This is a genomic window from Streptomyces sp. NPDC047841 (genome assembly GCF_040704085.1).
Taxonomy (GTDB): Bacteria; Actinomycetota; Actinomycetes; order Streptomycetales; family Streptomycetaceae; genus Streptomyces; species Streptomyces argyrophylli.
Genome location: NZ_JBEYRP010000041.1, coordinates 1 through 52,211, shown reverse-complemented (window position 1 = coordinate 52,211; position 52,211 = coordinate 1). Strand labels below are relative to the sequence as shown.

Annotated in this window: 44 protein-coding genes and 9 pseudogenes; 25 read left to right on the top strand and 28 right to left on the bottom strand. The window is 71.0% G+C overall.

What is annotated here, in order from left to right; genetic code table 11:
- Window positions 1–149: 149 nt before the first annotated feature.
- On the top strand, window positions 150–1,028 hold the full coding sequence (locus AB0947_RS39055) for a helix-turn-helix transcriptional regulator (protein ID WP_366755133.1): 879 nt from the start codon (window positions 150–152) through the stop codon (window positions 1,026–1,028).
- The gene (locus AB0947_RS39050; protein WP_366755132.1) at window positions 1,025–1,414 is read left to right on the top strand and encodes a DUF2255 family protein; all 390 of its coding nucleotides are present in this window, start codon (window positions 1,025–1,027) and stop codon (window positions 1,412–1,414) included. Before AB0947_RS39055 ends, AB0947_RS39050 begins: the two co-directional genes overlap by 4 nt.
- Window positions 1,415–1,544: 130 nt before the next feature.
- On the opposite strand, the gene AB0947_RS39045 is transcribed toward AB0947_RS39050, so the two are convergent.
- On the bottom strand, window positions 1,545–2,549 hold the full coding sequence (locus tag AB0947_RS39045) for an NADP-dependent oxidoreductase (protein ID WP_366755131.1): 1,005 nt from the start codon (window positions 2,547–2,549) through the stop codon (window positions 1,545–1,547).
- A 53-nt stretch (window positions 2,550–2,602) separates the two neighbouring features.
- Complete coding sequence (locus AB0947_RS39040) at window positions 2,603–3,565, bottom strand: zinc-binding dehydrogenase (protein ID WP_366755130.1); 963 nt, start codon at window positions 3,563–3,565, stop codon at window positions 2,603–2,605.
- Window positions 3,566–3,999: 434 nt separating this feature from the next.
- Between AB0947_RS39040 and AB0947_RS39035 the strand changes: the two genes are divergently transcribed.
- From AB0947_RS39035 to AB0947_RS39025, 3 genes are all read left to right on the top strand, one after another.
- Complete coding sequence (locus AB0947_RS39035; protein WP_366755129.1) at window positions 4,000–4,467, top strand: SsgA family sporulation/cell division regulator; 468 nt, start codon at window positions 4,000–4,002, stop codon at window positions 4,465–4,467.
- Window positions 4,468–4,640: 173 nt separating this feature from the next.
- Entirely contained in the window at window positions 4,641–5,507 is an 867-nt protein-coding gene (locus AB0947_RS39030; RefSeq protein WP_366755128.1) for a Bax inhibitor-1/YccA family protein, read from the top strand.
- Window positions 5,508–5,693: 186 nt separating this feature from the next.
- Window positions 5,694–6,926 carry a cytochrome P450 gene (locus tag AB0947_RS39025; RefSeq protein WP_366755127.1) on the top strand — a complete coding sequence of 411 codons (1,233 nt, stop codon included), beginning with the start codon at window positions 5,694–5,696 and terminating at the stop codon, window positions 6,924–6,926.
- An 88-nt stretch (window positions 6,927–7,014) separates the two neighbouring features.
- Here AB0947_RS39025 and AB0947_RS39020 read toward each other — a convergent pair whose 3' ends face one another.
- The 5 genes from AB0947_RS39020 to AB0947_RS39000 all read right to left on the bottom strand — a co-directional run bounded on the left by AB0947_RS39020 (window position 7,015) and on the right by AB0947_RS39000 (window position 13,413).
- Window positions 7,015–7,605 (bottom strand): DUF308 domain-containing protein, encoded by a 591-nt coding sequence (locus tag AB0947_RS39020; protein WP_366755126.1) that lies wholly within the window; start codon window positions 7,603–7,605, stop codon window positions 7,015–7,017.
- 42 nt (window positions 7,606–7,647) lie between these two features.
- Window positions 7,648–9,279, bottom strand: a complete 1,632-nt coding sequence (locus AB0947_RS39015; RefSeq protein ID WP_366755125.1) for a tannase/feruloyl esterase family alpha/beta hydrolase — start codon at window positions 9,277–9,279, stop codon at window positions 7,648–7,650.
- A 427-nt stretch (window positions 9,280–9,706) separates the two neighbouring features.
- Window positions 9,707–12,040, bottom strand: a complete 2,334-nt coding sequence (locus AB0947_RS39010; RefSeq protein WP_366755124.1) for a SpoIIE family protein phosphatase — start codon at window positions 12,038–12,040, stop codon at window positions 9,707–9,709.
- Between the two features lies 1 nt (window position 12,041).
- Complete coding sequence (locus AB0947_RS39005) at window positions 12,042–12,743, bottom strand: cytochrome b/b6 domain-containing protein (RefSeq protein WP_366755123.1); 702 nt, start codon at window positions 12,741–12,743, stop codon at window positions 12,042–12,044.
- On the bottom strand, window positions 12,691–13,413 hold the full coding sequence (locus AB0947_RS39000) for a molybdopterin-dependent oxidoreductase (RefSeq protein ID WP_366755122.1): 723 nt from the start codon (window positions 13,411–13,413) through the stop codon (window positions 12,691–12,693). Before AB0947_RS39000 ends, AB0947_RS39005 begins: the two co-directional genes overlap by 53 nt.
- Before the next feature lie 445 nt (window positions 13,414–13,858).
- Between AB0947_RS39000 and abc-f the strand changes: the two genes are divergently transcribed.
- The 3 genes from abc-f to AB0947_RS38985 all read left to right on the top strand — a co-directional run bounded on the left by abc-f (window position 13,859) and on the right by AB0947_RS38985 (window position 18,122).
- Window positions 13,859–15,493, top strand: a complete 1,635-nt coding sequence (gene abc-f / locus AB0947_RS38995) for a ribosomal protection-like ABC-F family protein (RefSeq protein ID WP_366755121.1) — start codon at window positions 13,859–13,861, stop codon at window positions 15,491–15,493.
- Window positions 15,494–15,572: 79 nt separating this feature from the next.
- Complete coding sequence (locus AB0947_RS38990; protein WP_366755120.1) at window positions 15,573–17,237, top strand: ABC-F family ATP-binding cassette domain-containing protein; 1,665 nt, start codon at window positions 15,573–15,575, stop codon at window positions 17,235–17,237.
- Window positions 17,238–17,558: 321 nt separating this feature from the next.
- Window positions 17,559–18,122, top strand: a complete 564-nt coding sequence (locus AB0947_RS38985) for a CGNR zinc finger domain-containing protein (protein WP_366755119.1) — start codon at window positions 17,559–17,561, stop codon at window positions 18,120–18,122.
- Window positions 18,123–18,199: 77 nt separating this feature from the next.
- On the opposite strand, the gene AB0947_RS38980 is transcribed toward AB0947_RS38985, so the two are convergent.
- The gene (locus tag AB0947_RS38980; protein ID WP_366755118.1) at window positions 18,200–18,886 is read right to left on the bottom strand and encodes a hemerythrin domain-containing protein; all 687 of its coding nucleotides are present in this window, start codon (window positions 18,884–18,886) and stop codon (window positions 18,200–18,202) included.
- Between the two features lie 391 nt (window positions 18,887–19,277).
- Window positions 19,278–19,913, bottom strand: coding sequence for a hypothetical protein (locus AB0947_RS38975; protein ID WP_366755136.1), 636 nt, complete (start codon window positions 19,911–19,913; stop codon window positions 19,278–19,280).
- 1,044 nt (window positions 19,914–20,957) lie between these two features.
- Here AB0947_RS38975 and AB0947_RS38970 point away from each other — a divergent pair.
- Window positions 20,958–23,039, top strand: coding sequence for a BTAD domain-containing putative transcriptional regulator (locus tag AB0947_RS38970; RefSeq protein WP_366755117.1), 2,082 nt, complete (start codon window positions 20,958–20,960; stop codon window positions 23,037–23,039).
- Between the two features lie 477 nt (window positions 23,040–23,516).
- Here AB0947_RS38970 and AB0947_RS38965 read toward each other — a convergent pair whose 3' ends face one another.
- Window positions 23,517–24,014, bottom strand: coding sequence for a sigma-70 family RNA polymerase sigma factor (locus AB0947_RS38965; RefSeq protein WP_366755116.1), 498 nt, complete (start codon window positions 24,012–24,014; stop codon window positions 23,517–23,519).
- Between the two features lie 582 nt (window positions 24,015–24,596).
- Here AB0947_RS38965 and AB0947_RS38960 point away from each other — a divergent pair.
- A complete protein-coding gene (locus tag AB0947_RS38960) occupies window positions 24,597–25,034 on the top strand; it encodes a cupin domain-containing protein (protein ID WP_366755115.1) in 438 nt (145 codons plus the stop codon).
- 165 nt (window positions 25,035–25,199) lie between these two features.
- Here AB0947_RS38960 and AB0947_RS38955 read toward each other — a convergent pair whose 3' ends face one another.
- Window positions 25,200–25,598, bottom strand: coding sequence for a 6-carboxytetrahydropterin synthase (locus tag AB0947_RS38955; protein WP_366755114.1), 399 nt, complete (start codon window positions 25,596–25,598; stop codon window positions 25,200–25,202).
- Window positions 25,599–25,899: 301 nt separating this feature from the next.
- Between AB0947_RS38955 and AB0947_RS38950 the strand changes: the two genes are divergently transcribed.
- The 3 genes and pseudogenes from AB0947_RS38950 (at window position 25,900) to AB0947_RS38940 (ending at window position 28,170) form a co-directional block, all read left to right on the top strand.
- Complete coding sequence (locus AB0947_RS38950) at window positions 25,900–26,493, top strand: YbaB/EbfC family nucleoid-associated protein (RefSeq protein ID WP_366755113.1); 594 nt, start codon at window positions 25,900–25,902, stop codon at window positions 26,491–26,493.
- Window positions 26,494–26,626: 133 nt separating this feature from the next.
- A pseudogene (locus tag AB0947_RS38945) lies at window positions 26,627–27,319 on the top strand (MBL fold metallo-hydrolase); the annotation flags it as partial.
- 281 nt (window positions 27,320–27,600) lie between these two features.
- On the top strand, window positions 27,601–28,170 hold the full coding sequence (locus AB0947_RS38940; RefSeq protein ID WP_366755112.1) for a hypothetical protein: 570 nt from the start codon (window positions 27,601–27,603) through the stop codon (window positions 28,168–28,170).
- A 546-nt stretch (window positions 28,171–28,716) separates the two neighbouring features.
- Here the strand turns inward: AB0947_RS38940 and AB0947_RS38935 are convergent.
- The 7 genes from AB0947_RS38935 to AB0947_RS38905 all read right to left on the bottom strand — a co-directional run bounded on the left by AB0947_RS38935 (window position 28,717) and on the right by AB0947_RS38905 (window position 34,494).
- Window positions 28,717–29,319: a GPP34 family phosphoprotein gene (locus AB0947_RS38935; RefSeq protein WP_366755111.1), complete on the bottom strand. Its 603-nt coding sequence runs from the start codon at window positions 29,317–29,319 to the stop codon at window positions 28,717–28,719.
- The gene (locus tag AB0947_RS38930; protein WP_366755110.1) at window positions 29,316–30,755 is read right to left on the bottom strand and encodes an NAD(P)/FAD-dependent oxidoreductase; all 1,440 of its coding nucleotides are present in this window, start codon (window positions 30,753–30,755) and stop codon (window positions 29,316–29,318) included. The genes AB0947_RS38935 and AB0947_RS38930 overlap by 4 nt, the downstream gene beginning before the upstream one ends.
- Window positions 30,756–30,857: 102 nt before the next feature.
- Entirely contained in the window at window positions 30,858–31,304 is a 447-nt protein-coding gene (locus AB0947_RS38925; RefSeq protein WP_225814242.1) for a VOC family protein, read from the bottom strand.
- A 301-nt stretch (window positions 31,305–31,605) separates the two neighbouring features.
- Entirely contained in the window at window positions 31,606–32,034 is a 429-nt protein-coding gene (locus tag AB0947_RS38920) for an organic hydroperoxide resistance protein (protein WP_366755109.1), read from the bottom strand.
- Window positions 32,035–32,394: 360 nt separating this feature from the next.
- Window positions 32,395–33,027, bottom strand: a complete 633-nt coding sequence (locus AB0947_RS38915; RefSeq protein ID WP_366755108.1) for a peptide deformylase — start codon at window positions 33,025–33,027, stop codon at window positions 32,395–32,397.
- A 706-nt stretch (window positions 33,028–33,733) separates the two neighbouring features.
- The gene (locus tag AB0947_RS38910; RefSeq protein WP_014669002.1) at window positions 33,734–34,045 is read right to left on the bottom strand and encodes a replication initiation protein, RepL2; all 312 of its coding nucleotides are present in this window, start codon (window positions 34,043–34,045) and stop codon (window positions 33,734–33,736) included.
- A complete protein-coding gene (locus tag AB0947_RS38905) occupies window positions 34,042–34,494 on the bottom strand; it encodes a MarR family transcriptional regulator (protein WP_078611565.1) in 453 nt (150 codons plus the stop codon). The genes AB0947_RS38910 and AB0947_RS38905 overlap by 4 nt, the downstream gene beginning before the upstream one ends.
- Before the next feature lie 997 nt (window positions 34,495–35,491).
- Here AB0947_RS38905 and AB0947_RS38900 point away from each other — a divergent pair.
- Both AB0947_RS38900 and AB0947_RS38895 read left to right on the top strand, forming a co-directional pair.
- Window positions 35,492–35,686, top strand: a pseudogene (locus AB0947_RS38900) (IS5/IS1182 family transposase); the annotation flags it as partial.
- Between the two features lie 296 nt (window positions 35,687–35,982).
- Window positions 35,983–36,132: pseudogene (locus tag AB0947_RS38895) on the top strand (IS5/IS1182 family transposase); the annotation flags it as partial.
- Here AB0947_RS38895 and AB0947_RS38890 read toward each other — a convergent pair.
- Window positions 36,087–36,573 (bottom strand): annotated as a pseudogene (locus AB0947_RS38890) (hypothetical protein). The pseudogenes AB0947_RS38895 and AB0947_RS38890 overlap by 46 nt on opposite strands.
- 324 nt (window positions 36,574–36,897) lie before the next feature.
- Between AB0947_RS38890 and AB0947_RS38885 the strand changes: the two are divergent.
- The 3 pseudogenes from AB0947_RS38885 to AB0947_RS38875 all read left to right on the top strand — a co-directional run.
- Window positions 36,898–37,128: pseudogene (locus tag AB0947_RS38885) on the top strand (integrase core domain-containing protein); the annotation flags it as partial.
- Between the two features lie 571 nt (window positions 37,129–37,699).
- Window positions 37,700–37,849 (top strand): annotated as a pseudogene (locus AB0947_RS38880) (integrase core domain-containing protein); the annotation flags it as partial.
- Between the two features lie 63 nt (window positions 37,850–37,912).
- Window positions 37,913–37,999, top strand: a pseudogene (locus tag AB0947_RS38875) (IS5/IS1182 family transposase); the annotation flags it as partial.
- 323 nt (window positions 38,000–38,322) lie between these two features.
- Here AB0947_RS38875 and AB0947_RS38870 read toward each other — a convergent pair.
- The 6 genes and pseudogenes from AB0947_RS38870 to AB0947_RS38845 all read right to left on the bottom strand — a co-directional run.
- Window positions 38,323–38,478: pseudogene (locus tag AB0947_RS38870) on the bottom strand (IS5/IS1182 family transposase); the annotation flags it as partial.
- 250 nt (window positions 38,479–38,728) lie between these two features.
- A complete protein-coding gene (locus AB0947_RS38865) occupies window positions 38,729–39,589 on the bottom strand; it encodes a hypothetical protein (RefSeq protein ID WP_366755107.1) in 861 nt (286 codons plus the stop codon).
- Between the two features lie 30 nt (window positions 39,590–39,619).
- The gene (locus AB0947_RS38860) at window positions 39,620–40,093 is read right to left on the bottom strand and encodes a hypothetical protein (protein WP_366755106.1); all 474 of its coding nucleotides are present in this window, start codon (window positions 40,091–40,093) and stop codon (window positions 39,620–39,622) included.
- Between the two features lie 454 nt (window positions 40,094–40,547).
- Window positions 40,548–40,832 carry a hypothetical protein gene (locus AB0947_RS38855; protein ID WP_366755105.1) on the bottom strand — a complete coding sequence of 95 codons (285 nt, stop codon included), beginning with the start codon at window positions 40,830–40,832 and terminating at the stop codon, window positions 40,548–40,550.
- A gap of 12 nt (window positions 40,833–40,844) precedes the next feature.
- Window positions 40,845–41,072, bottom strand: a complete 228-nt coding sequence (locus AB0947_RS38850) for a hypothetical protein (RefSeq protein ID WP_366755104.1) — start codon at window positions 41,070–41,072, stop codon at window positions 40,845–40,847.
- Window positions 41,073–41,204: 132 nt separating this feature from the next.
- On the bottom strand, window positions 41,205–41,390 hold the full coding sequence (locus AB0947_RS38845) for a DUF1737 domain-containing protein (RefSeq protein ID WP_366729197.1): 186 nt from the start codon (window positions 41,388–41,390) through the stop codon (window positions 41,205–41,207).
- A 109-nt stretch (window positions 41,391–41,499) separates the two neighbouring features.
- Between AB0947_RS38845 and AB0947_RS38840 the strand changes: the two genes are divergently transcribed.
- The 5 genes and pseudogenes from AB0947_RS38840 (at window position 41,500) to AB0947_RS38820 (ending at window position 48,191) form a co-directional block, all read left to right on the top strand.
- Window positions 41,500–41,988 (top strand): hypothetical protein, encoded by a 489-nt coding sequence (locus tag AB0947_RS38840; RefSeq protein ID WP_366755103.1) that lies wholly within the window; start codon window positions 41,500–41,502, stop codon window positions 41,986–41,988.
- A 932-nt stretch (window positions 41,989–42,920) separates the two neighbouring features.
- Window positions 42,921–43,345 (top strand): annotated as a pseudogene (locus AB0947_RS38835) (transposase); the annotation flags it as partial.
- Between the two features lie 1,612 nt (window positions 43,346–44,957).
- Window positions 44,958–46,058, top strand: coding sequence for a bifunctional DNA primase/polymerase (locus tag AB0947_RS38830; protein WP_366755135.1), 1,101 nt, complete (start codon window positions 44,958–44,960; stop codon window positions 46,056–46,058).
- Entirely contained in the window at window positions 46,055–47,605 is a 1,551-nt protein-coding gene (locus tag AB0947_RS38825) for a phage/plasmid primase, P4 family (RefSeq protein WP_366755102.1), read from the top strand. The genes AB0947_RS38830 and AB0947_RS38825 overlap by 4 nt, the downstream gene beginning before the upstream one ends.
- A gap of 202 nt (window positions 47,606–47,807) precedes the next feature.
- Entirely contained in the window at window positions 47,808–48,191 is a 384-nt protein-coding gene (locus AB0947_RS38820; protein WP_014669013.1) for a DUF6009 family protein, read from the top strand.
- A 132-nt stretch (window positions 48,192–48,323) separates the two neighbouring features.
- Here the strand turns inward: AB0947_RS38820 and AB0947_RS38815 are convergent, their stop codons facing one another.
- A complete protein-coding gene (locus AB0947_RS38815; protein ID WP_366755101.1) occupies window positions 48,324–49,040 on the bottom strand; it encodes a transglycosylase SLT domain-containing protein in 717 nt (238 codons plus the stop codon).
- A 326-nt stretch (window positions 49,041–49,366) separates the two neighbouring features.
- On the opposite strand from AB0947_RS38815, the gene AB0947_RS38810 reads away from it, so the two are divergent.
- On the top strand, window positions 49,367–50,368 hold the full coding sequence (locus AB0947_RS38810) for a methyltransferase domain-containing protein (protein ID WP_366755100.1): 1,002 nt from the start codon (window positions 49,367–49,369) through the stop codon (window positions 50,366–50,368).
- On the opposite strand, the gene AB0947_RS38805 is transcribed toward AB0947_RS38810, so the two are convergent.
- Window positions 50,369–50,839, bottom strand: a complete 471-nt coding sequence (locus AB0947_RS38805; RefSeq protein ID WP_366755099.1) for an SsgA family sporulation/cell division regulator — start codon at window positions 50,837–50,839, stop codon at window positions 50,369–50,371.
- Between the two features lie 318 nt (window positions 50,840–51,157).
- Here AB0947_RS38805 and AB0947_RS38800 point away from each other — a divergent pair, with 318 nt between their 5' ends.
- The gene (locus tag AB0947_RS38800) at window positions 51,158–51,979 is read left to right on the top strand and encodes an alpha/beta hydrolase (protein ID WP_366755098.1); all 822 of its coding nucleotides are present in this window, start codon (window positions 51,158–51,160) and stop codon (window positions 51,977–51,979) included.
- Between the two features lie 67 nt (window positions 51,980–52,046).
- Here the strand turns inward: AB0947_RS38800 and AB0947_RS38795 are convergent.
- On the bottom strand, window positions 52,047–52,211 hold a 165-nt coding region (locus tag AB0947_RS38795; protein ID WP_366755134.1), incomplete at its 5' end, for a helix-turn-helix transcriptional regulator.

Sequence of the window (52,211 nt, the reverse complement as noted above, 5' to 3'; positions counted from 1 at the left end):
CCCCCCGACAGGGAGCCGCACCCTTTCCGGGCACACACCCACACTCCGCCACCCCGCCCCCGCACGGAAGAGACAAGTCCCTGCCCGGGAAAGAACCTGCCCCCTCACACATGTGCCGACGACGGGGCGGGGTGCGTGACACTGGAGACATGAATTCGGCATCCCATTCCCACCTCGGCGCATTTCTCAGGGCGCGTCGGGCGCAGCTGACGCCGCAGGAGTGCGGCCTGCCCGAGACGGACTCCGCCCGGCGGGTCGCGGGGCTGCGCCGCGAGGAGGTCGCCCGGCTCGCCGCGATCAGCGTGGACTACTACACCCGCCTCGAACAGGGCCGCGTCCGCGCCTCCGCCCCCGTGCTGGTCACCCTGGTGCGCGCGCTGCGCCTCGACGACGACCAGAAGCGGTATCTGTACGGTCTCGCCGGGCGGAGCGAGGACCGGCCGAAGCGCCGGCGCCGGCCCGTCCAGCCCGTACGGCCGCCCATGCGCCGCCTGCTCGAACAGCTCACCGACACCCCCGCGCTCGTCCTCGGCAGACGTCTGGACGTGCTGGCCTGGAACCCGTCCGCCGCGGCCCTCTACACCGACTTCGCCGCACTCCCCGCGGGCCGCCGCAACTACATCCGGCTGCTGTTCACCGACCCGGCCGTCCGGGCCCTGCACCGGGACTGGCACCACGACGCCCGCGACGCGGTGGCCGCCCTGCGCATGGAGGCCGCGGCCGACCCCGACGACCCCGAACTCGCTCACCTCGTCGGCGAGTTGTCCCTCCGGGACATGGACTTCTGCACCTGGTGGGCCGAGCACCGTGTCAGCGGCGCCGGTTACGGCACCAAGCACTACCACCACCCCCTGGTCGGCGACCTCACCCTCGACTGCGACACCTGGGCCAGCCCCGACGGCTCCGGGCAGCGTCTGATGGTGCTGACCGCCGAACCGGGCAGCCCCTCCCACGACGCCCTGCGCATCCTCGCCTCCTGGACCGCCGCGGAGCCCGGCACCGACCTGACGGAGGACGTGACCCGATGACCGCTTGGACAGCCGAGGACCAGGCCCTGCTCTCCGAGACCTACGCCCTCACCCTGACCGCCGGGGACGACGGTCGGGACGGCGTGGAGATCGGCATGGTGGTCGTCGACGGCGAGCTGTACGTCCGCGCCTACCGGGGAGTCCGCTCCCGTTGGTACCGGGCGGCACGGGACCGCGGCCACGGACGGATCCAGGTGGCCGGCGTCACCCGAAAGGTCTGCTTCCGGACCCGTGACCTGGACCTCTCCCCCGAACTAGAGGCCGCCTTCCGCGCCAAGTACGGCGCGGTCGCCGACGCCCTCGTCGCGAGCCCGGAGGCGCGGGCCGCGACGATCCGCATCGACCCGGCGCCCGTGCCGGATGCCGGCACGGCCCCGGCCCGCTGAGGCCCGGCCCGCGCCGGAACACGGGGTCGTCGCCACCGGGGCGGGCGGTCCGGCCCGGCCGCCCCGGCCTCCTGGGGGGCCGGACGTACCGGCGCCGGCCGCGCTCACCCTCCGGTGGCGACGACCGGGCTCACAGGGCCAGTACCGCCTTGCCGGTGTTCTCGCCCGCGAAGAGCCCGAGCAGTGCCTGGGGGAACCGCTCGACGCCGCCGGTGATCACATGTGTGCGTTCCTTCAGCCGCCCGGAGCGCAGCCAGCCGGCGAGTTCGGCGCGGGCCTCGCCGTAGCGCGCGGCGTAGTCGAAGATGACGAACCCCGTCATGGAGGCCCGCTTGACGAGCAGTTGCATGTAGTTGGCCGGTCCCCTGAAGCCCTGCTCGGAGTTGTACTGCGAGACGGCACCGCTGATGACCACCCGGGCGCCGTGGGCGAGCGTGGTGAGGACGTCGTCGAGGATGTCACCGCCGACGTTGTCGAAGAACACGTCCACGCCGTCCGGCGCGAGGTCCCGCACCTGGGCCCGCACGTTCCCGGCCTTGTAGTCCACGGCCCCGTCGAAGCCGAGTTCCTCCACCAGGAAGCGGCACTTGTCGGGACCTCCGGCGATGCCGATCGCGCGGCACCCCTTGATCCGGGCGATCTGCCCGGTCAGCGCGCCGACGGAACCGGCCGCCGCGGAGACGACCACCGTCTGGCCGGGCTCGGGCCGGCCGATGTCGAGCAGACCGAAGTACGCGGTCAGTCCGCTGTAGCCGAGCGCGCCGAGGTGGACCGGCGCCTCGCCCAGGGACAGGTCGACGGGGGCCACGTCCCCGCCGTCGCTGAGCGCGTACCGCTGGACGCCGAAGGTGCCGCTCACCACCTCGCCCACGGGGTGTCCGGGGTGCCGGGACTCGACGACGTGGCCGATGCCGGCCGCGCGCATCACCTCGCCCAGGCCGACGGGGGGCACGTAGCTGCGGCCCTCGTTCATCCAGGAACGCATCGCCGGGTCGAGGGAGAGGTAGTCGACCTGCACGAGGAACTCCCCCTCGCCCGGCTGCGGGGCCGGTTCCTCGGCGTACTGGAAGTCGGAGGCGGCGGGCAGGCCGACGGGGCGTGCCACGAGGCGGTACTGGGCGTTGGTCCGGGTCATGCGGCTGTCCTTGTCGTGTGCGGTGGTGTGGCCGGGGGCAGGGCGGGCGGGGGTCACCTGCTGCCCGGCCGGACGACCAGACGGCCCCGGACCGCGCCGCGGCGGATGCGGTCCAGGCCCTCGTTGAGCTCGGCGAACGGGATCTCCTCGACGGCCGGTGTGATGCGGCTCTGGGCGATGTAGTCGAGCACCTGCCGGTACTCGTCCTTGCCGGCGCCGTACGAGCCGCGCAGTTCCACGCTCTTGCGGACCAGGTTGCCGGTGGCGAAGCTCGTGGTCCGTGTGCCCAGGCCCACGACGACCACCCGGCCGCGGCGGCGTACGACGTCGACCGCGGCGGATGTCGTGGAGCCCACGCCCGCGAAGTCGACGACGGCGTCGGGCCGCAGGCCGGCGAGTGCGGTGACGTCGGTGAAGCAGTCGCTCGCCCCCGCCGCGCGGGCCGCGTCGAAGGTGTCCGGGTTGATGTCCACACCGTAGACCGTGGCTCCCGCGAGCACTCCGGTACGGACCCCGTTCAGGCCGAGGCCGCCCAGTCCGACGACGGCGATCACCTCCCCCGGCCTGGCGCGGGCCTCGGTGCGGACGGCGTGGTAGGCGGTGACGACCGAGTCGGTGGCGACGGCCGCGTGGACCGTGGAGACGGCGTCGGGTATGCGGACGAGGGTGGAGGCGTGGGCCACCAGGCGCTCGGCGTAGCCGCCGTCGACACCGATGCCCGGTGCGTAGTGCGCCTGGACCTCGGGGTGCGCGATGATCGCGACGGCGACGCGGTCGCCCACCGTGTACTCCCGCACGCCCTCGCCGAGGGCGGACACGGTGCCCGCGACCTCGTGGCCGAGGGTGAAGGGCGGGCGCCGGGTCAACTCCATCGTGCCGTCGAGGGCGTGGACGTCGGAGTGGCACAGACCGGCGGCCTCGACGTCCACCACCACCCAGCCGGCGTCCGGCACCGGGTCCGGCACGTCCATCAGCCGTAAGGGTGTGCCCTGGGACACGTATCGGAAGGCCTTCATCGGTGAACTCCACACCTCGGTCCGAGCGGACCGGCGCGGTGCGGCACCGCGCCGGTCCTCCTACATGAGGTGTACGGTCCGCAGGCCCTGGATGGTTCGCATGACAACGGCCGTCCCGACGGGGGGTGCGGGACGGCCGTCGCAGCCCCCCACTCCTCGACCGAGCGAGGGGCGTGCACAGACTACAACGGTCCGGTCGGTCCTGGGTCCGCGTTGACGCACGTGTGCACGGGTGGACACCTCGGCCACGGCCGCGGCGCGGGGCAGCACATTGACTTACGTCACGTTCCCCTTGCCCCGCGGGGCGGATCCCCGCGTCATCGGGCACCCCGCGGCGCCCCGTCCTTCGACCGTCAAGTGACCGATGTGCGGATCGGGTCCCCGGGCGAACAGTGGGAGGCGCAGGCTTCCTACCACGGAGGGGAACTCCCGTCATGCACCGTGATCAGTCACCACTGCGGGCGCGGTCGACGCCCCGGCATCTGCCGTCGCTGTTCCTGGACCTCGACCAGATGCTCGACGAATTCACCCGGCAGCCGCTCCAGGCGGAGTTCCGGTTCGACGCGGAGATGCCCGCGGTGATCACCGTCGAGTTCCTGGCGGAGCGGGGACCGAGTCTCATCTGGCGGATCGGGCGCGAGCTGCTGTACCGCGGCCTGACGTCGATGAGCGGCTGCGCCGATGTGCGGATGTGGCCGACGCTGCCCGGTGAGCGCCCCTCGTCCTGGCTGCTCCTGGAATCGCAGGAGGTGGAGGCCCTCTTCGAGCTGCCCACCGGGCCGCTCGCCGAGTGGCTGGAGGCCAGCTACCGGATCACCTCGGCGGAGACGGAGATGGACGGTCTGGACTGGGACGGCTTCCTGCTCCGGTTGCTCGACGGTCCGGCGGCGCCGTCGGAGTGAGCGGGGCCGGGCAGGGAGGACTTGCACCCCGGTGCGTCACCTGTCAGAGTGGTGACGCACAAGCTTGCCGGGAGTGGACCGGCGGGCGGCACCATCACATGTGTGCCGCCCCCGGACACCCGAGGACAGCGCTGTGCCGCAGGCCGCACCCGCGGCGGACGAGGAGGAATGACGTGAAGAGCAGCAACCCGGTCTTCTCCCGCTGGGGCGCCAACCGTGACGCCGCCCCCGCCGGGGCGCACACGCGCCACCCGGTGGGCGCCACGGCCGGTGGCCGGCCGGCGGACGACTACCTGACCAATCCCTACGCCCCGGCCGCCGGTGCGGGCCCCGACGCCGGCGCACGGACCGCGGGGACCGCGATCACGATGGACGACGTCGTCGTCCGCACCGCGACCACGCTCGGCACCGCGGTGCTGACGGCCGTGCTGTCCTGGCTGCTGCTGCCCGTCGACGAGGCGAACATCGGCCGGTCGTACGGCATCGCCGTGGGCGCCGCCCTGATCGCCTTCGTCCTGTCGCTGGTCCAGGCGTTCAGGCGGGCGCCGGCCCCGGCGCTGATCCTCGGCTACGCGGCGTTCGAGGGTGTCTTCCTCGGCGTCATCTCCAGTGCCACCTCGACGTACATCGCGCCGGGCGTGGTCGTCCAGGCGGTGCTCGGCACCTTCGCCGTGTCCGCCGGCGTCCTGATCGCCTACCGGATGCGCTGGATCCGCGTCGACCGGCGCTTCGCCGGGTTCGTCGCCTCGGCCGCGACCGGCTTCCTGCTGCTGCTCGCCGCCGACCTGCTCTTCTCCGCCTTCGGCGCGGGCCACGGCCTCGGTTTCCACAGCGGCGGCCTCGGCATCCTCTTCGGCGTGATCGGCATCCTGCTCGGCGCGGCCTTCCTCGCCCTGGACTTCAAGCAGGTCGAGGACGCCGTCGCCTACGGCGCCCCCCGCGAGGAGGCGTGGCTGGCCGCCTTCGGTCTCACCATGACACTGGTGTGGATCTACCTCCAGGTGCTCCAGGTGCTGTCCATCCTCAACAGCGACAACTGAGTTCTCCGGCACCGGAAGGGGCATGCGCGGCGCGCATGCCCCTTCGGCGTGTCCGTCCACGGGCCGCCCGCGCTGAACCGGCGCGGGACCCGGCTCGTTCTCCCATCACGACGACCTGACCGCGCGTCGGGTGCCGGCCGGGACCGCCCCGGGCGGTCCCGGACCGACAGAACGCGAGAGGCATCCATGAGCGCGCAAGAGCACTGCCCGTACCAGGACGGCAGGGTGGTCATCGATCACGCCTTCAAGGCCGACTCCCCCGCACGGTACGCCCGGCTCCGGCAGTTCGGACCCATCCACCCGGCCGAGTTCCACCTCGGTCTGAAGGGCTGGGTGGTCGTCGGCCACGACCTGGCCCGTCAGGCGCTGACCCATCCCGCCCTGCTCAAGGACGCCACGCCCGCCGCCGAGGCCCTGGCCGCCGCCGGATACGTCCTCCACCAGCCGTCGGTGGGACTCGGCGCGCAGATGATGGAGGCCGACCCGCCCGAGCACACCCGCCTGCGCCGGCTGGCCTCGGCCGCCTTCACTCCCCGCCGTACGGCCGAACTCGCCCCGCGCATCGAGCGGATCGCCCACGACCTGATCGACGCCATGCCGCCGTCGGGCGAGCTGGACCTCGTCGAGGCCTTCAACGCCCCGCTGCCCGCGACGGTCATCGCCGAACTCCTCGGCATCCCGCACCGGCACCACCTGGACTTCCACCGCTGGTCGGGGCAGGCCCTCCAGGTGGCCTCGCCCGGGCACCGCCCGGCCCTCGCCGCTCTGCACGGGCTGCTGGCCGGCCTGGTCGCCGACAAGCGCCACCACCCCCAGGACGACCTGCTGTCCGCCCTGGTGGCCGTGCGCGACGAGGAGGACGGCCGGCTCTCCGAGGAGGAACTGGTCGGCACCGCCATGATGCTGGTCGTCGCCGGCCACGAGAGCACGGTGAACCTGCTGGGCAACGCCGTGCTGGCCCTGCTGCGGCACCCCGGCCAGCTGCGGCTGCTGCGCGAGCGGCCCGAGCTGGTGCCCGGCGCGGTGGAGGAGTTCCTGCGCTACGACACGTCCGTCGAGCGCTCCACGAGCCGCTACGCCGCCGAGGACCTCGAACTGGGCGGGGTGCCGATCCCCCGGGGCGGCATGGTCGTCGTCGCTCTCGGCTCGGCCGGGCACGACGCCTCGCAGCAGGACGGCGACGACCCCGCCGTGCTCGACGTGACCCGGCCGAACGCCCGCCATCTCGCCTTCGGCCACGGCATCCACTACTGCCTCGGCGCCCCGCTCGCCCGCCTGGAGACGGCCATCGCGCTGCGCACCCTGCTGTCCCGCGTCCCCGAACTGGAACTGGCGGCACCGCCGGACTCGCTCGACTGGATCGGTTCCGGGATCATCCGCGGCGTGCTGTCCCTGCCGGTGCGCTACCGCGTCGGCTGACCCGGCCGCCCGCGAAGGGCCCGGCGCACGACGAAGTCCCGGCCCGCGCCACGGGGCGCGGGCCGGGACGGCACCGGTCGGGGTTCGGTCAGACGGTCCGGGTGCGCAGCTGGCGGGCCTTCCAGCCCAGCAGCAGGGCCTGGAGGATGAACCACACCCCGCCACCCGTGGCGTACACGGACAGCACGTCGAGCGAGGGGCTGTCGCCCGCGGCCTGGACGTTGTAGAAGAAGCCGACCAGGAAGGACAGCCCGCCCGAGATCAGGGTCGGCCACTGCCTGCCCAGCTCGGGACCGCGCCGCCGCAGCCCGACGACCACCTGGGCGGCGCCGGAGACGACGGCCCAGGCACCGAACACATGGAGCACCGGTGCGACACCGCCGGCCCCGGCGATGCCGACCGCGAGGGCGGCCACGGTGCTGAGCACCCCGTTGAACGCGGTCACCCGGCGCTCGGAACCGTCAGGGGTGGCGCGGTAGTCGATCAGCGAGGAGACCGCGTCGATCAGCGGGTAGACGACGAGCAGGGTGATGGCCACGGCGTCGACGTTCTCGTGGGCTCCGGCGAACGCCAGGGCCCATGCCACGGCCAGCACGCCGCGGCCCAGGTACAGCCTCAGCAGGGAGGAACGTCCGTCCGCCGCCGCCGGGTTCGACGGTGCCGCTGTCTGCGTGCTCATGAGGGATGGGGCCTTTCTCGGGTCGGGTGGTCGGTGGCCGGGTCAGTGCCGGGACGGCAGGACGCAGCGGAAGCTGGAGGCGGCGGCCGGGTCGCCGTGGCCGTCGTAGCGGGACACCGACGGGTAGCTGCACAGGTCGCGGGTGACGGTCTTGTGCTCGGCGTTGACCAGGGTGGCGGGCAGCGTCCTGGGGGCCTTGCCCTTCTCGACCCAGGTGCGCAGCGCGCCGAGGTCGTCGGCCGTGGCACCGCTGCCGTTGTTCAGGCCGCAGTGCGCCGTGCCCGGGGCGAGGAAGAGACGGTAGAAGTCGTCGACCTTCTTGGTTCCGCCCAGCTCCTGCTCGACCTGCTCGCGGTACTTCACGGTGCCCTGGGCGGGGATGTACTGGTCGGCCTGGCCGTGCCAGGTCAGCAGCTTGCCGCCGGACTTGCGGAAGGCGGACAGGTCCGGGTCGTCGGTGCCGATGATCTTGTCGTACTCGGCCTCGGACTGCTTGAACAGCCGCGTGAAGTCACTGTAGGTGATCTTCGTGAGGTCGAAGGAGGGGTCCTTCTCCAGCCAGGTCTGGACCCAGGCGGCGGGCACCGGGAAGGGGAAGCCCTTGACGACGCCGTTCGCGTCCGGCGGGGTGACGCCGGCCAGGGCCGACAGGTCGGCGCCGATCGGGACGCCGGCCCACAGCTTCTTGCCCGAGGTGGTGCGCGGGCCGTCCCAGATCTTGCGGACCACGGCCGCGTCGGCCGCCGTGATGGTCAGCTCCTTGCCGTCGCACACCACCTTGGTGCCGATCAGCCGGCGCGGGTCGAAGTCGCACCGGGCCGGGTCGTTGACCAGGCCGTCCTTGACGCCGTCGAGCGGGTCACAGGCCTTGACGGCGGCGCCGGTGAAGGCCGCGAACTCGCAGGAGGTCGGGTAGGTCTTCTCGTTGTTCATGACCACCTGCGGCCACAGGGTGGCGACCTCGAACTCGTCCCAGTTGACGGCGGGCGCGTTGGCGAGGATGCCGTCGTAGTCGTCGGGGTGGCGCTGGGCCTCCATGTAGCCCTGGCGTCCGCCGGTGGAGCAGCCGTTGAAGTACGCGTAGGAGGCGGGCCTGCTGTAGAAGCCGCCGATGACGTCCTTCGCGACGACCGCGGCCTCGTGCTCGGAGCGGCTGGCGAAGTTCTTCAGCAGCGCCTTGTCCACCTTGCCCCCGCCGGTCAGGGCCCAGCCGGTGTCGATGTAGGTGCTGACGCCGGCGTCGGTGGTCGCGGCGGCGTACCCGTTCTTGACCGCGGCGGCCAGGCCCGCGCCGTAGTCGCCCGCGGCGTAGGCCGAGCCGCCGATCGTCTGGAGGCGGCCGTTCCAGCCCTTCAGCGGGAGCCAGACGCGCACCTTGGCGTGGTCGCCCTGACCCGGGTGGGTCAGCGTCACCGTCACGTCGCAGAACGCCGGTACGTCGGGGATCTGCGCCCCGGGCAGCGGGGTGACCGGGGGCACGTCCACGGTGCCCGCCGCGTGGCTGACGACGGTCACGCTCTCCACCTTGGTGCCGGCGGGGGCCTTCACGGGCAGCGACCGGCAGCCGAGCGGCGCGGAGGCGGCGTTCGCCGGCTCCGCCGACGCGGTCGGCACCCACAGCGCGGCGGCCAGCGGCACACCGGCGGCGAGGGCAGTCAGAAGTGTGCGTCTCATTGGTTTCCATCCCGGAAGTAGGTGTGCGCCTCACCGCGGCGACGCAGGTGCACATCACATGAGCTGAACAGGGGCGGGGCCGGCGGGCCTGCACGGGCGGACGTCCGCTCGCGTGCCTCCGCGACCTCGGTACGCGACCCGAGGCGGTCTCGGGTGCCGAAGACTGAGCCAGACACTATCACCGGTTTAACTGGTGACGAAAGAGGAAGGGTCACATGTCTTGCGACCACATGTCTTGCGACCACATGTCGTACGGCCGCGCGGAGACGTCGCCCCGCAGCCGTGGGCGCCTGCTCGGCCCGTGCTCCCACTCTGGCCGGGCCGGCCCCGGCCCCACCACCGTCAGTTGACGGTCCGTGGCCACGGTCCGGTGCCGGCACCCGCCGATGGGCGGTTGGGTCATTCGACGGTCGGGCAAGGGCGGGCCCTACGCGCCGGGGATGTCCATCTCCAGCCAGACCGTCTTGCCCCGGCCGCTCGGAGAGGTGTTCCACGTGTGCGCCAATGCGTCGACCAGGTACAGGCCCCGGCCGTGTTCCGCCCGCGCGCTGCCCTCCTCGGTGAGCGAGTACGCGGTGGGCACGGGCGGGTCGCTGTCCGAGTCCCGCACCTCGAGACGCACCCGGTGACCGGAGGCCCGCAGCCGCACGTCCACATCGCTGCCCGCGTGGACGAGCGCGTTGGTCACCAGTTCCGAGGTGATGAGTTCGAGGTCGTCCGACAGATCGGCCAGACCCCACTCGCACAGGCACTCGTGCACGAAGCCGCGGGCCTCCCGGACCGCCCGCAGATCACGCCGGTGGACGTGGAAACGCGCGGTCCGGGGCGCGGCGGAGTCGTCCGCTCCCTCGTAGCGGGCCAGCAGCAGCGCGGCGTCGTCGCGCCGGCCCGGCGTGCCCGCCAGCAGGCGGTCCGCCAGGGTCTCCAGGTCGGCGCCCGCCCCGCCGGCACCCAGGCGGGCGCCGACGTCGTCGCGATCCGGTTCGTGCACCCCGTCCGAGTAGAGCACGAGCACGGTTCCGGGCGGGAGCGTGTGCTCCCGGGAGCGGTACGGAGTGCGCCCGTGCAGCCCGAGCGGCACGTTGGCCGGTGCCCACAGCGGTCGGACGGTGCCGTCGGACAGCCGGGCGAGCGGCGCCGGATGTCCGGCCAGCGCCACCTCGGCCACCCCCGTCCCGGTGTCCACGGCCACCACGCAGCAGGTGGCGAGCAGTTCGGTGCCCATGCGGGACAGCAGCCGGTCGGTGCGGTCGAGCAGCGCGGCCGGCCCGTGGCCCTCGGTGGCGTAGGCGGCCACCGAGGTGCGCAGCTGGCCCATGACGGCGGCGCTCTCCAGCGTGTGGCCCTCGACGTCCCCGACGACCAGCATCACGCGGTCGTCCGGCATGGTGATCACGTCGTACCAGTCGCCGCCCGCCTCGCTCGCGGCCTGGGCCGGCCGGTACCGGGCCGTGGTGGGCAGCCGGGGCGCCTCGGGGAGGGCGGCGGGCAGCAGCCGCCGCTGCATGCCCTCGGTGAGCGCCTGGCGTGCGGCGCTGAGCTGGATGCGCTGGACCGCCGCGCCCAGCAGCCCGGCCATCATGGTCAGCACGGCCCGCTCCTCGGGCGGGAACGTGCGCGGCCCGTCGAACGACAGGCAGCAGACCCCGACCACCGGGGCGGCGCCGGTCATCGGCAGGTCGACCACGTGCCGGCTGCCGACCAGCGGCAGGTAGGCGGCGGCGCGCCGCCCGTCGCCCCCGCCGTCGCCGGGCACACCGCTGGACGGATCCCCGGGGCCGGCGTCCGGGACGCGGCCCGCGGCCCGCGCGCCGGCGGAGCCCGGGACGAACAGCGCCCGCCCCCGCATCGCCCGCGCGGCGGGCGTGTCCGCGTGCAGGGCGCCGCCGTGCAGCTCGGCCACCAGGTCCGCGGAGTCCCCGCTGTGGCCGAGTACCCACAGCCGGCCCTCGGCGGCCGAGGTCAGCGCCAGCGCTCGGGCGCGCATCGGGGCCACGACACAGAACTCCGCCACCCCGACGACGTCCTCCATGGTGGTCGCCCGGTTCAGCATCTCCGTCAGCCGCTGGAGGGCGTACAGCAGGGTCATCCCCGCGGAGCCGGGCACACCCGGCACCCCCCGGACGGCGGCCTGCTCCCCGGCCGCGGCCGGCGGTTCGGCGGTGCCGAACACCGGTACCAGCACGGGCAGGCTGCCGGGCGCGATCGTGGCGCCGCGGGCGTGGAGACCGGCCAGCAGGACGCCCAGCCGGTCGCCGATCCGGGTGAGTTCCCGGGAGTCGGTGCTGCCGTAGTCCCCGCTGTCCTCGGTGCGCAGCACGGTCAGCGAACCGAAACGGCGCCCTTCCGCCTCCAGCGCGACGGAGGCGACGGTGTACGGGTAGGCCAGCGCCCCGCTCTCCGGTTCGGCGAGCGGGTCCGGTTCGGCCAGGAACGCCGGACGCTGCCCGGCCAGGGCGCGCGCGGAGGCGTAGGGGGAGTCCAGCTTCATGCGGCCGGGAAGCGTGAGCATGGACGGCGGGCTGCCGCCGATCATGGCGGCGCGCAGTTCGCCGCCGTCGGGGGTGAGCAGGTACACGGCGGCCGTGACGGCGTGCAGACGGTGAGCGGCCTGGTGCACGGCACGGTGCAGCAGCGCCGTCAGCTCGTCCCCGAGCACCCCGGCGGCTCCGGGCCCCCGGCCGTCCGGGAACCCGGCGTCTGGAGCGCTGCGGTCGTCCATGAACCCTTCCGGCCAGAGCCGCCCCTTCTCGGGGGACATGTCACACCTTGTCCGCTTCCTCGGTTTCTCCGGTCACGGTACCCATCCGCTCCTCCTTCAGCCACCGGGAGTGGTACCGCTCGGCCCAGGACCGGCTGACGTATCCGGTGCGCATGCCGAGCCGCGCCTCCGGATCCTCGAACGCCCGGCGCATGTGTCCGAGGAGTACGAAGGTGATGGCCCAGGCCAGGAGGTCGTGGACGAAGATCGCGCTGGTGCGGGAGATGAAGGGCAGCAGCCCCATGAACCACATCAGCAGACCGGTGGACATCATCACCAGCACGGCGCCGGCGATCCAGCCCGCGTAGATCTTCTGGCCCGCGTTGAACTTGCCGGCCGGCCGCGCCTCGGGCCAGTTCCGGCGCTTGCGCACGGCCCGCAGCCACTGCCGGTCGTACACCGCGAAGCGGTTCAGCCTGCGCAGGTCCGCCCGGAAGTCGGCGGAGAGGAGTCCGAGCAGGAAGGGGACCGGCAGGCAGATGCCCGACCACTCGTGCAGCGTGACCATCAGGTGGCGCCGCCCGACGAGCTGGGCCAGCGGCCCCAGGTACAGGCAGGCGGCGGTGACCAGGCACACGAGCATCAGGTAGCCGGTGGCCCGGTGGACCATGCGCTCGGCGGTGCTGAACCGGCGCACACGGCCGGGCGGTTCAGGCCGCGTCGCTGTGCCGGTCGGCGTCGTCGAGCCAGCCGTCGACTGCATAACCGCGTTCCTCCCAGTAGCCGGGAACGACCTTGTCGGTGACCGAGATGCCGGACAGCCACTTGGCCGACTTGTAGAAGTACATGGGGGCCACGTAGAGGCGGACCGGTCCCCCGTGCTGGTGGGTGATGGGCTTGTCCTGCATGTTCAGCGCCACCAGGACGTCGGAGCGGCGGGCCTGTTCCAGGGTGAGGCTCTCGGTGTAGGCGCCGTCGAAACAGGTGAAGCGGACCGCCGCGCCCGGGGAGCGCACCCCGACGGCGTCCAGGATGTCCGCCAGCTTCACCCCTTCGAAGGGTGTCTTGTCCACCCGCCACCCGTCCGTGCACAGCACGTCGTGGACGACCCGGGTCTGCGGCATCGCGCGCAGTTCGTCGAGCGTGTAGGTCTTCGGCTTCTCCACCAGACCGTCGACCTTGAGTGCGTAGTTCGTCGCGTCCTTGTGCGGCACCGAGCCGACGACGCTGTAGTACCGGAAGCCGCCCGGGTTGGGCAGCAGACCGGTCAGGCCCGTGGCGTCGACCTGGGAGGCGGCACCGAGGAACCCCTCCCAGCCGCGCTGGAGATAGGGCGCGGCGGCGAGCCCGGCGGCTCCCGCTCCGAGCATGCCCAGCATCGCCCGCCGTCCCACCGGTGCGCCCCCGGCCCCGCGCTTCGGCTTTCCTGCCATGGTCAGTGTGCTCCTTAGAGGTGGCGACGATCCCGGCGAGGTGCGGCCGGACGCAGGCACCGGTTCGGGCGGGCCCACACGTGTGCACACGGTCGGCCGTTTCCGACACCGTCACCTGTTCAACTGGTGACGATGGTGGCACGTTCGTCCAGGACTGTCAACGGACGCGCACATATGTGTGAACCCTCACTCCCGGGAAACGGCGGACGAATCCCGGGAAACGACGGACGCCCGCCTGTTACACTTGCGGGGACGTTGACCGTGTATCGAGGAGTCGCAGACGTGGTGGGTGAAGACGACATCTCCGGGTGAGATCCGGATCTGACGGCCACCGGCCGGTGCTCAGGAGCGCCGCCGACGTGGTCTGTCTCGTCGTACCCCTTTTCCCACGTCTGCCCTGGGCAGAGGTCCAAGCTCTGCCCTCAGTACCTCAGAGGTCGCCTCCATGTCCGACGCCGCCGTCGTCTGCTCGAACCTGTCCTTCGCCTGGCCCGACGACACCCCGGTCTTCCACGACCTGTCCTTCACCGTGACCACCGGCCGCACGGGCCTCGTCGCTCCCAACGGCTCCGGCAAGAGCACCCTGCTCAAGCTGATCGCCGGCGAACTCAAGCCCGCCACCGGCTCGGTGTCGGTGGCCGGCACGCTCGGCTACCTCCCCCAGAGCCTGCCCCTGACCGGCAACCTCACCGTCGCCGAGGTCCTCGGCGTCGCCGCGGTGATCCGCGCCATCGACGCCGTCGAATCCGGTGACGTGAGCGAGGAGCACTTCACCACCATCGGCGACGACTGGGACATCGAGGAGCGCACCCGCGCCCAGCTCGACCGCCTGGGCCTCGCCGACCTCACCCTGGACCGCAGCCTGAGCACGCTCAGCGGCGGCCAGGTCGTCTCCCTCGGCCTCGCCGCCCAGCTGCTCAAGCGCCCCGACGTGCTGCTGCTCGACGAACCGACCAACAACCTCGACCTGGCGGCCCGGCGCAAGCTCTACGACGTGCTCGGGGACTTCAACGGCTGTCTGCTGCTCGTCAGCCACGACCGCGCGCTGCTCGACCGCATGGAGCGCATCGCCGAACTCGGCAGCGACGAACTGCGCTTCTACGGCGGCAACTTCACCGAGTACGAGGAGGCCGTGCGCGCCGAGCAGGAGGTCGCCGAGAAGAACGTCCGCAACGCCGAGGCGGAGCTGAAGCGGGAGAAGCGGGAGATGCAGCAGGCCCGCGAGCGCGCCGAGCGGCGCGCGAGCAACGCCGCCAAGAACCTCAAGAACGCCGGGCTGCCGAAGATCTTCGCCGGCAACATGAAGCGCGGCGCGCAGGAGGCCGCGGGCAAGGCCGGCACGATGCACGCCTCCCGGGTCAGCGAGGCCAAGGCCCGCCTCGACGAGGCCGGACGCGCGCTGCGCGACGAGCAGCGCCTCACCCTGGAACTGCCCGACACCCAGGTGCCCGCCGGACGCAACCTCTTCCTCGGCGAGGGCATGGAGGTCCGCCACGCGGGCAAGGCCGTGTTCGCCGACGGCGGCGTCGACCTGACCATCCGCGGCCCCGAGCGCATCGCGCTGACCGGCCCCAACGGCGCGGGCAAGACCACACTGCTGCGGCTGATCACCGGCGACCTCGCCCCGGACGGCGGGGAGATCAAGCGCAACGACGGACGCATCGCCTACCTCTCGCAGCGCCTGGACCTGCTGGACCTGGACCGCACCGTGGCGGAGAACTTCGCCAGGTTCGCCCCCGAACGGCCCGAGGCGGAGCGGATGAACCTGCTCGCCCGCTTCCTCTTCCGCGGCGCCCGGGCCCATCTGCCCGTCGGCGTCCTGTCCGGCGGCGAACGGCTGCGCGCCACCCTGGCCTGCGTGCTGTGCGCCGAACCGGCCCCCCACCTGCTCCTGCTCGACGAGCCGACCAACAACCTCGACCTCGTCAGCGCCGGACAGCTGGAGAGCGCGCTCAACTCCTACCAGGGCGCCTTCATGGTCGTCAGCCACGACGAGCGGTTCCTCGCCGAGATCGGGGTGAACCGCTGGCTGCGGCTGGCCGACGGGGCGCTCAAGGAGACCGGGGCCCCGGCGGTGTGAGCCGCCGGCGTGTGACGTGACCCGCGTCCGAGGCCGTGTGCCCGGCGGGCCGACCACCGATCACGTTGGACGGTTCCCTGTGCCCCAACCCGCTCTGCTCGCCCGTGACGTCGTCCGCGCCCTCGGCGGCCGTCGCGTCCTCGACGGCGTCTCCCTGACCGCCTCTCCCGGCCACCGCATCGGCCTGATCGGGGAGAACGGCGTCGGCAAGTCCACCCTGCTGCGGGTGCTGGCCGGCGTCGACGAACCCGACGCGGGGAGCGTCACGCGCCCCGGCGACCTCGGCTTCCTGCACCAGGAGATGCCCTTCGACGCCGGCTCGACCATCGCCGCGGTGCTCGATCAGGCGCTGCGCGAGGCCCGTGAGGACCTCGCGGAGCTCGAACGGCTCGGCGAGGAGCTGGCCCGCGTCCCGGAGGACGATCCCGGCCACGCCGAACTCCTCCAGACCTACGGCCGGCGGCTGGAACAGGCCCAGGACCGCGAGTCCTGGGACGCCGACCGCCGCGCGGCCCTGGTGCTGGACGGCCTGGGCCTCGGCTCGGTCGGGCACGAGCGCACGCTCGGCTCGCTGTCCGGCGGGCAGCGCGGGCGGCTGGCCCTGGCCGCGCTGCTCGTGCGCAGGCCGTCGGCGCTGCTGCTGGACGAGCCCACCAACCACCTCGACGACACGGCGGCCGCGTTCCTGGAGGAGCAGGTCCGCGGCCTGCCCGGAACCGTGGTCGTCGCCAGTCACGACCGGGCGTTCCTCGACGCGGTCTGCACCGACCTGATCGACCTCGACCCCGCGGTGGACGGTCCGGTCCGCTACGGCGGCACCTACAGCGCCTACCTGGCGGACAAGCGCGCCGAACGGGAGCGCTGGGAGCGGCGGTACGCCGAGGAGCAGGAGGAACTGGAGGAACTGCGGCAGTCCGCGGGCGTCACCGCGCACCGGGTCGCACCGGACCGGGGCCGCACCGACAACGAGAAGATGGGCTACGGCCACCGGGCCGGCCGGGTGCAGAACCAGATCTCCCGCCGGGTGCGCAACGCCGCCCGGCGGCTGGAGGAGCTGGAGCGCACCCAGGTCGCCGAGCCGCCCCGGCCGCTGCGGTTCGCGGCCGGGGAACTGGCCGCCCGCACGGAGGAGAGCCCCCAGCCACTGGTGTCCCTGCGCGACGTACGGGTGCCCGGCCGGCTCGCGCTGGACACGCTGGACGTCTCGCCGACCGACCGGCTGCTGGTCACCGGTGGCAACGGCGCGGGCAAGTCGACCCTGCTCGCCGTGCTCGCCGGACAGCTGCCGGCCGAGGGGGAGGTGCGCAGGCGACGCCGGCTCACGGTCGGCCTGCTCACCCAGGACACCGTCTTCGACCGGCCCGGACGCACGGTCCGCGACACGTACGAGCTGTCGCTGGGCCCGGCGCGCGCCGAGAAGGTGCCGCTGGGCTCACTCGGTCTCCTGCACGAGGCAGATATGGACAAACCCGTCGGCGGGCTGTCTGTGGGGCAGCGCCGGCGGCTCGCGCTGGCCCTCCTGGTGGCCCGCCCGCCGCACCTGCTGCTGCTCGACGAACCCACCAACCACCTGTCCCCCACCCTGTGCGACGAACTGGAGGCCGCGCTCGGCACCGGCCCCGGCGCGATCGTCCTCGCCAGCCACGACCGCTGGCTGCGACGCCGCTGGCAGGGCCGCGAGATCCATCTGGAGCCGGGAAGCGGACGGCGGGATGACCCGGGGGCGTCCGGTTCGCGGGGCTGAGCCGGGGGCGCCCTGCGAGGGTGGCGGGCGCTGGGGGCGATGCAGGGGGCGAGGGCGGCATGGCGGGGCGGGGCCGCCTTGCCGTCCTCTTCCCGCCGTCCGACCCGGTGCTCGGGCGTGCGGGGGCGGGGTGCCGGGGCCGCGATGCCGGAGCGGGACCGCCGGCCCGAAATGCGCCCCCACCCGGTGTCTCCCGCCCCCTCCCGGTGCCTGTGATCGCGATCCCTCTGTACTGTGACGACCGAAGCCCGTTCCGAGCGACACCGCCCGGAACGGTGACGTGTCTTGCGCTCCACGGCAGTCACCTGTCAAGATGGTGATGTGAACCTTGACCACGTCTTCGTATGCGGGCACCCGGCGCTCGACTTCGCGGCCACTCTCCGCGCCCGGCGCTCGACCCGGTTCGAGATGTTCGTGACACCGGAGCGGCTCAACGCCTGGTACCTGGAGTCCGGTCTCGTGGACACGATCACACCGGGCGACGAGCAGGACGTCCGGGCGGCGACGACCGTGCGCGAGGCCATCTACCGTCTCGTCACCAACCGCCGTCGCGGTGAGGAGTTCGACCGCGAGGCACTCGCCGTGGTCAACGGCGCCGCGCGCGAGACCCCCGTGACGCCGCAGCTCACCACGGCCGGGCGGCACAACGAGGCGACCCCCGGGCAGGCCCTGGCGACCGTCGCGCGGCAGGCCGTCGAACTGCTCAGCGGCCCGGACGTCCCCCTGATGAAGGAGTGCGGCAACCCGGAGTGCACGCGCGTCTACATCGACCGCTCCCGGGGCATGCGGCGCCAGTGGTGCGGCATGGAGTCGTGCGGCAACAAGATCAAGGCGGCCGCCTACCGCGCACGGAAGAAGACCGCGCCCGCCATGCCCGTACGATGACCTGCTGACCCAGGCACGGCTCGCGCCACCCGAACGAGCGCACGCGAACCCGCGGACGCGAACCCGCGGACGCCCGTTCAGTCCGCCGCCAGTGCCCTGAGCGTCCTGCGGAACCTGCCCGCCAGCATCCCCCGGGTCCAGCGCACGGACGGCGGGAGGCCGGCGTACAGCCGGTCCCGGCCGGGAAGCGGCTCCGGGTGCTCCAGGAGACCGAGGACCAGATGCGGTCCGCCGTGCGGGACGGCGTCGGCCAGCGCCTCGCGGAGCCGTACGACGTCCTCGTCCCGGATGACGGGGGCCAGCGCCCTGAGCAGCGGCTCCTCCACGCCGAGGCGTGCGGCCAGCAGTTCCTGGGCCCGGTGCGAGGCGAGCGTGCCCTCCCGCATCGCGTGCCCCCAGCTCACCGACCCGCCGACCCGGCGCTCCTCGGCGATCCGCGCGATCACACTCTCCAGTTCGTCGAGTGCCTCGGCCAGCGCGTCGGCGTCGTCGGCCAGCCGGTCGAGTCGGCGGACCCTCTCGGGGAACCGCTCACGCAGCGCCGGCCAGAACAGCTCGTCCTTGCCGCGGTGGAGACGGCGCACGAAGTCGACGAACCACTGCACGGTCGTCACCAGCGTCTTCGTGTCGACGGCCGCACCGCCCGCCAGCCGCGTGAAGGACCCGGCGACGAGCTGTGCGCCCCGGGTCATGACACCGTGCACGGCGCACAGTTCCTCGAAGAGACGGGTGCCTTCCTTGGCCGGCACCTGCGTGGCGCACATCCGTAGACCTTTCTCACCAGAGAGCCGGGCCTCGGGCAGGCGTGCCACCCACACACCTGGTGCGGGCGGCTGCACGCGGTCACCGGACCGGCCGAGCACGGAACGTACCACAGAGACACGTGTCGGAAGATCCCGTGGAGGAGAAGTGTTTCGGCGCCCGTTTCGTGGCACGTGCTTCAGGTCCCCCGGCCGGGAAACACCGGCGGCCCCGAGCGGGGGACTCGGGGCCGCCGGCACGGGGACGGTCATCCGTCCGCCGGGGGGGGATGGACAACCCCCAGCAGGCCCGCCCCGGCCCCACCGCCCGCGTGTCCGACGGCGGGGCCTTCCAACTGGACAACGGACCCGGCGCCGGGAAGGTTCAGCGACCGCCCGGCGGATCCGGGGCACCTCACAGGTACAGGGCGCGATGGCTGCGGTAGGCGAACGCGTCACCGGAACTGAGGATGGTCACGATGTCCTCGCAGTAACGCCGGTACTCCGTCTCCTCCTCGGCCGGCAGCGTCACGGAGCCGGTCCGGGCCTGGCCCATGACCTGCCGCAAGGCGCCCAGGAGCCGCTGCGGCGGCGGGAGCAGCAACACCTCCATGACGCGCCGGAAGACGTCGACGAGGGTGTCCTTCCGTTCGGGCCGGTCGGCACCCGCTTCGGTGTCCGACCGGCCCGGCCCGGCCCGCCCGGTCCCGCCGGCCGCGGCGAACAGGTCGAGGCAGGCCGTCAGGTGCCCGAGGTCGGCCGCGTCGACCTCGATCGGGTACAGACTCGTCAGCTGGGTGCCGCCCGCGCCGTAGAGGGTGTACCCGGCCGGTTCGCCCGGGGCGTGCCCGGCTGATGTGTCCGTGGCGTGCCACTGGGACCACAGCGGCAGTTTCAGCAGCACCTGCACCCAGCTGTCGTAGGCGTCCGCGATGATCCGCTCGTCGTCGGACTCCAGATCCACGCTGTGGAGCAGGTAGAGGTGGCGCAGGAGCGGCTCCTCGAGGCTCTCGAACTTCGCGAAGAACACGGGATCGTCGGGGACCAGCACGTACAAGGGGGCTCCTCCTCTCACCGGCGTGACGACGCGTGAAGGCGAGCCGTCGGCCGGACCGGCCGGCCGGCGCGGCAGGCGCCCGTAGCGGCCTCGCGGCCGTGGAAGCCCGTCATGAGGACGAACGGCGCCGGCGCAGGATTCCGCATGCCTCACCCGCCGTCCTCGCGCCATCGGCGTCCCGGCACACCCGACGCCCGGCGAACGCGTACACGTGTACACCCCTGTGCGCGGGCATGTGTACACGGGTGGGCGGTACGGCCCGGGGACCTGCGGCTGTCACCTGGACATGATCCACCATGCCGGAGGGATCCACACCCCTGCGGACGTCCCATGGTGCCCACTCACTCAATACGTCACCGCCTTGACCGGTGACGCAATAAGGAGCATGATGAATCCCGTCCCCATTGACACGTCAGGTGAGGTGCACATGCCGGTCATACACACCCAGGGCCCGGTCACGCGCGGCGGAGACCCGCGCTCGACAGGTCGCGGCGCGCACTCCTATCGTCATGTGACGCGTCGGAGAATCGTCATGTGACGCATCGGAGACCCGTACGGCGCCGGAACGGCAAGTCGGCAGACTGATACGCCCCTGGCCACCGACTGCCATGCTTGCCCCGTGAGCCCCCCGTCCCGCAACGGACCGACTGGCCGGACAGCATGGCCTGTAGTACAGTCGGGCGCTAAACGGACTATGGAGTCCACTTACGGGCGTGCCGTGGCAGAAGCGTCTCCGCTTCCCGGTGCCGCGGCACGGCGACAGTCGGGGCAGCACCGTCCCTGCCACCGGACACGTCGACCCGGCAGTGGTGGGTTCCGGACACGCCCGTCCCGTGCGCCCATCCCCTGCCCGTTCCCACCGGGGTGCCATGACATGTCTGACATCGCCACAGGCATGCCGGAAACCACCTCGCGGCGGACGGCCCCGTCCCGGACCGGACGATGACCCCGCCGGACGGGCGACCAACGGCACGACGTGAGAATGACGAGGCCAGCGGCGAGATGGACGCGACAGTGCGCTACTCAATCCTCGGCACCGTGCGGGCATCGCGTGGTGACACCGAGATCGACCTGGGCCCCCCGAAGAGACTGGCCCTGCTCGCCCTGCTGCTCCTGCGCGCCCCCGGCCCGCTCTCCGTGGGCGAGGCCGTGGACATCCTGTGGGACGACGAGCCACCCGCCAGCGCCGTCAACGTGGTGCACCGGCACATCGGCGCGCTGCGCAGGACACTCGAACCCGAACTCCGCAGCAGGACGCACGCGACACACCTCGTGCGCGCCGCTGACGGATACCGCCTGCTCGTCGACGCCTCGACCTCGGATCTGCTGCACTTCCGCGACCTGCGCGCCCAGGCGCAGCTCGCGCTCAGGAGCGGCGCGCCGGAACGGGCCGCACAGCACTTCATGGAAGCGCTGCGGCTCTGGCGCGGTCCGACCGTGGCCGCCGGCACCCATGTGGCCCGGCACCCGGTGTTCACGTCGGTGGGGCACGAGTTCGTGGCGACGGTGAAGGAGGCGGCCGACACCGTCCTCACAGCGGAGCCCGCACTGACCGAAGAAGTGCTGACGATGCTGCGCCGCGCCGTGGAGAGCCACCCCTTCGACGAGGCCCTGCACTGCCGGATCATCGCGGCGCTGGCCGCCAGCGGCCGGCAGGCCGCGGCCCTGGAGCAGTTCGAGACCATCCGCCGGGGACTGGCCGAGGAACTGGGCGTCGAACCCGGCCCCGAACTCCGCGCCGCCCAGCAGCACCTCCTCCAGCGCCGGATCGCCGTCAGCACCGACCATCCGGCACCCCGGCCCGCGGGCGTCGCCACGCCGGCCCAGTTGCCCGCGGACTGCCTGTCCTTCGCCGGCCGCGAGCAGGCGCTGGGCCAGTGCCTGGAGCTGCTCCCGCTGGAGGGTGAGAGCCGGCCGCCCACGATGACCGCGGCCATCTGCGGCATGGCGGGTGTGGGCAAGACGACGCTGGCCGTGCACTGGGGCCACATGGTGGCAGACCACTTCCCCGACGGACAGATCTACGTGGACCTCCAGGGCCACCACCCGTCCCGGGCCCCCCTGGAACCGGGTGCGGCCATCGCCGAGGTCCTCGAGGCGCTCGGCGTGGAGAGCAGCCAGTCGTACCCGAGTGCCGCCGCCCTCGGCTCGGCCTACCGCAGCGCCCTGGCCGGGCGCCGGCTGCTGCTCCTCCTGGACGACGCGGTGGACTGCGAGCAGGTACGGCCGCTGCTGCCCGCCACCCCGGGGTGCCTCGCGATCGTCACGAGCCGGCGGCGGCTGGAGGGCCTCGCCGTCACCGACAACGCCCGGATCATCACGCTCGACCCCATGTCCCGGCAGGAGGGTCTCGAACTGCTCGACCGGCGACTGGGCACGGACCGGACCCGTGCCGAGCGGGCCGCCGCGGAGGAGCTGGTGGAATCGTGCGGCGGGCTGCCGCTGGCGCTGGCCGTCGTCGGCGCCCGTGCCCTGACGCAGCCGCGGTTCCCGCTGGCCTCGCTCACGGCCAGACTGCGCGACACGGCCGACAGCCTCGACGCCCTGTCCGGCCGGGACGCCCGCACGAGCACCCGCGACGCCTTCCACCGCTCCTACGACGCCCTGAGCAGCAGCGCCGCGCGCCTGTTCCGGCTGCTCGGCCTGCACCCCTCGCGGGACATCGCCCTGCCGGCCGCCGCCAGCCTGGCCGGCACCGATCTGCGCAGGACCCGGCAGGACGTGGCCGAGCTGATGGACCACCACCTGCTCGTCGAGCTGGTCGCCGGGCGGTACACCTGTCACGGACTGCTGCGCACCTACGCCGCGGAACTCAGCTCGCTGCTGGACTCGCCGAGCGCCCGGTCGGACGCGGTCGCCCGCATGGTCGAGCACTATCTGTACAGCGCCGAGGCCGCCACGGCGCTGCTCGCACCGCACCGCAGCACCGTGATCCTGCCGCCGCCGCGACCGGGTGTCCGTCCCCAGCACTTCCAGGGACGCGCGGACGCCGCCGAGTGGATCGTCGCCGAGCAGTACCTGCTGCCCGAACTCGCCCGCTCGCTGAGCCACTACCCGAGAGGCGACGCCTTCCGGCGGCAACTGACCTCGGCACTGGAGATGTGCGTCAGGGACGAGTAGGGGTGGCGGCCGGTTCCACGGGGCCGGTCCGCCGCGCGACGTCCACGACGGAGGCGTCCCCGGCGACCCCGACCCGGGCCGGGGGGCTGCCCGCTCAGGCGGCGGACCGCCCCCGGGAACCCAGCGCGCCGCGTCCGCCCACGCCTGGTCGGACGGAACCGCACCACTCGGCATCCGGTGCCCGGCCGGGGACAGGCCCCGGCGAACCGACGGCCCGCGCCGCGCACCCCGCACACGCCAGGACCGGCGCGTGGTGCCGGAGCCCCGGCCTGCGGGCGCGGATGCGGAGACCGCCCGGCGCCGACGCCCTCCCCAGGGCCGGGCGGCAGCACCGCGGCGTCGGTCACGGGGTGTCCGAGGCGGTCGAAGGGTGGGTTCCGGCGGGGTCCTCGCCCGGCCCGCCGTGCCTTTCACGCGCCCCCTCCCCGCCGGGACCATGCGGCTCCGGCGGCGGTCCCGGCGCGAGGACAACGATGTCTAAGCGGCCTCCGGCCGTACGACGGCGCGCAGCTTGCGCAGGGCGTTGTGCTGGCGGCTCTTGACCGTGCCGGCCGGCACACCGAGGATGCCGGCGGTCTCCTGGATGGTGCGGTCACACAGGTAGATGTGGACCAGCACGGCCCGGTGCTCGGGAGACAGCCGGCGCAGCAGCGGCTTGACCACCAGGGCATCGTGCACCGCCTCGGTGCCGTCGGTGCCCGACACGGGGTCGTTGTAGTTGTCTCCGATGACTTCCCTCCGGGCGTGGGGTTTGCGCACCCAGTCGATTACCAGGTGCCGCGTCACGGTGAAGAGCCAGCCGCGGACCGATCCCTCCATCCCCACCAGGCGGTCGATGTTCCGCCAGGCCCGGATGATGGTCTCCTGGACGATGTCCTCGGCCAGTCCGTGGTCACCCAGCATCTTCTCGGCGTACGAGACGAGGCCGTCGCGGTGTTCCCTCATGATCGTGCCGAGCAGGTCGGACCGGGACATAGCCGTGAGGGGCGTAGCCATAGTGTTCTGAACCATCCTGGTTCTCTGTTGTGCGGCGACCGGGGGCCGGATGTAACCCCCGCTTTCGCACTGTAGGCAGCGGCGAGTGCCAGAAATCTGCTGCATTTGTGTCGTCGCAGTGCCGTGCCCCCGCCCGACCGGCACATGTGCGCGCACGCCGTCCGGGGCGAGCGGGAGAACCCCTTCTCACCAGGCGGTTTCCCGTTCCGCCGGGTAGTTCCCGCTCTTAACAGACTCTAAACATGTACGAACGGTGAGTTATATGTCACGTGCGTCATGCCGCCTTGACTCGCGGGACGGCGCGGCTCCCAAGGTAAACACATGTGATTGTCGTGGGGCAATCGGGGGGAGAGTGTGGTGGCCCGGGCGGCTCCCGCCACAGGTGTGACACTGTCGGCCCCACACGCGACGCGCGCGGGCACGTTACGGACCCCCGGGGCCACCTCTGTGCCGACAGCGCCGGTCGTCAACGCGTGTTCCAGCGAGCCGGCGCGCCGGCCCAACCGGCCCGCGCCGGCCCCTGCCGGCGCGCTGCGGATCCACCTGAAAGGTTTGACCCACATGCGCAAGAACCTGCTGCGCCTGGGAGTGACCATGGCCGCGGCCGTCGGTCTCTCCCTGGGCGCGGGCACCGCGTTCGCCACACCGGCCGGTCCCGGTGTGAAGGGCACGGTCATCTCCCAGACGACGTTCGGCGGGAAGGACTACGTCCTCCGGCAGATCACCATCCCCCCGGGCCAGAGCACGGGCTGGCACTACCACGACGGAACCGTCTACGGCCTCGTCCAGCACGGCACCCTGAGCCACTTCGACTCCGACTGCGCCTCCGACGGCGTGTACCGCGCCGGCAGCGGCATCACGGAGCCGTCCGGCGCCGGCCACGTGCACATCGGCCGCAACCTCGGCACGACCGACGTCGTCCTCGACGTGCTCTACGTCCTGCCGCACGGCGCCCCGCTGTCCGAGGACGCCCCCAACCCGGGCTGCGACTTCCAGTAGGCGCCGCCCCCGCCCCGCTCACGGGTGCACGAAGAGACCGCCGCGGCAGCACGCCGTGGCGGTCTCGCCGTACGAGGAGGCCGGGGCCGGCTCGGCCGCCGACCGGTCCGGCCGGCCACGAGGCCACCTTCTCCCCCGTGGCGGGCCGGGACCCTCACCCCTCGATCACACGCGCCGCTCGTACGACGCCCACGCGATGTGCGACTCGTGCAACGTCACGGCCACCTCGCGGATACCCCGCGCGCCCTCCCCCAGTGCTCCCGCCTGGATCCGCTCCACCAGCCGGTCGGCGATCACCTTGGCGAGGTACTCCGTCGACGTGTTGATCTGCTGGAACTCCTCCTCGTCGTCGAGGTTGCGGTAGTTGAGCGCACCGAGCACCTTGCCGAGTTCCGCGGTGGCGAGACCGATGTCGACGACGATGTTGTCGTCGTCGAGGTCGGGGCGGCGGAACGTCGCGTCCACGACGAACGTCGCACCGTGCAGCCGCTGGGCGGGCCCGAAGACCTCACCCCGGAAGCTGTGGGCGACCATCATGTGGTCACGTACGGTGATGCTGAACAAGAGTCCTCCAAGGGGGGCCACGGACCGGTGCGACAGGACACCTGGCGCACCTGTGACGGAGATGTTTCCATACCTGGCCGCCGACCAGTGAAAGACGTTTCCGGTTTCCCCGGCATGTGAACCAAGTGCGTCGTCGTCTCGTGTCCATCATGTGTCCGAAGGCACCACCGGCCCGGCTACGCCCTCGAAGACCGCCTGGCCCGGACACGAGAACGGCCCGGAACGTGTCCGCGGCAGACGCGGCCGTCCGGCCGCTTCGAGGTATGCCGCCCGTGCGCGGATTCACCGGCAGAGGAGGACGATGGACAGGCCACCGGGGAGCCGCCTGGAGGAGATCCTTGCCGACTTCGCCGAGCAGTACGGCGTGCTGACCAGGGCCCGGGAGCAGATGAGGGCGCTGTCGGTGACGGCGTGCTCCAAGGACGGCGTCGTGGAGGTCACCGTGGGTGCCGACGGGCGCGCAGCCGGGGTCCACTTCGTCAGCCGGCGCTTTCGTGAGCTGGCCGCCCCCCAGCTGGGCGACAGCGTCATGGAGGCTCTGACGACGGCCCGCACCGAGTTCGCGGCCCGCGCCATCGCCGTGCTGACGGCCGCGAACATCCGACTGCCGGCGGCCCTGGAAGGCCCGAGCGGGGACGCACCGCTCGGGCCGGAGGCGATCCGTGAGGCACCGTCCGTGTGCTGGCGCCGCCTGGTCCACGAGGCCCGCACGGCGGCGGTCGGCCCCGGCCCGGTCCACGAGTCCGCGTGGGCCAGGCCGTTGTGGGGCCGCCCCGGTACGCCGTCCGCCGTGCCGCACACTCCCCTGCCGTCGGAGCTGTACGAGGCCGTCAGGGCATTGCGGGATGCCGTGTGCGACGCGTGGGGCACGCCCTCGCCCGCGGGCCGGCGCTGACCGGCGGACCGTCACCGCCTACCGGCAAACGTATTCTCCCGAACCTCCGTCATCCGATACAAGGAGTCACAGCTGTGAGCAACCTGAACGACTTCCCCTCCCCGCCGCCGGTCTCCCAGGACCGCCAGTTCACACCAACTGGGTGATCGTCAAGGACGGCGACAGCTGCACCCTGATCTACACCGGCTACCCCGGCGACCGCGACGCCGTGCTCGCCTCGTTGCGGGCGGTCGGGCTGAACCCGCGTTCGGTGGCCGCCGTTCTGGTCACGCACGCGCACAACGATCACATCGGTGCGGCCGAACACCTGCGCTCCGCGCACGGCGTGCCCGTCCTCATGCACGGGGACGAGGTGCCGCACGCCCGCCGCGACTTCCTCGACCAGGTCTCGGTCGGACAGGTGCTCGGCCAGGCGTGGCGGCCCGGCGTGCTCCCGTGGGCCGTGCACGCCCTGCGCGCGGGCGGCACCAGCCATGTTCCGGTCCGCGAGCCGCGGGCCTTCCCCGCGCCGGGAGCCCTGGACCTGCCCGGCGCCCCCGTGCCCGTGCACACCCCCGGTCACACCAGGGGGCACTGCGCGTACCACCTGCCCGGCAGGGGCATCCTGGTCAGCGGTGACGCGCTGGTGACGGCGCACCCCACGTCACGCGTCAGCGGACCGCAACTGCTGCCCGACATGTTCCACACCGACCGCACGAGGGCTCTTCAGTCCCTCGCGGTGTTGGAGGGGATCGACGCGGACACCGTCCTGCCGGGCCACGGACCCGTGCACCACGGTCCGGCCGGTGCGGCCGCCCTGATCGCCCGCGAACGCGCGGCGATGTGACCTCGGGACCGGTGGGGCGGGTGCTTCCCGTCCCACCGGTGCGCAGAGGGTTCGACGACACACTCACCGGGCAGTCTGTTCGAGGGGAACCTCGTGCGGGTGGCTGTCACGTCCGGGAAGCCGTGTGAAAAGCCGGCACTTGCCACGTGCATCGGGCGCATCGCGCTTATCGTGAAGAGTGAACATGCCCGGCGAACCGTCTGGCGTCGACACTTATCTGCACGGGACCCTCGGCGTGGGTACCATGCGCAACGTCATCCATATCGAGGGAGTGAACGGTTGTGACCAGCCAATCAGCCGCCACGCTCCGGTCGCGGTACGTGGAACAAGCCGCATCGGACCTGGAGGAGAACCGCCGGCGACAGCAGGAGCTGGAGGAGAGGATCAGGGCGTTGAAGCAGGAGGAGGCCCTCCTGGCGGACATCCTGAACCTCGCCGAGCGGTACGAGGGCTTCGCCGACCCGTCACGTCTGCCCGAGCAGTTGCAGGACGAGCCGGTCCTCGCGAAGGCGAAGCCCGTCTCCGGAACCGCTTCGCGGCGTTCGGCGTCGATCAGGACCGCGGCCAAGGGCAGGGCGGCGAAGGCCGGTGCGAAGGGGAAGTCGCACCGGCCTCTGCTCGGCGACCTGCTGACGGACCTGCTCGCCGGCTACGACGAGCCGCGCCTGGCCAAGGAGCTGCGGGACGAGCTGCTCGAGAAGCACCCGGACCGCAACCCCACCCCGCAGGTGGTCCGGAACACCCTGGAAGCCCTGGTCGCCAAGGGCCGCATCCGGCGTCACAAGCAGCAGCGTTCCGTCATGTACACCCTGGTGAAGCCGGCCTCGGCCGCGACGGAGTCCGCCGACTGACACCTGTGCGCCCGTCCCGTCGGCGGTGGTCCCGCCACCGGACACCGGTACGTGTCCGGTGCGGCGGGTCTCGCCCCGCGGGACGGGTGAGCCACTTCCGGGCGGTGCGGCGAGGGCGCGGCCGACGGTGCGGCGCCCCGTCGCGCGGCCCCCGCCGGACAACTCGGCGCCGGTCCCCACAAGCGCGTCTCCCCTCGGGTCCCTGCCGGCGGGCGACCCACCCGGCTTTCTCCGCCCTCCTTGTGTCCACGGACGGGCGGGGCCGAAAGGTTCACCCGGATCCGCCCCCGTGTCCGACGGACCGGCAGCCTCTCGGCGAACACAGGCGCCGCGCGCGACCCGGACCGCCGGCCGCGCCCCACGTCAACGCGGTGAATCCGTTCGGTTCGCTCATGGGTGTCAGTTCATTCACGGGTGTGACGGCCCGCTCCCCCGCCGCCGTACCCATCCGGCCGCAGACCGTCCCCCAGGGCTTTCCGTCCGGATCATGCCGGGCTCGCGGGCCCTGTGCCGCACCCTGATCCGGCCTGATCCGAACGAAGGACCCTAGCCCCGCCACATGTTGTCGAACGCGGCGTTCTCGACGTCCCTGCGCAGCCGCAGCGCCTCCAGGCTCGTCACCGCGTCCCCCACGGCGGCCAGCACCGTCGTGACCGCGTCCCCGGTCGCGCTCCCGTCGTCTGCCGATGGGCCGGCGCCGATCCCCACGGCTGCCAGCAGAGCCGCGAGGACGGGCTCGCCGGACTCCCGGCGCTCCTCGGCGCGCGCCCGCTCCGGCGAGTCCGCCGGCACGGTCCGCCCCGACCACAGGTGGAAGCCGTGGCGCCGCGGGTGGACGAAGAGCCCGGCCCGGTCCAGGTCGTCGACATAGGCCGCGGCGAGTTCCCGGCCGCGGCGCCACAGCCAGTCCTCGACCGTCTCGTGCGGCTCATGCCCGGCGAGCGAGGCGGCCGCCTGGTCCAGCAGACGGTCACCGGTCGCCACCCGCGGACCGGGCACCATGCGTTCGCCGTCCAGGGTCAGCGCCCCGCTCTCCAGCAGATCGACCGCCTCGGCCCCCGCCAGCGCGAGGGACAGGTCGCCCTGCTCCACGGGCTGCTCGGGCAGCAGCCCCAGGACGACGAGCATGAGGTCCTGTGCGGTGGTCATGAGTCCCTCCACGTCTCCAGCAGGCGCAGCCACACTTCGCTGATGGTGGGGAAGGCGGGTACGGCATGCCACAGGCGCTCGACGGGCACCTCCCCGGTGATGGCGACGGTGGCCGAGTACAGCAGCTCACCGACGCCCGGCCCGACGAACGTGGCGCCGACGACGACGTGGCGGTCACGGTCGATGAGGACACGGGCCCGGCCCCGGTAGTCGGGGCGGTACTGCACGGCACCCGCGAGGTGGCCGATCTCGTAGTCGACGACGTCGACGGCGCGGCCGGCACGCTCGGCCTGATCCGCGGTCAGACCGACGGAGGCGACCTCCGGATCGGTGAAGACGACGCCGGGAACGGCCTCGAGGTCGGCCGTGCTGCTGTGCGGGGCCCAGCGGCCGGTGTCGAGTTCCTCGCCCCGGGCGCGGGCGGCGATCACGGCTCCGGCGATACGGGCCTGGTACTTGCCCTGATGGGTGAAGAGCGCCCGCCGGTTGACGTCGCCCACGGCATACAGCCAGTTCCCGGGGACGGCGGTGACGGTCAGGCTGTCGTCGGTGGGTATCCAGTCGCCCGGGGCGAGCCCCACGGTGCCGAGCCCGATGTCCTCGGAACGCGGAGCGCGGCCCGTGGCGAAGAGGATCTCGTCGGCGGTGAGTTCGTCCCCGTCCGACAGCGTGATCCGCACCTCGCCGTCGCCCAGCCGTCGCGCGGCGACGACCGAGACGTCGAACCGTACGTCCGCACCGGCCTCGCGCAGACGCTCGGTGACCAGTTCGCCCGCGAAGGGCTCCATGCGCGGCAGCAGCCCGTCCTCGCGGGCGAGCAGGGTCACCCGGCTGCCCAGGGCCTGCCAGGCGGTGGCCATCTCGACGCCCACCACACCGGCGCCCACGATCACCAGGCGCCCCGGCGCCCGCCGGGCGCTGGTCGCCTCCCGGCTGGTCCAGGGCCGCAGCGTGTCGATCCCGGGCAGGTCGGGCAGGGCCGCGCGGCTGCCGGTGCACACCGCGACGGCGTGCCGGGCCCGGAGCCGGACGGTGTCGCCCTCGGGTGTCCGCACCGACACCTCACGGACCCCTTCCAGGCGTCCGTGGCCACGCACCAGGTCGATGCCGGCCGACTTGATCCACTCGACCTGCCCGTCGTCCTTCCAGTCGGCGGACATGCGATCGCGGTGTGCCAGGACGGCCTCGACGTCCAGCGGGTTCTTCACGGCCGGGTCGAGCCCCGGAACGTGTGTGGCGTCCGCGCGCAGCAGCGCGGGGCGCAGCAGCGCCTTGCTGGGCTCGCAGGCCCAGTACGAGCATTCGCCACCGGCCAGTTCACTCTCGACGAGCACGGTGCTCAGCCCGGCGGCGACGGTGCGGTCCGCTACGTTCTCGCCGACCGGGCCCGCGCCGATCACGATGACGTCGTAGGTCCGGATGTTCTCGGTCGGCATGTGTCCTCCGGTGGATGCGTGCCGGTCGGGTGGGTGTCGTGGTGCCCGAACACACGGGCGGTCCCGGCGCGGCGGGGGTGTCGGCCGCGCCGGGACCTGGTCTCAGCGGCCGGGCGCGCGCTCGGTGACCTCCTGGAGGAACCACTCGTTGCCGTCGAGGTCCTTGAAGGCGGCGAAGGTGCCGTAACTGGCCCGCTCCGGGTGGAGGCCCGGGACCCGGTGGGAGTCACCGGCGTGGTGGAAGGCGCCGGTCTCGTCACGGAACGGCCCGGTGACCTCCACACCGCGGCCGGTCAGCTCCTCCTGGGCCTTGACGATGTCCGTGACGGTCAGCTGGAGGCCGTGCAGCGTGCCCGCCGGCTGCTCGGTGAGACCCTCGCCGAAGATGATCGAGCACTCGGAACCGGGTGGCGTCACCTGCACGATCCGGTAACCGTCGTGGATCGGGAAGTCGGCGTCCAGGCGCCAGCCCAGCTGCTCCACGTAGAAGCCCTTGGCGCGGTCCACGTCGGAGACGGGAAGGATGACGACTTCGAGCTTCATGTCCATGGGGTATCTCGCTTTCGGTTCGAATGTGGTGGTGGGTCTGCGGGCCATGTGTCGACGTACCGGCATTCGCCGTCTCCGTACTCACTGTCGCCCGGGAACGGCATGCCCGCTTCAGTCACCTGACGGTGTGTTCGGTTCGGCCCGGCGAGCCGACGTCCTAAGCCGACCGGCCGGCCGAGGTGTCCCGGTCCCCCGGCTCGACGCGGTCACGTGTGCCGTGTCACGGCGTCGTGGTCGGGGGCGAAGCGGGTCCCGTGCCGGGGGAAGGGGCACGGGACCCGCGGTCTGGTGGGTGTGGGTGTCAGGCGGCGGCGGTGGCGTTGATGGTGACGGGGATGTTGTCGCGGGTGGCCTTGGAGTACGGGCATAGCTGGTGGGCGGCGTGGGCGAGTTCCTCGGCGGTGCTCTGGTCGACGCCGCCGAGGACGGGGTTGAGGACGGCGGAGAGGGTGAACTCGCCGTCGTCGCCGTGGGTGAGGGTGATCTCGGCGGTGATGGTGGTGCTGGTCAGGCGGATCTTGCGGGTGGTGGCGGCGCGGCGCAGGGCGCCGAGGAAGCAGGCCGCCCAGCCGGCGGCCAGGAGTTGTTCGGGGTTGGTCGCGGTGCCGGCGCCGCCCAGTTCCGTGGGCAGGGCGAGGCTGGTCTGGAGCAGGCCGTCGGAGGAGCGGACGTGGCCGCCGTTGCGGCCCTCTCCGTCGACGTCGACGACGGCGGTGTAGCTGACTGCCATGGCTGCTGCTCCCGGTCTGGAACGAGTGGTGTGCGGGCACCTCCGGCCGGACACCTGTCCTGTCACCGGTTGGGGTGGTGACGCAATCATGGCAGGGCTATGCGTCACCAGTCAAGGCGGTGACTGGCATTGTTCAGGGGCTCACCGACGGCTCGCCCGTCACCGGCTGCGCCGCCACGGGTGCACACGCCGCGCCGCCCCGCTGTCACTGTTGCGGCAGGCCCCAGGCGCACCAGGGTGATCGATCGACACGTGCCTCACACCCATCGGCCATGAGGGAGCGCCCGCACCGACTTCGCCACACGTGTGCCGTCCTCAAAGTCACACATGTGTACGCTGACGTGGGTCGAAGGCGGCTGGTCAGGGCAGCCGGAAGCCCAGTTGCTCGGCGGTAGCCGCCAATCCCGCGGGGCCCCACCGCTTCACCACCTGCTCCGCCGTGGACAGGGAACGCAGTTCGGCGCGGTCGAGGTAGAGCACCCCGTCGAGGTGGTCGGTCTCATGCTGCACGATCCGGGCCCCGAGCCCCGCGTGCTCCTCCACGAGGCGCCGGCCCGTCTCGTCCTCGCGGGTCAGGGTGATCCGGTCGGGGCGAGCCACCGCGGCCTGCCAGCCGGACACGCTCAGACACCCCTCGAAGCTCATCGTCTGCGGTCCGCCCGCAGGCTCGTAGGAAGGGTTGATCAACACGGTGAACGGCACGGGCTCCCGGCCGCTCTCGACCAGCCGGGCGGTGAGCGCCTCGGGCGTCGCCAGCACCGCGAGTCGCAGCGGAAGTCCGACCTGGGGCGCGGCGAGACCGACGGCGTTGTGGGTCTTCTCCATCGTCTCGCGCATCCTGCCGATCAGCTGCCGCAGCACGTCGTCGCCGAGCTGCCCGTCGTAGGAAGCCGTCTTCTGCCGGAGGACGGGATCACCGGCCTGGACGATGCCGAGGGGCCCCGGCTCCCCGAGGAGCTGGGCGACCCTGTCGGCAAGTTCACGGTTCTCCACCTCTCACCTTTTCCGACGACTTCAGGAAGCGACACATGCGCGTTCTCCGGCGTACGGGATGGGCCGCGACGTCAGTATAGAGACACGTATCCCGAACAGCCGCCGTCTCGGCGTCTCCACTCACATGTGTGCCGAGGTGCATACGGACCGCGGAACAGCATGGAGGCGTCGGGCAAGCGGCGTGTGATCACGCTGGGCGAGAACGGGACGGCCGACGCAGAGGCGGAGAACAGTGTCCGCACCCCGGCAGAGCCCTGCCGACGGCCGCTGTGGGGCCGTTCTCCACGCGAAATCGTCTTGGGCGCTTCGGAGGCGTCTACGGGAGAATCGTTCTGAGCGAAGAATCGAACTGTTCGAAAGAGGGCCCGTTATGGGTTGATGTGCCCGACTAATACGCATCAGGGACCCCACCCGGGGGCCGAGCGCCCCTCCCCCTCGGAAGCGACTCAGCCTGCGCCTCCGGCCCGGCCAAGAACCAGAGAGGAGCCAACGAGGGACCGACGGGACCGACAAGGGACTGACACTGGACCCATCAAGGGACCGACAGGGACTGACACTGGACCATCAAGCAGCCCACAAAGGGACCGACATAGGACTCGCCTCTTGCCGGGACGACAGTCAAAGGCGTCCTACGGATCGCACCTCATTGACGTGACGTACATCTGGCGCGATCCGCGGACCGCCTCAGATCGATCCGGAGAGCGCCTCAGGTGGCGCGGCGGAACGGGACCACGACCCGCTCCCCCAGCTGCCCCGGGGTCAACCGGTAGTACTTGATGTGACCGATCTTCTCCGTCTGCTCCAGCCACCCGAGTTCGATGACCTGCTTGCGCGTTCTGGAGAAGACAGGCGGCGCCATGCCGACCAGCTTGGCCAGCTGGGCAGCGGTTTCCAGGACGGCGCCTGAGCGATCAGTCGGGTGCAGAGCGTAGAGCATGACGACGAGGCGCTGGTTGGCGGTCATGCCGGCCGTGGCCTCCAGCAGCCTGAGGTTTTGCTGCCTGTCGTCGCTGGTCACTTTGCCTCCCACCGTGCTGGCGTGTTCTCGTCGAAGCCGGGGATGTCTGGTGGATTACATGATTTCACCGCTTCACGCTGTTCCAAGCCTGTGCCATGGAAAGCGATGTAAGGACTGATGCGGTAAAGGTTGTAATTTCCGATACGTCCACGCACTACCAGGATGCGGTGCTTGGTCAGCTTCCTATTGATTTTCCCCACGGCGTCGGTCGACATGCCCACCCGTTTGGCGATGTCGGCTCCCGTGGCCCTCAACGGCTCCATCCCTTCCGGAGAGACGCCGATCCACCAGAGGACCAGGAACTTCTGGCTGGGCGTGAACGCCTTCGACTCCGTGATGGCCTCGACCCTGGCCTTGTCTACCTGGGTGTGCCTGCCGGAGAAGGCGTATGGCGCATAGAGGACTGGCTCGCCCGTGTCGGCATCGACCAGTCTGCGTGCTGCTCCCAACAGGCCCTCCGTGCATGGGTCATTGCCGCACCGTTCCTTGAGAGCGGCCTTCGAGCCGCCTTCATGAACCTAACGTACATGAGCAGGAAGTCAATCAACTCCGCCTGTCGGCCGTGTCGTCTGTCGTCACGGATCACTTCGCGAACTCCTCGACACCGGCTACACCCGCGTGAGAGATGTACGTGACGTCAATCTACCGCTGCTGTAGAACAGCGGTACTCAGTTCCTGTGGACGTGGTGGCGGTTCCTGAGAACTGCTTGGCAGTCCCTCGGAACTGCCTGGCGGTTCCCCCAGCCGTGGTAGCGGTTCAGGGGAACTGACTGCCACGATCCGTGGAACTGGGCACTCGGTTCCACGGATCCGCCTCTGCTGTCACAGGAACTGCCTGGCAGTTCACACGGTCTGGGTCCGGACCACTGTTTCCGCAGGTCAGAGCCCTTTCCAGAGGTGTTGCTCTCTTTACTTAAACCCAGCGCCGTACGGGGTTCCCGGACTCGGCTCAGGCCCGTGAACGTAGGCACTGTCACCGATCGCGCACTCCCCTCTCCCCCACTGCTCCGGCACCACAGAAAGTCAGCCACGACGTACCGGTACGGGCACGATCAGGCGCGCGTGTGTCTCCATCAGCCCCCCACCTGGCTCAGCCACGTTCATCAAAATCCGGGCACCCACCACCGCCTGGCAGCCGTTGACGACACCTCAGGCGTCCAGATGGGGCACCGAATCCACCCACGCGACCGAGGCTGAGCGGCTCCCCTCACCGGAGGGGGCGCACGCCCAGGCAGCAGAGCCACGTCGGGCCGGCGGGCGACGAAAGGGGCCGGTTGCTCAACCCCAGCGGGGTCCATGCTCCTGGGTGATCCAGTTGTCGTAGACCCCGCTGGCGAGCGCCAGTTCTGCCGGTGACCTATTACGGCGTAATAGCCCGCGTGGGAAGTGGCCCAACGCTCGCGAGCGGGTTGACATGGTCTGCCATCAGCAGGTCGCGCGAGCTCCCTGACCGCGCAAGTGCTGCTGGTCGCGGTGTACTACCGCGCGAACCTCACCATCCGGCAGCGTGCCCCGCTCTTCGACCGCTCACCTGCCACCGCCGGCGCGTGCCCGTAAGGTCGCAGCCTCCTCACGCAACTACCGGTTCTCGGCGCATGCGCCGCCGCCGGCACCCGCCTGGTGGTGGCATCCGCCCGGCCGTGATCGCTGATGACGGCTACTTGGTCACCGGCCTGGCCGTCCGCCACCGCATACGGGCCGGACGGAAGCGGAGCTTGACCGCCAGGCGGCGTGTTCATCGAGCCTCGTGATCACGGGCTGGGTCGCTCGTACGACGGGTGCATGCGCCTCTACTGGCGAAGGTTCGCGCGCCCTTGATCTGGCCGGCCGGGCCGACTAAGCGTCCGCCCTGATTGGGTGCGGGCTGCCAAGACGACAAGGCCGACCGGACACGAAACCGCTAGTAGCTCGGCTCCCCTGCCGGTCGGTCGCCACCCTTCGACCCGGCCCACTACTGCGGACGCCACACGGTCGAATGTCGCATCAACCGCCTCAAGAGAAACCGCGCTGTCGTCACGCGCTACGACAAGCTCCCCGCCCGCTACGAGGCGACCGTCCTCGTCGCTGCCATGGGCCAGTGGCTGTGACCTTCGCCGTTACAGCATGGTGGGTCCACGTTCCATGCTGCGGGCAGATCGCTGCCCGCAGCAGACGCAGACGAAGTCGTCCTCGCGCACGATGTTGTGCCCCTGGCAGCCCTACAGCGTCCAGAGCGTGGGCAACCACCCCCAAGGCCCAGGGGCTGACGTCCGGGCAGTACCCGGTGGACTGGTTGCTGACCTCGCTCACGGCCCACCCGTCCCCCTTACGCACGAAGCTGAACTCGACAGCCCCAGAACCATGTCCCCGCCAGCACTGGCCACGCGCTCGCTCCGCAGCGGCGCCAGCCCAAGCACACCGTTCGTGCCGACCACGTAGGTGAACGGGTCGGTCAGCTCCGCTGCTGACTGCTCAGTGATCCAGCTATCGAAGTCAACCGCCGAGCCGATCCGACGCCCACCGTCACCAGGACGGACCGCAGCCTTCAGCTCGGCCGGTCCGACATATCGATAACTCCGCCCCCCACACACTCACGTCAGCCAACCTAGAACCCGCGCGACACACGCTCTAGCTGTATTGATCACGAGCGTTGTTAACGCCGACGGGGCTTGATCAAGGCGAAGACCTCCGGTGTGGTGGAGCTGTCTAGGACTGCACCACACGGAGGTCTTCGTGTCCCACCGTAATGCCCGGCTGACCATTCACGGCAGGCGGTTGCTCATCAGATCCAGTATCAGCGTGTCCACCACTCAGGGGGAGGTCCCTACCGCAAGAGCTTCGCCTGGCAGCAGGCCCTGGCCGACCTCGGCGCGAGAGGCAAGCTCACCCGCGCCTACCGGCCGCAGACCAACAGCAAGGTCGAACGCTTCAACCGCACCCTGCTCGACGAATGGGCCTACCTGCGGCCCTACACCAGCAACACCGAAGGAACAGCAGCCCTGGCAGACTTCCTGCACACCTACAACCACCACCGCTGCCACACCGCACTCGGCGGCCACCCATCGATCAGCCGCGTAAACAACCCTGCGGGTCAATACAGCTAGCTGTGCTGTCCCGGGACGCTTCGATCGCCGCAGCAGGCCCCGGCCGCCGTGGAAGAACAGGTCGTCCGGCTGCGATGAGAGCACCAGATCGGTTCGGTACGACTGGCCGCGAGGACGGGCATCGCCGCTTCCACCGCCCATCGCATCCTCGTCCGGCACCATCTGCCCGTCCTGGCCGCCTGCGACCGGGCCACCGGCGAGCCCGTCCGCCGCTACGAACGCACCCGCCCCGGCGAACTGATCCACATCAACGTCAAGAAACTCGGCCGCATCCCCGACGGCGGCGGCCACAAGGTTCTCGGCCGCGCAGCCGGCCGGGCCAACCAAGACCGCCGGCGCAGCACCGGATACGCCTACCTGCACACCGCCCTGGACGACCACACCCGCCTGGCCCCCACCGAAGACCTGCCCGACGAGACCGCCGCCACCTGCGCTGGCTTCCTCACGCGGGCCGCGGCCCGGTTCGCCGCCCAGGCATCACTGTCGAACGGGTCTTGACCGACCACGCCTGGGCCCACACCAGAGCACCTGGCACGACACCTGCCGCGACCTCGGCAACAGCCCCCGCTGGACCAGGCCCTGGCGGCCCCAGACCAACGGCAAGGTCGAACGCTTCCACCGCACCCTGCTCGAGGAATGGGCCTACCACCGGCCCCACACCGGCAGCAGCGGCCACCTACCAGCCAGGCCCGTCATCAACCTGCCCGAACAGCACACCTAGGAGGGCGGTGGAGGGATCAGCCAGACGTTAGCCGAGCCGATACCGAAAGCGAGCACGCCCCCTGGCCGGTCCCGCAGCGGGCTGAGCTCAAAGGTCAATCTGGACGGAGAAGGCCGCTGCCGTCCGCTCTCATTCATCATCACGCCCGGCGCCGGGTGAGACTGATCGCATGGCCGCAGTGCCTCGCTTCAACGAGCCACGATGCCCTCCGCGAAGCCGAACTCCTAACCCCGTCGTGCGGGGCGAAGCTATTACGCCGTAATAGGTCGACGGCGGATGTGCCGTGTGGAGCCCTGTCGGAACACGACACGCGTCGAACCGTCCGAGCTGCAACCAACCCACGACCTCGATGCTCGCGGACGGTTGACCTCGATCAGGCCCGGGCCATGCGCGATGGCTCCCAAGCCGGCCAGGACTCCGCGTGGCCTTCAGAGATTCGTCGCCCTTCTTAGGGTGCCGTGGCGGTCCACCCTCACCTGGTGCTTGGGGCCTGGGCGGCTCCGGTCCACCGGCGAGGAACCCACGCCATCACGAAGCTCAGCGAGAAGTGCTGTGCGCAGGCGGGGCCGCACCCCGGCGTCGGTCCAGCCCCGCAGTCGGCGTGAGGCGATCACGCCCGAGCACTCACCACCTGGCTTGCACATCGCGCCAGGCCACCGCAGACCAGTGCGCCACGGCCCGGAACCGGAAGCCGACCGGGGGAGCGGCGGTGCCGGGAGGGTCGCCGTGGCAGCAACGGGGCTATGCGTTCAAGTTCCGCGTGGTCCGGGGCCCAGGCATCGCCAGCATGACCCAGCTGAGAGCAGCGTCGGCGTGCTCGGCTTCGGGGGCCTCCAACTATTACGGCGTAATAGCCGGAGACTCTGAACGAAACGACACTTACGCGCGATGTGCCATGGCACCGGGGGAGTCGGGTTCGTGACTGGTCCCCGGTCCTTTCTGTAGTTCCACAGCAGCGGCCAGAGCCAGCCGGGCCTCCTCGGTCGATGCCGGTGAACGGCCCGTCCGCTTCTCCACCTTGGCCAGAGCCCGCAGGGCCGCGTCCAGGTAGCGGTTGAGGCTCACCATCTGCAGCGGAGTCTGGCAATGGGGGAGTACCGCCTCGATCTCCTCCAACCAGTAGTCGGCGTCCTCGTCGCACTGCAAGGACTGGCGTTGCTCCAACAGACGGGCGGCCACCGGGACCAACAGCTCATGCCGCCGCTGCGCCGCCTCCTGGGCGCGACGCTCGGCAGCCTTCTCCAAGGCGATCCGCCGCTCAGCATCGAGGACTGCCTCAGGCGTCCGACGTACGGGCTGGGCGTGAGGCGTTCCGTCGATGAGCTGGACGGCCTTCAGTCGCTTCGCCTTGTTGTAGGCGGCGTTCGGTGCGCCGACAGCCAACGCGGGAGCCAACTCGATCCACTGGGCTCCCGCTCGGCGGGCGTCGTCCACTGCTCGCGCCTGGTGGATCTCGGTCTGCTCACGAAGGTACTCCCAGAGCTGCACGCGCTTCAGCGCTGCAGCACGCTGCACTTCAGGTGGCTGCCCCCGCAACGCCTGCACGTGTTTCTCGGCATACACGAGCGCACCGAACAATTCGTCATCGGCAGGCATGCGCTCCACGTCTGGGTCCTCTGCGTCCTCGTGCATCTTGCGTAGTTCGCCGACGACGGCCGGAGCATCAAGGGAGCCGATCCGCATAGGCGGCTTGAGCAGCGGTTTTGTGGGGCGGCTCGCACTTCGCACGCGCTTCTTCATGCGCACATCCTGCCCCGCCCGACCGTTGTTTCACAGTCTGTGAATCGTCTTCGACATCGGTGAGCCGGACAGCGTGGAGGGGTGGCTGACCTGCTGTGGGATGACGTGAGTTCCCTCTTCGACCCGGCCTTGACGGGCTTGTTGCCAGACGCGCTGTCCCGTCCGGCGGGGGTCGAGTGCCCTACGGGAGATCAGGCGACGACTGGGGGAGCCCCCCGTGCTGATAGAACCGGAAGGCGCTGTGGCTATCCAGTGCTCGGCTTCGATATCGAGACCGAGCAAGTCGTACTCCTCGCAGACCTCCAGAAGACCCTGCACCCGGGTCGTGGCATGAGTGGCTTCGCCTGAACAGAGGTCGGCGATCCATCTCGCCGTCAGATTCGCAAGATAGGCGACTGAGCGGCCATGCCCCTCGCGCACGCCAGCCGGCACGGCAGTGGCGTGGCGTTCGCCCTCACCAACGTCGAGGCCGAGGAAGACATCGAGGTCACTGGTGTCGATCACGTGCAGGCCGCACCGTAACGCGCTCATCCGGCCTTCCGACCTGGCCTCGGCGCCGAGCTGCCACATCCACGTTGCGGAGAGCCCTTCCGGCTCAGAGGGCGCCGGTGTTCAGGTCTCATCAGTAGCTCGTCGATGCCGCCGGACCTGGTGAGCCCAAGCTAACGAGGGGGAGGAGGGGTCATCAGGCGCGGAGCTATTACGTCGTAATAGCTCTCGCGGTCTGCCCGGGACTAACGACCTCGGGAGCGATTGACGTCGGGGCATGCTCGTGACGGGCCGGCTGGGCGTGATCAACAGGCGGCCTGCCGGGGGAGCACGAGTTCGGTGCCGGGCTTGCGTCGCGTGGGCCTACGGGCGGAGCGGTCGGAGACCAGTCCCGGCGATGGCGAGGTGGGTCTCCGTGTAGGTCTCGCGGCGGCTGGTGAACCGCTGCAGGGGCCGCCACTGTTTGCACTCAGCGTTGGTGTGCTGGACATGGATCCGTGCCGAGGACTGCTGGCGACGTCGCTCGCGGCAGGCGTGGTGCTCGGAAGGTCGTGGTCTTGATCGTGTACTGCTTCTTCTTGCCGGACACGAAGGCCTTGCGGCCCGGACGGCCGGCTTTCGGACGGCGGACCTGGACCTCGGTGCCGTCGATCCGCAGCTCGACGCCCTCGGCGTCGGCGTGGGCGAACAGGTCTTCCAGCGTGCGCAACCGGATGCCGGGGCGGCCGGGAACGGCGAAGCCGCAGGCCGCCAACAGCGGCCGGACCTAGCGGACCGCGTTCGAGATGGTGGAGCAGTCCACCACGTACAGCTCGGCGAGCGCCGCCTGCGGCAAACCGAGCCGCAGGTGCGCCGGCGTAACCAGCAGCCGGTCCACGAAGACCAGCCGCAGCCTCGGTCCGGCACCTGCCGCCCGACGCGGGTCCTGGCCGCGCCGCTGGCGCAGCGCCAACTCACGCGTAGCCTCCCAACGCGGAGCAAGTTCTTCGAGCAACTCGCCGAAGTATGCGCGGGAGACCCCGGACAGGGCAGGATGGGAGCAGGCCGCACGGGCCCTGGCAAGCGTCACAACTCGCCGAACCCGTACGGCCCTTCTCGTGTCACTGGCAGACCGCGACCACAAGTCCTACGACTGTGCTGGCCATACCACCGCTTGGGCGACGATGACCCTCTCACCGTTGAAAGTGACCGCAGGGCCTTCGTGCAGTTCGTAGCCAAGAGCTATCGCTTCGCTCACGCGATGGCAGAACGCGGCGTCGTCCGGGCCGGTCAAGACTCGGTAGATAGGCAATCCGTCTGGTGGTGTACTCATGAAAAGAAAGATCTCATGCGCACCCGTCCACCGAGCCAGGCGACCAGCCTTCCCAGGCCAATCGCTCCCAAGGTCGTAAGAAACGCAGACACCCAGGCAGCATGGCGGGGTGGCTGATCTGCTGTGGGATGACGTGAGTTTCCTCTTCGACCAGGACTTGATGGGGTCGCTGCCGGATGTGCGTGTTTCAAACGCCTCGGTGGAGGACTGGCAGGCGGTTCTCGATCTTGTCGCGGAGAGGGGCTGGGCATGCCAGTACTCCGAGGGAGAGTCGGTGCTTCCGGTGCCGCGGGCGGAGACCGTGCTGTCTCGTCCAGCAGATGCCGAGTGTCCGAACCTCCGGGTCTGGCCGACCGTGGATGTGTTGGCGATCTTCCGCTTTCATGCTGACGATGAAGTCGACTTCGACGTCGACCTGCGTGAGTTGCAGGGCCAGGAGCGACTTGACGTGTTCTGCGGCTTCCTTCGGGAGATCGGGCGGCGGCTGGGCAAGCCCGTGCTGATGGAACCGGAGGGCGACTGCGGCCATCCAGTACTCGGCTTCGACGTCGAGGCCGATCGAGTCGTGCTCCTCGCAGACCGCAGATCAGGGGACTGAGGCACATGACTCCGGTTCGTTGCGGCTCCCCTTGGGCGATCTTCTAGTCGTAGTAGGCCCGCGATATTGGGTTGGCCAGGGCGGCGGACATGGAGTGGAAGAAGGCCCGCTGTAGCGAGACCGGCATAGGCCGCGAGGTGGCCGACTGTCGGGACGGTACTGCTGTCACTCACCTCGCTCAGGATCCTGGCTTCGGCCGCGACACCGAGACTCCCGGCGTCGGCGTCAGGGCTTTCGAAGGAGGGCGGTCCTCCGACAGTTCCTCGATCCGCCCGGCCAGCAGGTTCCGTTGGTCAAGGAAAGCGGCCAGGGACCGGACCCGGCCAGGCTCGGGACGATCACACGGCCGCCTCGGTCCCTGGAACGGTGACGGTCTGCTCGTCCAGCCGCTCGGCCATCCTCGACGTCTTCGGCCACAGCAGCGTTGGGCAGACGCGTGTCGAACGTCTTCTTCCCGGCCGAGGGAACGGCGGTGGCCTCGCCGACATCCAGGCCGAGGCAGACGTCGATGCCACCGGACCCGGTGACCCCATCCGCCGAATCATGAGCAACAAGGGATGGCCGTGAAGACGCTAACGGGGGAGGAGGGGCCATCAGGCGCGGAGCTACTACGTCGTAATAGCTCTAGCGATCCGCCCGGAACTAGGAAACCTGGACAGAAGGGACATGCGAACACCGGGGGCCTGGCCCAGGGGAGCGCCCCCACGTCGCCCTCCCTTGCCTCTTGTTCCCGGCGTTCGACGAGCGCCTGCCCCCGACTCCGAGGCCATCCTCACCCTGCCGAAACGGTCCGAATGGATGACCGAGTCTGTGATCGCCTGCCAGCCACAACGGACAGCGAGGGCCGTTCGTGGTGCCGTACCCGGCCCGCCAACTGGTCGATACGTTCCATCGAGCCATGGTTGCCCAAGCCGGGGCCGAAGCTTGTCTCGGGCCGGCCTCGGGGGCTGGACCGGCAGGGCCTGCGCGGGATCCTGTTCGCGCTGCACACCGGGATCCAGTGGAAGTACCTGCTGGCGGCGCCTGGCCGAGGGGAACGAAGCCAGCGTGGGGGAGCAGCTGCATCTGGTGCCTGGCCGAGGGCGGTGATCGACTCCTCCTACGGGCGGACGGCCACCAGGGGCAAAAAGCGTGCCCAGCCAGGTCGGCCGGGCACGGCCTGGCAGCAAGCACCACGTCCTTGTCGATGGGCAGGGCATCCCACTCCCGGTCTCCCTGACCGGCTCGAAACGCAACGACGTCACCCAGCGGCTGCCCCTGCTCGGGCAAGGTGCCACCGGTGCCGGGCGTCGTCGGACGGTCCAGACCTGGGCCTGACATGCTGTTGGCGGACCGCAGCTACGACCACGACACGTACTGGTGTCTGCTGTGGCAGCGCGACATCCGACCCGCGATCGCCGAAACGAGGCCGGCCACACGGCACCAGCCCGCGCCTCCGCTGGGAGCGACGAGACGCCATCGCGCTGCACCTGGCGGGAGTTGCCGCCAGTCTTCGGAGCACCCTGGCAGGCCGTGCACCGCCGCTTCACGTACTGGTCGAAGGCCGCGTGGGAGCCGAGCTGCACCGGACAGTCCCCGACCGGCTCGGGGAAACGGCGAACTGGACTGGTCACGGTGCACGACTCGATCACCTGCCCAGTCGGCTACAGCGCCGACCCATCGCGCTACGGATCGCTCGCCGCTACGTGAAGAACTGCACCGTCGCTACGAGCGCAAGGCCCAGCGCCTCCTCGCCTTCGGCGCAGTGCCGCAACACCATTCCGTTGGGGGGCGCGCCTCTTGCCCTCGAGCCAAAAACATCGCGCGCTCCGGCAGTAGCAGATGAGGGGGACTGCCCCGCCAGCACAGTTCGACAGCCTTTAGGGCCTGCGCCTGCGCCGCGTAGTACAACAACATCCGCCCCCTCCAGCCCTGTGCCGTCAGGCCGCCAGTCCCTCAGGCGGCGTCTCATCACTGGCGGGGGAGAGGGCCTGCTAGCCGCGCGTGCCCGCGACGCGCAGCCTCCGGGTGGTTGACAAATACGCCCTGTCCGTAAAAACCTGTTAAAGAGGGGCTGAGCCTCTCCCCTAGGGCAGGTTGAAGACACGTCAGGGCCCCCGAAGAGACCGCCCGCACGGCTTGCCCAGGGACCGAAGAGAAACGTTGCGCCTTCTCAAGGTGAACGGCGGTAGGGACCGAAAAGGTTCAGTCCCTGCCGCGCGGCTCGCCCGGGGCGGCGGCGCCAGGGACTCGCACTCCGGGACAGCGCAAGGGACTCAAGGGCCGGAGGGACTCAAAAGGTCTACAGGGGCCGGCAGGGCAGACAGCCCAGACACGGCAGACCTGGAGGCACCAGGGCCTGGAGCGGGGCGCAGGGGCTGACCGGAGGGGCGGGAGGGACTGCTGTTGTTTTGGTCCCTGGGCTTCCGTCCCTGGTGTTTTCGCAGGTCAGAGCACTGAGACAGGGTCTGAGAGGGACCGTAGGGACTGAAAAGCGCAATTATGACGTAGAGAAGAGATGTATTCGTACACGCGCGCGCATACAACACAACACTCAAGTACAGCTCATAATGGCGACGTTGAGTCCCTACAGTCCCTCCCCTGATCAGGCTTAAGGCTCTGACCTGCGATGATGCTCCCAGCACGGGCAGGGATCGTCCGGATTTCCAGCCCCTGGCCGTTGGTCCCTGGACCCTTTGGCCCCTCGCCCGCCCCGCTGGGGCGGGCCTCGCCCGGTTCCTCCCCGAAACGCAGGCAAAGTTCACCGTGCTGTTCAGTCCCTTCAGCCCCTAGGGTGGGAGCGGAGCACCTAGCCAGGGACCCAAGGGACCCACGAAACTGATAGAACGGCACGCGGGTCAGACAGACACTCCCTTTTCAGTAAGCGGGCCTTACACTCGTTTGGCATCAGAGTCCCTTCGGTCCCTGGTGGGGGCAACGTCCCACGCCAGGTGTGTGAAGTGATCGGGCAGACAGAAGTGACGAGGACGATTCCCGTGCGCCGCGAAGACGAGAGCAGCCGTAGTGCAGCCGGTGTTGCGCACGGGTCGCCGCGAGCGGTCGCGCGCTGGTGTGCGGCCCAGGGCTGGCCGGTTCACCCGCTGACACCGGGACGCAAGACCCCTGTGGGGAACTGCCCCGCCTGCTCGGGCCGCCGGCACGAACCGTCGGCGTGCCCCTGTCTGCCCGCAGGACGGCCTTGTCACGGCTTCCACGCCGCCACCAGGGATCCCGGGCTCATCGAACGCTGGTGGGCCGACACGCCCGCCGCCGGTGTCGGAGTCGCCTGCGGTCCCGCAGGCCTCGTCGTGATTGACATCGATGCCCACCAGGCCCCCGTGCCGGACCGGGGACGGCTCCTCCCCGGCATCCCGATCCCCGACCAGGTGCAGCTCGCCGGGCTGGCCTCAGGTTTCGACACGCTGGCTCTCCTGGCCGCCTACCGGGGTGAAACCTCCCCTGCCGAGGACGAGAACACATTGCGCGTACGTACTCCCTCAGGTGGTCTGCACGTCTGGTACCGCAATCCGGACACGTCGACGCGGTACAGGTGTTCGACCGGGTCAGCCCGCCATACCGCGCTCGCCTGGCAGGTCGACGTACGTGCCGAGGGCGGCTACATCGTCGCCCCCGGCACCCGCACGCCGCAGGGCGTCTACCGTGCGGAGGGAACGGCCCGCCGTCCGGCTGTGCTCCCGGACTGGCTGCAGCGCGAGTTGCGCCGCACGGGACACGTGCTCGGGTCGGAGCGCCCGGCTGTGCCCGCCGTGGCCGCCGTCCCCGCCCCGGGCGCGCGGCCGCAGCGGCGAGCCTCCTCCGCGGAGCGGCTGCTCGACCCCCTGATCGCCAGTGTCGCGGAGTGCGCCGCCGCCCCCGAGGGGACGGGGTTCACCGAGAAGCTCAACCGCGCCGCCTACACGGCCGGCGGCCTGGTCGGCGCGGGCCATCTCGACCACGCCACCATTCGTGACCGACTTGTCCGTGTCGCTTCCTACGCCCGGCCGTGGCAGCAGACCAGGAATGAAAAGATCGTCGACGACGCCCTTGCCGTAGGGTCCGTCCGCCCTCTTCACCTCAAAGGACGTCCATGAGCAGCAGCGCCGAAGGCTCACCGCGTTTCGATCCGCAGGCCGCCGCTCAGCAGATGCTCGACCTGGAGACGGTGGAAGTGGTGGCCGCGCCCGCACGTCTGCCCGCGCAGGGCTTCGTCAACGCTCCTGTGGCGTCGTTCGGCGGCGGCGCCGCCTCCTCGGCCCCCCCGTTGCCTCCTTCCCTCTCGGACCGGGGAAACGCCCGCCTGTTCGTGCAGATGCACCGCGATCAGTTCCGGCATGTGGAGGGACTGGGCTGGTTCGCCTGGGACGGCTACCGGTGGAAGCGCGGGGGAGGGGAGAAGGCCGCGCTGTGGGCCGCGGGCGAGATGGCGGAGGACATGCCGGCCACCGACCCGCGGGGGGTCTTCAGCGACCGGGAACTGGCGAACCACAAGCGGCGCACGCTGTCCACCACCGGCCTGAAGGCGCTCCTGACCCAGGCGAAGGCCTCACCGGACATCTCCGTCTCCCCCGACAGGCTGGACGGGGACCCGTACGCCCTGTGCACCCCCGTCGGAGTGGTCGACCTGCACAGCGGGCACCTGCGCAAGCCCGACCCCACCCGTGACTTCCACTCCCGTGCCACCAGCGTCGCCCCGCAGGCCATGGAGACCCCTCGCTGGCACCGCTTCCTCGCCGACACCTTCGGTGAGGACGACGAGGGCCGGGAGATGATCGACTTCCTGCACCTGCTGCTCGGCTACTCCATCACCGGCGACGTGGGTGCGCAGGTGCTGCCCTTCCTGCACGGTGAGGGCAAGAACGGCAAGTCGGTGCTGCTCGACATCATGATCCAGATCCTCGGCGACTACGCGGACGCGGCTCCGCCGGGCTTCCTGATGGACCGGGGGGCCTTCTCGGAGCACTCCACCGAGCTGACCGAGCTGCACGGGCGCCGCCTGGTGGTGTGCAGCGAGCTGAAGCCGAACGACAAGTTCGACGAGGCGCGCGTCCGCCTGCTGACGGGCGGTGACAAGATCAAGGCCCGCCGTATGCGGCAGGACTACTTCTCGTTCACCCCCACGCACCACCTGTGGCTGCTGGGCAACCACCGCCCGGAGGTGTCCACGGGCGGCTTCGCGTTCTGGCGGCGCATCCGGCTGCTGCCCTTCACCCGGACGGTCCCGGCGCACCGCAGGATCGACAACCTCGCCTTCGAGCTGGTCCGTGACGAGGGGCCGGGAATCCTCCACTGGCTCATCGAGGGGGCACAGCGCTACCTGCGCACCAGGGACCCGCTGGAAGGGCCTGACAGGGTCCGTATCGCCACGACGGCCTACGCCACCACCGAGGACCACATCGGCCGTTTCCTCGCCGAATGCTGCACGCGTGACGGCGAGGGGAAGGAGCTGAGGGTGGAGCAGGGGCTCCTCTACACGGAGTACAGCTCGTGGTGCAACGCCGGCGAGGGGATCCGGCCCGCGACGCCCCGGGCCTTCGCCAACCGCGTCCGCCAGGAGGTGGGCGTGGCTTCGCCCGCCGACATGATCAAGTCAAATGGCCGGAAATATTATCCTGGCATCGCCCTATTGGAGCACTCATGACGGCCTCCGTTTGTCTGCTCTCTCCACCACGTGGCCTACACGGTCGTCGGAGTGCGCTCTACGATGGTGAGCGGGCCCCGGGTGCGGTGAGCCCCCGAGAAGCGGCCCGTCCCCCGGGGAAGGGCGGGCCGGAGCGACACGGACAGATGCCCGGCCATGTCCCATGGCCGGGGAGCACGCCGACGAAGGAGAGGCTGCAGCCATGAGTTCGCTGTTGACCGAGAGCGACCTCATCCACGAGGCCGAGGTGGTGTGGCTGGAGAACCTCGAACGGCTCGACTACGTCCGTCAGGCGCTGGACAAGACCAGGCGGCGCAACACCAAGCCGCCGTACGCGCGCGACGGCCGCATGGTCGGGTACGCGCTGCTGGACGAGGACGCCTCCCCGGACCCTGACAGCGGCCTGTACAAGCGCCGGGTGTTCTTCCTGCTGCCCCACGACCGTGACAGCCTGCCCGACGGCCTGTACCGCGAGGGCGCGCCGGGAGAAGCGGTCGACCCGCGCACGATCGCCCCGAAGAAGCCGGGAGCGAAGACGCCCAGGTCCCAGTCCGGTTCCGTGGCCATAGCGACGTCCACTCCCTGAGGCGGGGCTCCCCGGCCGGGCGCGGGCCGGGATTCCTCCGTTACGGGAACGAGCGCTGGTCTCACGGAGTTCACGTGCGTCCGCCCCGGGGGCCGACGCACGCGAGGTGCCGTCCCGTTCGGCCGAGGGGCCTCAGTACCAGTGGTTGGCCTGCCAGAACGTCCAAGCCTGGCAGGCACTGCCGTACGAGCTGTTCATGTAGTTCAGGCCCCACTTGATCTGGGTGGCCGGGTTGGTCTGCCAGTCGGCGCCCGCCGAGGCCATCTTGGAGCCGGGCAGGGCCTGGAAGAGGCCGTAGGCGCCGGAGGAGGCGTTCACCGCGCGGTAGTTCCAGCCGGACTCGCGGGTCACGATGTTGCTGAAGCACTGGAACTGGCTGCTCGCCACCATCTGGCGCGCCATCGCCTGGATCTGCGCGACGGTGTAGCTGCCCTGGGCCGGGAAGCTGGAGGAGTCGCGGACGTCGGTCCCACGGCTGGCCGCGGCCTTCTCCTCGGTGCGCTCCTTCGCCTCCTTCGCCTCTTTCGCCTCCTTGGCCGCCTTCTCGGCGAGTTCCTTCTTGGCGATCGCGGTCTCGGCGGCGGCCTTGCGGGCCGCTTCCTCGGCGTCCTTCCTGGCGCTCACGTCCGCGGCGATGGCCTGCGCGTCGGCCTGCTGCGCCAGGGACGCGGTCTGCACCTGCGCCTGTCCGCCCGCGGGGATGTCCATGAGGAGCGTCGCGTCCGCCGCCGTCGCCCCGGCGTCGTTGGCCTGCGCGGTGCTGCCCGAGGCGATGCCGACGACGCTTCCGACAGCGGTGACCGTGGTGGCCGTGGCCACCGCTAATCCGCGGACCGAGATCGTGCTCACGCGTGTTCCTTCCGGTTCGTCCGTGACGCCGAGTCGCCGCGCACGCACATGTCCTGTCTGGCGCATGCGGCAGCGAAGCACTCTGCCGTGCTCGGGGCCGCAGCGCAACGGCCGGTGAAGAAGGTGTGGATGGTCACACAGCATGCCGACCGCGCGGGCTCCGCGGAATTGCGGCGGAAGGACTCCCCGGAACCGGAGCGGAACGGCTCCGCGAACGGAGCGGAAGACACTCGGCGCTGTTCCGTATGTGTTTCCGTGTGTGGCAGCATGTGTGTGTCCAGCAGGAAGGGACATGTGTCGTAGAACAGCGCTCTCCGGAGGCTTCCGTGTCCGCATCGCCAGAGAACACCGGCCCTGCCCCGGGCGGCGCCCTGCCGTTCGGTGAGGACCCGGTGGCCACCCTGGAGGCGGCCGCTTGGGCGATGGCCGCCGTGGTGAGCACCCAGCGGCAGGCGCTGTCGCAGCCCTTGCAGGACGTGCTCGCGGGCGACCCGCGGCGTACGGCGGTCCTGGAGAGCGTCGGCCTGGTCCGCAGGGACGCCGGCGGTTTCGCCGTCCACCCCTCGCTCCTCCAGGCGGACGCCCTGACGGCGCGCAGCGCGGTGGAGGCGAAGCTCAGCTCGCTGCGCCAGGCCGTCTCGGCCGCCGCCTCGGACGCGGAGGACTCCGCGGGGCCCGGGTGGGGCGCCCAGGACGACGAGGTGCTCCTCGGCCAGGGGCGGGCCTCCGCCGCGACCGGCCGTGCGCTCGCCGGGAAGGTCGTGCCGGAACTGCCGGGGTGCGCCGGGCGGCTTCAGGCGGAGGGCAGCCGCATCCTCGACGTGGGCACCGGTGTCGGCGCGCTGGCCGCAGTGCTGGCCGCCGGCTTCCCCGCGGCCCGGGTGGAGGGGATCGACGTCCTGGAGCGGGCGCTGGACCTGGCGGGAGCGGAACTCGCCGCGGCGGATCCGGCCGTCGCCGCCCGGGTCAGCCTGCGCCGTCAGGACGCGGCGGAGCTGTCGGAGAAGGAGCGCTACGAACTGATCTGGCTGCCCGCGCCCTTCCTCTCGGAGGAGGCGCTGCGGGCCGCTCTCCCGCGCCTGGCCGCGGCTCTGGTGCCGGGCGCGTGGCTGGTGGCGGGGACCAACCCCGCCGCCGACGACGCGCTGCGCCGCTCGGTCGGCCGGTGGACCGCGACGCGTGGCGGCGGCAACTCCTTCGACACGGTGCGCATGGGCGAGGAACTCGCCGCCCTCGGGCTGGAGGAGCCGAGGACGTTCCCCACGGTTCCGGGCGGCCCCGTCCTCGTCGCCGCCCGACGTCCCGCGGGCCGGGAGCGTCCCGCGTGATCAGTCGGATGCGGCCTCCCGGCCGCCGAGCAGGTCCGCCGCGGTCATGTCCCAGTCCATCGCGGCCAGCTCGTCACCGGCGGGAACGAGCTGGTAGGTGTGGTCCAGCCACTCCGCGAGCGGCGGCACCGGCAGTTCGAACAGCGCGGCCATGTCACCGGAGGCGAGCTGGAGCCGCGCCGTGGCCCGCTCCTCCAGGTTCGTCGGCCAGACCTGGACGTCACCGAAGCCGCTCATCGAGTACAGCCCCTGGTGGAGGAGGTCGCGGCCGATCCGCCACAGGACGCGCGGGCCGCCTGCGATGAGGAACTCCACGCACACGATCAAGGGGCGCTCCGGGTCGTAGCTGAACTCGGCCCTGATCGCCTGCCGGGCGGAGACGTCCAGCACGCGCTCGATGTCCAAGCTCAGCTGAGGACGACCGTGCGGTGCCGTTGGGCTGGCCTGTACACCTGGCTGGTAGCCGCTCATGACGGGTAGATCCTTCCCTGGGGCGGAGGCTGGCCCTACCCACTCTTGCCGTCGTGGGATCGCCGTACATAAGTAACTTGACCGTCGAACACGCACCGCAGTGACGGTGAACGCCGTGACGGCGGCCCGCCAAGCGGACCGCTCTCCGTCTTCGGGCGTCCTGTCCGGGGGTCGGGCCGAGGGGCCGGTCCGGGCCCGCGTGCCACGGCCGCGAACATTAAGTCATTCGACTGTCGCCCTTGATCCGTGCCTGAACGATGCTGAAACAGTCGCCGGTGTTCCGGTGCCGGATGGTCGTCATGCTCGGAGGAGCCAGCCGTGGAACGTACTCCCGTCGTCTTCATCCATGGCGCGTGGCTGCACGCGCTCTCCTGGGAGTCGTGGGCGGAACGCTTCGCCAGCCGGGGTTTCCTCGCGCTCGCGCCCGGATGGCCGGGGGAGGCCGCGGCCGTCCCGGACCTGCGCAAGTCCCCGGAGCTGCTCGGCAGCGTCGGTCTGGACGCGCTGACCGACCACTACGCCGAGATCGTGCGGTCCTTCGAGACCGCGCCGGTGATCGTCGGACACTCGGTCGGCGGTCTCATCGCACAGCACCTCATCACCGCCGACGTCGGCCGTGCCGCGGTGGCCATCGCCCCCGCCCCGATCAACGGCGTCCTGGTCGACGACGTACCGCCGCCCGGGGCCTCCGCCCGGCTGTCGTACCCCGCCGAGCACGATCCCGCCGGGCAGCTGGTGTCCCTGTCGGCGGAGCAGTTCCACCGCGTCTTCGCCAACACGGTGAAGGCGGAGGAGTCCGACCGGCTCTTCGACCGCTACGCGGTGCCGGCGCCACGTCGCCTGCTCGCCGACATCGGGTGTACGGGCGCGCCCCGCAGCCCGCGCGCCGTGGCGGACGTGGCCAACCCGGAACGGGGCCCCCTGCTGCTGATCTCCGGGCAGGAGGACAGACTCGTACCGGACGCGGCCACCCGCGCGGTGTACAAGCAGTACGGCGACACCACCGCCGTGACCGACCTGAAGCAGTTCGCGGACCGGGGCCACTCGCTGGTCATCGACAGCGGATGGCGCTTCGTCGCCGATTACGTGCTCGGCTGGCTGGACGGATACGGCATCCGCGGCCACCCCGCGGAGGGCTGAGCGCGGCGCCACCGGAGGGCCGTACGCACCGTGCCGTGCCGGCGGGCCGCGCGGTCACACCTCAGCCTCACACGTCCTGGCTGTCGGGCATATTGCCCAGGGCGTCGCGCAGGGCGGCGCGGGAGGTGATGCCGAGTTTGGGGAAGACGCGGTAGAGGTGGGAGCTGACCGTGCGCGGTGACAGGTGCATCCGCTGGCCGATCTCCTTGTTGGTCAGGCCGCCGGCGGCGAG

Excerpts from the sequence above, each read along its gene's own strand:
- AB0947_RS39000 (WP_366755122.1), bottom strand. The coding sequence starts at position 13,413 with ATGGCAGGAAAGCCGAAGCGCGGGGCCGGGGGCGCACCGGTGGGACGG.
- AB0947_RS38865 (WP_366755107.1), bottom strand. The coding sequence starts at position 39,589 with ATGAAGAAGCGCGTGCGAAGTGCGAGCCGCCCCACAAAACCGCTGCTC.
- AB0947_RS38820 (WP_014669013.1), top strand. The coding sequence starts at position 47,808 with ATGAGTTCGCTGTTGACCGAGAGCGACCTCATCCACGAGGCCGAGGTG.
- AB0947_RS39020 (WP_366755126.1), bottom strand. The coding sequence starts at position 7,605 with ATGAGCACGCAGACAGCGGCACCGTCGAACCCGGCGGCGGCGGACGGA.
- AB0947_RS38935 (WP_366755111.1), bottom strand. The coding sequence starts at position 29,319 with ATGACCACCGCACAGGACCTCATGCTCGTCGTCCTGGGGCTGCTGCCC.
- AB0947_RS39010 (WP_366755124.1), bottom strand. The coding sequence starts at position 12,040 with ATGTCCCCCGAGAAGGGGCGGCTCTGGCCGGAAGGGTTCATGGACGAC.
- AB0947_RS38950 (WP_366755113.1), top strand. The coding sequence starts at position 25,900 with ATGGACAGGCCACCGGGGAGCCGCCTGGAGGAGATCCTTGCCGACTTC.
- AB0947_RS39040 (WP_366755130.1), bottom strand. The coding sequence starts at position 3,565 with ATGAAGGCCTTCCGATACGTGTCCCAGGGCACACCCTTACGGCTGATG.
- AB0947_RS39055 (WP_366755133.1), top strand. The coding sequence starts at position 150 with ATGAATTCGGCATCCCATTCCCACCTCGGCGCATTTCTCAGGGCGCGT.
- AB0947_RS39025 (WP_366755127.1), top strand. The coding sequence starts at position 5,694 with ATGAGCGCGCAAGAGCACTGCCCGTACCAGGACGGCAGGGTGGTCATC.
- AB0947_RS38980 (WP_366755118.1), bottom strand. The coding sequence starts at position 18,886 with ATGTGCGCCACGCAGGTGCCGGCCAAGGAAGGCACCCGTCTCTTCGAG.
- AB0947_RS39050 (WP_366755132.1), top strand. The coding sequence starts at position 1,025 with ATGACCGCTTGGACAGCCGAGGACCAGGCCCTGCTCTCCGAGACCTAC.
- AB0947_RS38825 (WP_366755102.1), top strand. The coding sequence starts at position 46,055 with ATGAGCAGCAGCGCCGAAGGCTCACCGCGTTTCGATCCGCAGGCCGCC.
- AB0947_RS38930 (WP_366755110.1), bottom strand. The coding sequence starts at position 30,755 with ATGCCGACCGAGAACATCCGGACCTACGACGTCATCGTGATCGGCGCG.
- AB0947_RS39005 (WP_366755123.1), bottom strand. The coding sequence starts at position 12,743 with ATGCAGTCGACGGCTGGCTCGACGACGCCGACCGGCACAGCGACGCGG.
- AB0947_RS38965 (WP_366755116.1), bottom strand. The coding sequence starts at position 24,014 with ATGTCCCGGTCCGACCTGCTCGGCACGATCATGAGGGAACACCGCGAC.
- AB0947_RS38920 (WP_366755109.1), bottom strand. The coding sequence starts at position 32,034 with ATGGCAGTCAGCTACACCGCCGTCGTCGACGTCGACGGAGAGGGCCGC.
- AB0947_RS38805 (WP_366755099.1), bottom strand. The coding sequence starts at position 50,839 with ATGAGCGGCTACCAGCCAGGTGTACAGGCCAGCCCAACGGCACCGCAC.
- AB0947_RS38925 (WP_225814242.1), bottom strand. The coding sequence starts at position 31,304 with ATGGACATGAAGCTCGAAGTCGTCATCCTTCCCGTCTCCGACGTGGAC.
- abc-f (WP_366755121.1), top strand. The coding sequence starts at position 13,859 with ATGTCCGACGCCGCCGTCGTCTGCTCGAACCTGTCCTTCGCCTGGCCC.
- AB0947_RS39035 (WP_366755129.1), top strand. The coding sequence starts at position 4,000 with ATGCACCGTGATCAGTCACCACTGCGGGCGCGGTCGACGCCCCGGCAT.
- AB0947_RS38960 (WP_366755115.1), top strand. The coding sequence starts at position 24,597 with ATGCGCAAGAACCTGCTGCGCCTGGGAGTGACCATGGCCGCGGCCGTC.
- AB0947_RS39045 (WP_366755131.1), bottom strand. The coding sequence starts at position 2,549 with ATGACCCGGACCAACGCCCAGTACCGCCTCGTGGCACGCCCCGTCGGC.
- AB0947_RS39015 (WP_366755125.1), bottom strand. The coding sequence starts at position 9,279 with ATGAGACGCACACTTCTGACTGCCCTCGCCGCCGGTGTGCCGCTGGCC.
- AB0947_RS38845 (WP_366729197.1), bottom strand. The coding sequence starts at position 41,390 with ATGAGTACACCACCAGACGGATTGCCTATCTACCGAGTCTTGACCGGC.